Here is a 56,617-nt window from a genome sequence, read left to right on the forward strand (position 1 = left end):
GCGCGTTGGCGATCACGTGAAGGCAGAGCGTCGTCTTGCCGGACGACTCCGGGCCGTAGATCTCGGTCACGCGGCCGCGCGGAATGCCGCCCACGCCGATGCAGGCGTCAAGGTTGATGGCGCCCGTGGGGATGGCGGCCACCTGCACCTTGGGCCCGTTGACGCCCATCCGCATGATGGAGCCCTTGCCGTACGCCTTTTCGATCTGGCCGATGGCGACGTTCAGGGCCTTCTTCTTGTCATCCGCGACTTCGACAAATGCCATGGGAATTCCTCAGAGATAGCGTGTTCAGAAGCCGCGAACGGCTGTGCGGACAATACACCGGGCCGGGAGGTGCGTTCCCGAAGATAAGGCGAAAGTTTACACGAAAGCGAAGCGGCGCACAAGGGTTTTGTTCGCGCCGTGGACACGCTTTCCGGGTCAGCCCCGCGCGGCCTCCACAACCTCGCGCAAGGCTTGGGCGGCGCGGCGGATTCCGTCGTCGCCCACGTCCATGTGCAGCACGGAGCGCAGCCGACGCGGCCCGAACTGCGTCATCAGAATGCCGCGCTCCGCCAGCGCGGCCAGGAGGGCGGCCGGCTGCAGCGCCGCGTCTTCCAGGTCCAGCATGACGATGTTGGTGTCCGGCACGGCGGCCTGAATCCCGTCCACCGCGCCCGCGGCCTGTGCCAGTTCCCGCGCGCGGCGGTGATCCTGGGCGAGCAGCGGAAAGTTGTGCTCCAGCGCGTACAGCCCGGCCGCCGCCAGGATGCCGGCCTGCCGCATTCCCCCGCCCAGCCGCCGGCGCAGGCGCCAGGCGCGCTGCATGGTTTCCGCGTCGCCGCCCAGGATGGAACCCACGGGCGCGCCCAGCCCCTTGGAAAGCGCGAACATCACCGTGTCTGCCTCCGCCGCCCAGGCGGACATGGGCGTGCCGGTCGCCACGGAGGCGTTCGGCAGGCGCGCGCCGTCCAGGTGCACGCGCACGCCCCGCTCACGCGCCACGTCGCGCACCGCGCGCATCCGCTCCAGCGGCAGAATGCGCCCGCCCGCGCTGTTGTGGGTGTTTTCCACGCACACCAGCGAGGTCTGCGGCAGGTACGGCGTGTCCGGGCGGATGGCCTCAGCCACCAGGTCCGGGTCCAGCAGGCCGTCCGGCGTCTGCACCGCGCGCAGCTGCACGCCGCCCCACGCCGCCGCCGCGCCCTCTTCGTAGTTCAGGATGTGGCCACCCGCGTCGATCACGGCCTCTGTTCCCGGCTGGGCCCACACCAGCACGCCCGCCGTGTTGGCCATGATGCCGCTGGGAAAGAACAGGGCGGCCTCCTTGCCCAGCAGCTGCGCCGCAGCCCGCTCCAGCGCCGCCACCGTGGGGTCGTCGCCCAGCACCGCGTCGCCCACCTCGGCTTCGGCGATGGCGCGGCGCATTTCGGGCGAGGGGCGCGTCACCGTGTCGGAACGCAGATCTACCATGTCGCGAGCGGATTCGGGCATCGTTCATCCTTCAGGGAATCGTGGGAGGCGGAAAGATCCCCATCCGCCGACGCTCCGGCAAGGGACGCGCGCGTGCCCTCCATCCTCTTCCATCCCGGCGGGGCACCCCTCCAGCCAAGTCACGTCCATCCCCCCACCGAATACTCATGGAAGCTTCTCTCCTCCATTCCTGGGTTGATCTGCCCGTCCTGACATGGCGCCGTCATTCCGCGCTGATTACCGCGGGTTGCCGCAGATTACCGCATGCGCTCCCGGTTTTCCTGCGGAAATCAGCATTCCCGGAAGAGTTGCGCGGCGGAATTGCTCCCCAATCTCCGCATCACATCTCAATTTTTTCGCTTGCCCCAATTATCGCGGATTACCGCAGAACCCTTTATGAGCGACTCGCGGAAGGAGCGCGCGGCGTGTTCACTTTCAATACATACAGACCCGAAAGGCTCCGAACAAGGGCATTCGGGTGTCTGGCGAAAGATCGTGTCGCAGGTGGAAAATCAGGCGCGATCACAACGGGCCAGCCACGTGGCAACAAGATTTTTCGACCGGATGGCGGGACGCGCGTTCGTGTCCGGTTTGGGATGGACGAAACACGGAAAGCGCGCCTCCCGACGGGAGGCGCGCTGGAGATCCGCAGTATCCGGACGATCAGTTGGTGTCGGCGACTTCGGCCTTGAGGCCCAGATCGGTGAGCATGGAGACGAGATCGTACGCGGCGAACTCGTCATCCAGATCGATCTCCACCCGCTCGCCGGCGCGCACCTGCTCGAACATGCGCATGGCCTCGGGATGCGTGAGGCCGGTGTAGTTCTGCAGCACGTTCACGACCGCGTGGCCGCTGGCCCGCCCGCGTGAGCCGGTGAGCACCTCGCGCGACATCATCGCGCGGCCCGCAGCGCCTCGCCCACGTCCACCGCGCCCTCGTAGATGGCGCGGCCCATGATGGCGCCGGAAATTCCGCGTCCCTCGCGCGCCGCCGCCGCGCAGGCGCGTACGTCGTCGATCCCGCGCATGCCGCCGGAAACGATCACTTCCGCACCGGCGTGCGCGGCCAGCTCGGCGGACAGGTCCAGGTTGGGCCCCATCATCATCCCGTCCCGCTCGATGTCGGTGTGGATGATCGTCCGCACGCCATATTCGACGAGCGTGCGGGCCAGGTCGAACAGGTCCGTCCCGCTTTCCTCCACCCAGCCGCGCGCCGCGGGACGCCTGCCGCGCGCGTCCAGGCCGACGGCGATGCGGTCCGCGCCCCAGCGGGCGACGGCCGTGCGCACCAGCTCCGGGTTCTCGATCGCGGCCGTGCCGATGACGGCGCGCGCGGCGCCGGCCTCCAGCACTTCCTCCAGGTCCGCTTCCGTCCGCAGTCCCCCGCCGGTCTGCACGCGAACACCGGCGGTGGCGGCAAGCGAACGGATCAGCGCGCGGTTGCTCCCGTCCCCGAAGGCGGCGTCCAGGTCCACGACGTGAATCCACTCCGCGCCCGCCGCGGCGAACCCCGCGGCGACGGCGGCGGGATCGTCGCCGTAGACCGTTTCCCGCTCCGCCATCCCCTTTTCCAGCCGCACGCAGCGGCCCCGGCGCAGGTCGATGGCCGGGTACAGCGCAAATTCCGCCATCAGCCGCGGTCGCCCGTGCGGGCGCTGTCGCGCTTGGCGAGGCGCGGGCCGGAGACGCGCTCCAGGGCGGCCGTGCGCAGGTCGCGCGCGGCGCGGAAGCGGCCCCTGGCGCCGCCCGGGATGGGCGCGCCGGTCAGGTAGCGGATGGACGACGGATCGACGGGGCGGCCGTCCATGTGGAACTCGTAGTGCAGGTGCGGCCCGGTGCTGAGCCCCGTGGTGCCCACGAAGCCGATCAGCTGGCCCTGGCGCACGCGGACGCCGGGACGGATGCCGGGCGCGAAGCCGCGCATGTGGCCGTAGCGGCTGCCGTATCCCCGCTGGTGGCGGATTTCCACAAGGTTGCCGTATCCGCCCGCCCACCCGGCGCGCGCGATCACCCCGTCGCCCACGGCGCGGACCGGCGTGCCCATGGAGGCCGCGTAGTCGATGCCCTGGTGCGCGCGCACGCGGCGCAGGATGGGGTGAAAGCGGCCGCTGGTAAAGACGCTGCTGATGCGGCGGAACTCCAGCGGCGCCCGCAGGAACGCGCGCTTGAGCGACTCGCCGTCGCCGTCGTAGAACTCGTCCAGCCCGTCCACGGTGAAGCGGTAGGCGTCGTGCGCGCGGCCGTCGATGTCGAACTGCACGGCCAGGATGCGCGACGAGCGCGCGCTGCCGTCCGGGCGCACCATCCGCTCGTACAGGATGCGAAAGGTGTCGCCCACCTTGAGGTCGCGCGAAAAGTCGATCTGCCAGGGAAACACGCTGTCCGCCAGCAGGTCCGCCACGCGCTGCCGCTCGCCGCGGGGCACGTCGCCCTCGCCGTCCATCAGCGCCTGATACAGCGACCGGCGCACGCTTCCCGCCAGCACCGTGGTATCCGTGTGGACCGCGACCTCTTCCACCCGCGCGTTCCATCCCGCGCCCGCGGGGCGCAGCGAAAGGCGGCGGTCCGCGTCCAGCCGCGTGCTGACGGCGCGCACGGCGCCGGTGCGCGTGGAACGGCGGTACTCCACCACCAGCCCGGGGCGCACGGTACGCGGGTCCTGCACCTGGGACAGCTGCTCCAGCAGCGCGCGGGTGGCCGTCAGGTCCAGCTTGGTGCGGTCCAGAAGCTCCGAAAGCGTTTCGCCGCGGCGCAGCGTGTCGGCAAAGGCAAGCTCCGCGGGGCGGGCCTGCGCCGCCGGAAGCCACGCCGGCGGTGCCTCCATCTGCTGTTCGGCGGCGCGGAGAGTGGCCAGGCGCTGAACGCCGAGCGCCGCGCCCAGCGCGCAGAGCGCGCCGGCGGCGATGATGCGGGCGGGACGAGACATCCGTCTTCCTGCTTGGGGGTTGCAATCCTGTCCGGCCGGGGGAACGCGGCCGGGCACCAGAGACTCGCCTCCCCGCGGCGTGGGCCGCGAGGAGGCGAGGGGGCCGGCTTCAGTCCATCTGCCGGCGGATAAAGGTAGGAATCTCGAGGTCGCTGGGGACCTTGGGCTCCGGCCGCGGCGGCATCTTGTGCAGCGGCGTCACCCCCGGCTGTGCCTCGGCGCGCGGCTCGGGGCGGTGCTCCAGCCGCTCCGCGCGCGGCTCCATCCGCGGCTCGGGGCGGCTGTCCATCCCCGAAGAACGAGAGTCCAGCGACGAGCGCGCGTCGCCGGAAGCCGGACGCGGCGGGTAGGCCGTGCGCGTCCCCGCGATATCGGCGCCCGCGGGGGAGCGGCCGTGCGAGCGGAAGTCGGCGCGGATCACGCCGTCCAGCCGGTCGGGGATGATGGCGTCCTTTTCAAAGCCGGTGGCGATCACCGTGACGCGCACCTCTTCCTTCATGCTGGGGTCGTGCACGGCGCCAAAGATGATCTCGGCGTCGTCGCCCGCGGCTTCCTGGATGATGGAGGAGATCGTCGTGACCTCGTCGATCGCCAGGTCCATTCCGCCGGTGATGTTGATGAGCACGCCCGCCGCGCCGCTGATGGAGATGTTGTCCAGCAGCGGCGAGCTGATGGCCTCCTGCGCGGCCTCCATCGACCGGTTTTCGCCCCGTCCGAAGCCGGTGCCCATGAGCGCCGCGCCGCGGTTGCTCATCACCGTGCGCACGTCGGCGAAGTCCACGTTCACCTCGCCGGTCACGCGGATCAGGTCGGAGATGCCCTGCGTGGCGTGCAGCAGCACCTCGTCCGCCTTCTTGAGCGCGTCCTTGAAGCTGGTGCCCTTGCCCACGACGGCCAGGAGCCGCTCGTTGGGCACCACGATCATGGTGTCCGCCGCGCGCTTCAGCTCGGCAAGGCCCTGCTCGGCCTGCTTCATCCGCTTCTTGCCCTCGAACAGAAAGGGCTTGGTGACGATGGCGATGGTGAGCGCCCCCATCTCCCGCGCCATTTCCGCGATCAGCGGGGCGGCGCCGGTGCCGGTGCCGCCGCCCATGCCGGCGGTGATGAAGACCAGGTCGGCGCCGTCCAGCGCGCGCCGCATCTCATCCCGGTTCTCCTCCAGCGCCTGCGCGCCGATTTCCGGGCGCGCGCCGGCGCCCAGGCCGCGGGTGAGCTTGTGCCCGATCTGAATGCGGACGTCGGCCTTGCTGAGCTTCAGGACCTGCGCGTCGGTGTTCACCGAAATGAAGTCGACGCCCTCCAGGTCCTCCTCGATCATGCGGTTGACGGCGTTGCCGCCGCCGCCACCCACGCCCACCACCTTCATGCGGGCGTTCTGGGTCATCGTTTCGTCGTACTCGAAGACCATGTGCGCTGGCTCCCCAGGGGAGAAAATTCTGAACAGAAAGAACTAAAAAGCAGGCGACCGCGCGGGCTTCTAGAAGAAGTCCGCGAACCAGTCGCTGATGCGCTTTACGATGCCGTTGACCGAAGCGCCGGCGAGGGCGCTGCTTTCGGGAGTGTCCGTGATGAGGCGTCGCGACCCGTAGACCGCGAGTCCGGCGGCGGTCGCAAACTTGGGGCGGCGGACGGAATCCGCAAGCCCGCCGAGTCCCTCGCCGGGCACGCCGATGCGCACGGACGAGGCAAAGGTGCGCTCCGCCAGCTCCACCACGCCCTGCAGCGCGGCGCCGCCGCCGGTGAGCACCACGCCGCCGCCCAGCTCGCCCCCGCCGAACCCCGCGCGCTCCAGCTCGGCCGCGACGAGCCCAAAGATCTCGTCCATCCGCTGCTCGATGATGTGCGCCAGCAGCTCGCGCGCGACGTGGCGCGTCTGCCCCGCCGCCGCGCCCGGGATCTCGAACGTTTCATCCGGCCGCACGAAGTCCGCGCGGGCCACGCCGAAGCGCTCCTTGGCGCGCCCCGCCTCGGCGTACGGAAGCGAGAGGCCCTTGGCGATGTCGTTCGTGACCGTCGCGCCGCCCCAGGGGAGCGAGGTCAGGTGCTTGATCTTGCGCTCGTGAAAGACGCACAGGTCCGTCGTCCCCCCGCCCAGTTCCACGAGGGCGACGCCGATCTCCATCTCGTCTTCCGTCAGCACGGCGAGCGACGAGGCCAGCGGCTCCAGCACGAGCTCCGCGACGGTGTAGCCGGCGCGGGTGACGGCCTTGCGCACGTTCTGGCTGGCGCTGGCGCTGCCGGTGACGATGAAGACCTCGGCCTCCAGCCGGGTCCCCGCCATGCCGACGGGGTCGCGGATGCCGTCCTGCGCGTCGACGATGTACTCCTGCGGGATCGCGTGGATCAGCTCGCGGTCGCCGGGGATGACCACGGCGCGGGCGACTTCCTGCACGCGGTCCACGTCGCCCGTGCGGATCTCACCGTCCCCCGCCGGGCGCCCGCCGACGGCGACGACGCCGGTGCTGGGCCAGGCGTGGATGTGCTCGCCCGCGATGCCGGTGTACAGCCGCTGCACGGTCACGCCGGCCATCAATTCCGCTTCCTTGACCGCCTTGCGCACGGACTCGGTGGTGGCCTCGATGTCGGTGACGATCTCGCGGCGGATGCCGCCGGTGCGCGCCTGCCCCACCCCCAGCACCTTGACCTGGGCGCGGTGGGGGGCATCGCCCGACACCTCCGCGATGACCACGGCGGTCTTGCTCGAGCCGATGTCCAGGCCTGCGACGATGGAAGAACGCATCAGTTCCGGAAGCGTGGGCTGCGGGTCAGGTACGCGGCGGCGCGGGGGCCGTCGCGGGGGTGCTGCCAGGCGCGATCAGGCGGACCACCACCTGGTCCGCGTAGCGCGCGTCGACGACGGCGCGTCCGCCCGCGCCCAGGCGGCGGTCCACGTCCGCCAGGGCGGCGCGAAGCTGCGTAAGCCGGGGCTCGCCGGCGCCGGAGGCCAGCAGCACCTCTGCCCGCGGCGCGGACATGAAGAGCCGCGTCCCGGCCCGGGTGGAGCGGACTTCGCTCACCCGCGCCATCAGCATGGGATCGGCGTCGGCCAGGCGCGCGGCCTCGGCCAGCACGGCCAGGGTGGCGCGGTCGCGGACGCGGGTGGCCGTGTCTGGCGCCGTCCCCGCGATCGGCAGGTCCACCGGGACGCGGGCGGGATCCACCGGAAGAATCTCCCCCGTCGCCGTCGCGGGTCGCAGCGTGCCGGCGGACACGAAGGCGGCCGGGCGCTTTTCGACGATGCGGATGCGCAGCGTGGCGGGAAAGCGCCGCTCCACGCGCGCGTCGGCGATCACCGGATGGCGGCGCAGCGCGGCTTCCCACGCGGCCGGGTCCGTGTACACGTTGTCGCCGATGCGCACGCCGGAGGCGGCGACGACCTCGTGCGGGGCCAGCAGGCGCGATCCGGCCACCTCCACGCGGTCCGCGGCGAACCACTGCACGTGGCGCAGCACCGACGGGCCCCAGAACGGAGACGATCCGCCCGCCGCCAGCAGCGTGGCGAGAATGCCCAGGCGCGCGGCGCGCTTCATCCCCGTGCTCCCGAAAAGCGCTGGTGCAGTTCGCGCGCGGCCATGTCCAGGTTCCCCGCCCCCAGCGTCAGGCACAGGTCGCCGCCGCGCAGTTCCGCGGCGACGGCGTCCACCACCTCGGCGCGGACGGGAACGTAGCGCACCGCCACGCCCGCCGCGGTGGCGGTGTCGACGATCATCTGCCCCGTGACTCCGTCGATGGGCTTTTCCCGCGCGGCGTACACATCGGTCAGAAAAACGACGTCCGCGGCGGCGAGCGCCTGGCCGAACTCGGCGGCGAAGTCGCGCGTCCGCGAGTACAGGTGCGGCTGAAAGACGGCGACGATGCGCCGGTCCGCGTATCCCGCCCGGGCGGCGCCCAGCGTGGCCCGCACCTCGGTGGGATGATGGGCGTAATCGTCCACGAACAGGATTCCGGCGGCTTCGCCGATCTGCTCGAAGCGGCGGTCCACCCCGGCGTACGACGCGAGTCCCTTTGCGATGGCGTCCCACTCCGCGCCGAAGCGGCGGCCCACGGCGATGGCGGCCAGCGCGTTGCGCACATTGTGCTCGCCCGGCGCGTTCAGCCGCGCGGTGCCCAGGACCACGCCGCGCTCGCGGACGGTGAACTCGGCGCCGGACGGGCTCAGCCGCAGATCTTCGGCGCGCAGCATGGAGCCGGCGTTCAGCCCGTACGTCATCACCCGCTCGGGGCCGCCGGGGAGCCGCGCCGCCAGCCGCGCCGCGCCGTGGTCGTCCGCGCAGCAGGCGATGAGCCCGTCGTCCGGCACCGAGGCAGCGAAGATGTCGAACGCCTCCTCGATGGCCTGCAGCGAGCCGTAGATGTCCAGGTGATCGGCTTCCAGGGTGGTGACGACGGCCACGTTGGGGCGAAGCTGGTGGAAGGAGCGGTCGTATTCATCCGCCTCCACCACGTACACCCGGTCGCCGCCGGGATGCAGGTTGCCGTTCCACGCGGGAACGCGCGCGCCCACGAAGCCGGTGGGGTTCACCCCGGCCGCGGCGAGCACGGCGGTGGTGAGGGTGGTGGTGGTCGTCTTTCCGTGCGTCCCCGCGATGCCCACGACGGTGCCGTGGTTGACGATGGCGCCCAGCGCCTCGGCCCGCTTGAGGACCGGGATGCCGCGGGCGCGCGCGGCGGCGAGTTCCGGATGGTCGTCGGGGACGGCGGCGGTCATCACCAGCGCCGCGCAGTCGGCGGCGTGGGACGCATCGTGGCCCTGGTAGACGACCGCGCCGCGCTCTTCCAGCCGCTGCGTCGCCGGGCCGGGGGACGAGTCGCACCCGGTGACCCGCGCACCCGCCAGCAGAGCCATCTCGGCCAGCGGCGACATCCCCGCCCCGCCGATCCCCATGAAGTGGATCGGCCCCTGCTTGGCGAGCTCAACCAGGTCGAATTCGGTGCTCAATGTAACGTCAGCCCAACGCGGGGAAAAGCTTCGCGCGGCGCGGGTTTGCGCCGGGAACTGCCACGATCTGCAACGAAACTGAAGTGCGTGAGTGCGGGGTGCTGAGTGCGTGAGTGCGTTCGCATCTCCCCAGCGGTCGTTCCCCCGCCCTGTCTCTCGCCGTACCGGATCTCTCCCGGCGCAACCGGCCCGCGAAACGGACTCCGCGCGGCGCCACCCCACTTGCCGCCGCAGTCCGCGCAGGCGGACTTCGTGCCTTTCCAGCGGCGAATTCATTCGCTCCTGGACGGCGGTCGCGCCCTGATCCGCCGAACCTCACCCAACCCGCCCCCACAGTCCGCGCAGGCGGACTTCGCGCCGTTTTTGCCGCGACTTCAGTCGCCCGTCCTCAGAGCACGCCTTTGCAGCGCCGTCTCAGCGGACCAGCGTCGCGAGCTGGGCGACGATCAGATCCGCGGCGTCGGGCTGGCCGCGCTCGCGCGCCTTGGCCGCCACGGCGGCGCGATGCGCGGGATCATCCATCGCCATCACTTCGCGCCACAGGCGTCCGCCGCCCAGCTCCTGCTCCTGCACCATGACCCCCGCCCCGGCCTCCGCCAGCGCCACGGCGTTGTGGTACTGGTGATTGGCGGCCGCGTGCGGCAGCGGGACGAGGATGCTGGGGATGCCCCACGCGCACAGCTCCGCGATGGACATGGCGCCCGCGCGGGTGATGGCGAAGTCCGCCGCCGCCAGCGCGCCCGGCATGTCGGTGATGTACGGCAGCGCGTGCACCCACGACGGATTGCCCAGGTCCTCCAGCCCCTTCTGCACCCGGTCGAAGTTGCCCGTTCCCGCGGCCCACAGGATCTGGAAGCCTTCCGGCGGCGCGGGAAGCCGTCCCTCGCGAATGCCGCGCAGGTCCGCCAGCAGCGCCTCGTTCACCGGGCGCGCGCCCTGGCTGCCGCCGACGACGAGGCACACCGTCCCCGCGGTCAGGCCGAAGCGCGCGCGGGCCGCGGCACGGTCCACGTTGAAGTCCGGCGGCGTGATGGGATTGCCGAAGCGGAACACCTGCGTCTTGTCGCCCGGCTTCAGGTACTTGAGCGCTTCGGGGAACGCCAGGTGAAGCTGCCGCACGCGCTTGTCCACCAGCCGCGTCACGAAGCCGGGATACGAGTTCTGCTCCTGCACCGCCGCGGGAATGCCGCGCATGATGGCATACGCCACCGCCGGCCCGCTCGCGTATCCGCCCGTGCCCACGACCAGGTTCGGCTGAAAGCGGCGGAACACGCCGTTCAGCGCGGTAAACGAGCCGAACATGGCCGGCACCAGGCGCCAGTTCTGCCACGGCTTGGCGCGGCGGATGGGCTCCAGCGGCAGCAGCGCGTGCGGCTCGCCGCGGTCCGGAAGCACGCGCGCCTCCACGCCGCGCTTGGCCCCGATGTACATCACCTCCGAGGCCGGATCCAGCCGCTTGAAGGCGGCGCCCAGGGCCAGGGCGGGATACAGGTGGCCGCCGGTTCCGCCGCCGGCAAACAGTACGCGTGGGGTGGTCATCGGGCTCTTTCGGGGTCCTTCGCCGCGCGGGCGATACTCAACAGGATGCCCACCGCCGCGAACGAAGTCAGCAGCGCCGACAGGCCGGAAGACATGAACGGCAGCGCCACGCCGGTCGTCGGCAGCAGCGCCATCGCCACGCCCATGTGCAGAAACGCGGAAACCGCGATCAGGTTGGTCATTCCCAGCGCCACCAGGTAGCCGAAGCGGTCCGGCGCGCGCGCCGCGATGCGGTAGCCCACGACGAGGAATCCCGCGAAGACGGCCACGACGAACAGGACGCCCAGCAGACCCCACTCCTCCGCGATCATGCTGAACAGAAAGTCGTTGTGCGATTCCGGAAGAAAGCCGTACTTCTGCCGGCTTTCCCCGAATCCCACCCCGCCCAGCCCGCCGCTGCCGATGGCGATCAGCGACTGGTGGATCTGGTAGCTCACGTTCCCCGTGTCGTGCGCAGGGTCCAGAAACGCCGCCAGACGCCGGGCGCGGTATCCCTCGCCCGTAATCAGCTTCCACAGCACGGGAACGGCGAGAAGGCCGAGGAGGATGAAGTGCCCGATGCGCGCCCCGCCCGCGAACAGCACCAGCGCCGCCAGCAGGACCAGCAGGAGCGCCGCGCTCATGTTCGGCTGCTTCATCACCAGGACGAGGATCGGCAGCCAGACCAGCAGAAAGGGCATCAATCCCTTGCTGAGCGAGTGCAGCCGGTCCGCCTTCTTTACCGCCATCATCGCCGTCCATACGATCAGCGCGATTTTGGCGAACTCCGACGGCTGAAACTGGATGCCCAGCTTGAGCCACCGGCGCGCACCGTTCACACGCGGGGCGAGCGCTTCCGTCCCCGGCATCACAACCAGCGCCAGGAGGACGATGACCATCGCCAGCATGGGCCAGGCAAAGCGGCGCAGCTGCCGGTAATCCACCCGCGACAGCACCGCGGCCAGTACCACGCCGATCCCCGCGCCCATCACCTGCTTGAGGGCGAAGTAGTGGCCCGGCAGGTCGTGCGAAGCCGCCTCGAACGAGCTGGCGCTGTACATCTCCGTCAGCCCGAAGGCGAACGCCATGGCCGTCAGCGCCACCAGCGCGCGGGCCTCCCACGTCTGCTCGCGCGGCAAGGCGGCCACGGCGGGCGCGGTGGTGTACGCCCGCTCCCGCGGCGTCACCGGCGGCTGCACGGGGTCCTTGGCGGCGCGGGGCCGGCGCAGGAGCGCGATGCTGGTCATTCCCCTTCTCCCCGGGCCAGCTCGGCGAACCGGCGGCCCCGTTCCTCGTAGTTCCTGAACATGTCGAAGCTGCTGCACGCGGGCGAAAGCAGCACCGCGTCCCCAGGCCGCGCGACGGACGCGGCGCGGGCCATCACCTCGTCGAATCCGCCCTCGACGTGCTGCACGTCGACGGCGCCGGACAGGTCCGCCGCGATCTGCGCCCCCGCCTCGCCGAACGCGATCACCGTGCGCACGCGGCCGGCCAGGTCCCCCGCCATCTCCGTGTACGGCTCGCCCTTGTGGCGCCCGCCCAGCAGAAGCACGGTCGGCCGGCTCATTCCGCGGATGGCGACACGGGTGGAGGCCACGTTGGTCGCCTTGCTGTCGTTCACCCAGAGCACGCCGCCGCGCTCGGACACGGGCTGCAGGCGGTGCGGCGGCGCCTCGAACCGCGGCAATGCCTCCGCGATCGACTCCGCCGAAGCCCCGGCCAGACGCGCGGCCAGCGAGGCGGCCAGCGCGTTGGCGATGTTGTGCGGGCCCAGGATGCGCAGCCGGTCCGCGGAGCCGAGCGATTCCGTGCGCCCCGCTTCCGTGCGGATCCGCAGTTCCCGCCCGTCCATCCACCCGCCCAGCTCGTCGTCCGACTTCGGCATCGACGCGGCGCGGAACCAGTAGCGCGTCCCCGGCGCGTCGCCGATCAACGTGGCCGCGCGCTCATCTTCCGCGTTCAGAATCCACCGGCTCGCGTCCGTCGCGTTGCGGAAGAGACGCGCCTTGTCGGCGTAGTAGTCTTCCAGGTCCGCGTACCAGTCCAGGTGGTCCGGCGCGAGATTCGTCAGCATCCCGATCGCCGGCGTGAACCGGTCGATGCCGCCCAGCTGGAAGGAACTGCACTCGACGACATTCCACGCGGGCTGCGGCTCGCGCAACGCAAGCTCGCTCAGCGCCGTGCCGATGTTGCCGCCCGCGACGGCGTCGATTCCCGCGGCGCGCAGCAGGTGCTCCGTCAGCGAGGTGACGGTCGTCTTTCCATTCGTCCCCGTGATGCCGATCACCGGGCCGTCCAGCTGCTCGTACGCCAGCTCGATCTCCGGAACGACCGGCACGCCCTGGATGGCCGGCTCGCGCAGGATCGCGGCGGTCGGCGGAATGCCGGGGGAGAGGACGATCCGCGAGCACGCGGCCAGCTTGGCCAGATCGTGCCCGCCCGTCTGCGCATCCCCGCCCAGCGCCCGCACCTGATCCGCCGCCGCGCGTGCAGCCTCGCCATCGCCCGCGTCGCTGGCGTACACGTGCGCGCCGCGGCCCAGGGCCAGGCGCGCCGCGGCCAGTCCGCTGCGCGCCAGCCCCAGCACGCCGATCGTCTGTCCGGCGAACGAACGGCTCATCAGCGGATCTTGAGCGTGGCGAAGGCGGCCAGCGCGCACATGATCCCCATCAGCCAGAAGCGGATGATGACCTTGCTCTCATGCCACCCGATCTGCTCGAAGTGGTGATGCAGCGGCGCCATGCGGAAGATGCGCTTGCCCGTTCCCGTGCGGCGCTTGGTGTACTTGAAGTAGATGGTCTGCGACGCCACGGATAGCGCCTCGGCCACGAACACCGCGCCCACGATGGCCAGCAGGAACTCCGCCTTCAGCAGCACCGCCACCGCGCCCAGCACGCCGCCGATGGCCAGCGACCCGGTGTCGCCCATGAACACTTCCGCCGGGTGCGCGTTGTACCACAGAAAGCCCATGCATCCGCCGGCCAGCGCCACGCAGAAGATGCCCAGCTCGCCCGCGCCCGGGAGATAAAAGACGTTCAGGTAGTCCGACGCGTCCACGCGGCCCAGCAGGTACGCGAACACGCCGAACGTGGCCGCCGCGATCCCCGACAATCCCGCCGCCAGGCCGTCCAGCCCGTCAGACAGGTTCACCGCGTTGCTGCAGCCCACGATGATGAAGGTGACGAACAGCACGTACGTCACCGGGTGAAACCAGACGTGCCAGCTCTTGAAGAACGGGATCTGGGTCCACGTGGCGGGAATGGGATCGCTGACGTGGAACACGATCAGCACGATTCCCAGCAGCACGCCGATTCCCGCCTGCCCCAGGATCTTGTAGCGCCCCTTGAGTCCGCCGGTGTTCTTGCGGACGATCTTCAGATAGTCGTCCAGAAAGCCCACGACGCCCAGCCAGAGCAGCACGACCAGGGCGATGACCGTGTACCAGTTGTCCAGCCGCGCCCACAGAAAGGTGGGGATGACGGTGGACAGGATGATGAGCACGCCGCCCATCGTGGGCGTGCCGCTCTTGCCCAGGTGCGTCTGCGGGCCTTCCGTGCGCACCACCTGCCCTACCTTGAGCATGCGGAGGCGCGAGATGATGGCCGGCCCGAACCAGAATGCGACCAGGAATGCCGTGACCACCGCCCCCGCCGCCCGGAAGGTGCCGAAGCGGAAGAGGTTGAAGCCGATGTAGTACTGCGCGAACGGGACGAACAGGTGGTAAAGCACCGGATTACTCCTGCGAGGAGGCGGTCTGCGCGAAGTCGCGCTCCATCAGCGGAATCCAGCGTTCCAGCGCCACCCCGCGCGAACCCTTGAGCAGGATGGTTTCACTTCCCGTCAGCGACGGGCGCAGCGCCTCGTACGCGTCGATCGGGTCCTCCGCGGCGACCAAGCGGCCGCTGAGGTCCGTTCCCTCCGCCAGAAAGGCGGTCACGAAGTCGCCCGTCGCCACGATGCGGTCGATGCCGTGCCCCACGAGCGCGGCGGCGTGCCCGGCCAGCTCGCGGTGCAGCCGCTCGCCGTGGTCGCCCAGTTCCCGCATCGTCCCCATGACGGCGATCTTTTCCCCATCGACCGGAACTGAAGCGAGCAGGTCCAGCGCGGCGCGCATGCTGGGCGGATTGGCGTTGTAGCAGTCCGCCAGCACGCCCAGCGAGCCGATGCGGCGCCACTCGTTGCGCATCTTGGGCGCCTTCATCGCCGCGAATCCCGCGGCGGCGGCTTCCATCGGCACGCCCCACTCCGCGGCCACGGCCAATGCCAGCAGCGCGTTGCGGACGTTGTGCATCCCCGGGAGGGGGAGATGAAAATCCACGCCCCCGAAGCGGAACTCGGTGCTGCCGTCCGACCGCACGCGGATTCCTTCGCGCCCGCCCTCCGGCCGCACGTCCGCGCCTTCGCCCAGGCCGGCGACGCGCACCCGCGACGGCGCCACGGCCTCGCGCGCGCCCGCGGCCAGCTCTTCCGGCTCTTCCGCCACGATGGCGACGCCGATGTCGCGCAGCGCGTCAAAGATCGACAGCTCCTCGCGCAGCACGCCCTCGACCGAGCCCAATCCCTCCAGGTGCTCTTCGCCGATGGAGGTGATGAGCGCCGCGTCCGGCTCCACGATGCGCGACAGCAGAACGACCTCGCCCGGCTCGTTGGTCCCCGTCTCCACGATGACGGCTTCCGCGTCGTCCGGGCAGGCCAGCAGCGTCAGCGGAACGCCCACCTGGTTGTTCAGGTTGGCGTCCGTGGCGTGGACGCGGAAGGTGCCGCCGAGCGCGGCGCGCAGCAGTTCCTTGGTGGTCGTCTTGCCGTTCGATCCCGCGACGGCGACCACGCGGCCGCGGAGCGCGCGGCGGCGCTGGCGGCCCAGGGCACCCAGCGCGTGCAGCGTATCAGCGACGACATAGTAGGCGATGTCGGGCGCGCCCTCGGGCACGTGCGTCACCACGGCTCCGGCCGCGCCCTTTTCGGCGGCCTGCGCCAAGTAGGCGTGGCCGTCGAAGTTGGCGCCCCGCAGCGCCACGAACAGCGATCCGGCGGGAATGGCGCGCGTGTCGGTGGACACGGCGGAAAATTCAGCGGGCGCACCCGCGGGGGAATCCGTCCCCAGCGCGTGCGCGACCTCGTCGGCGGTCCAGCGAAAGGGGCTCAAACCCCACCTCCCTCAGCGTCAGTCAGTTCCGCGAGGATCTCGCGCACGATGATGCGCTCGTCGAAGGGACGCTTCTCCGTTCCGATGATCTGATACGTCTCGTGGCCCTTGCCGGCCAGGAGAATCAGATCGTTGGAACTGCCTTCGGTGAGCGCGGTGCGGATGGCCTCGCGGCGGTCGGAAATTCGCTGGCGGGGTGCACGTCCCATGCCGCGTTCGATGTCATCCAGAATGGCTTCCGGGTCTTCCGTACGCGGGTTGTCGGAGGTCACGATGACCAGGTCCGCGCCCGCCGCGGCGGCGGCGCCCATCAGCGGCCGCTTCTCCGCGTCGCGGTCTCCGCCCGCGCCGAACACGACGATCACGCGCCCTTTTACGAGCGGCCGCACGGCGGCCAGGGCGCGCTCCAGCGCGTCGGGGGTGTGGGCGTAATCCAGCAGCACCGTGGCGCTGCGCGGCGGGCCGGCCACCCGCTCCAGCCGCCCCGGCACCTGCGGCAGCGTGCCCAGCCGCTCCGCGATGCGCGCCGGGCTCCATCCCAGGCTCCACAGCACGGCGCCGGCCGCGGCCGCGTTGCTCACGTTGAATCCGCCGAACAGGGGCAGCGCCACTTCCGCGTCCCCGTCCGGCGTCCGCAGGGTGAACTCCATCCCGCCCGCGCCCACGCGCACGCCCTCGGCCCGCACGTCCGCCGCGCGCTCCACGCCGAACGTGATCGTCCGCCCGACGGGCGAGCGCACGTCCGCCCACGCGGGATCATCCGCGTTCAGGATCGCCGCGCCGCCGGGCTTGAGCAGTTCCGTCAGCCGCAGCTTGGCCGCGCGGTACTCCTCCATGGTGACGTGGTAGTCCAGGTGGTCCTGGGTCAGGTTGGTGAAGACGGCCGCATCGAAGCGCACCGCCCCCAGCCGCTCCTGGTGCAGCGCGTGGGAGGAGACCTCCATCGCCACACGCATCACGCCATCGTCCGCGAACCGGCGCATCCACCGCGCGGCGTCCACCGGGCCGGGCGTCGTCAGTCCCTCCGTCCCCGGAATCACCTCGCCGTCCGCGCCGATCGCGCCCAGCGTGCCGACGTAGCCGCTGGGCCCGTCCGCCGCGAGCAGGTGGCGCAGCATGGCGGCGCTGGTCGTCTTGCCGTTGGTCCCCGTCACCCCGACGAGCGTCATCTCCCGCCACGGATCGCCAAAGAACTCCGCCGCAGCGAACGCCGTCGCCCGCCGCCCGTCGTTCACGACGATCTGGGGCATTCCGGCCGCTGGATCGATGCGCTCCACCGTCGCTCCCGCCGCGCCGGAATCCGCCACGGACGGCAGAAAGCGATGGCTGTCGCTCGCCGTGCCGACGACCGCGCAGAAGAGCGTGCCCCGCCCCGCCTCGCGCGAATCGGAGGTCACGTCCTCCACCACGCGCGCCGCGTCCTCCGCGGACAGACGACCCGCGAGCAGTCCCTCGCGTTCCAGCCGTGCTTCGATGGCGCCCAGCGTGGACTGGCGGCTCATCGGCCTCCTCCGTTGATGACGACGGTGTCGCCGCGGGTGGCGGTCTGCCCGGCGGCCGGCTGCGTGCCCGCGACGGAGCCGGTGCCCCGCACGCGGACGTGCATGCCCAGCGCGTGCAGGCGCCGCGCCGCGTCGCGAAGGGGAAGGCCGGCCAGTTCCGGCATGGGCACCGCGCCGCCCGGCGGCGGTTCCCGGCGCGCCACCCCGTCCGTCTGCACAAAGACGTACACGCCCTCGGAACCCGCGGGAGGCGCATCCTCGCGCACGGGCCCGGCCGCGGCCAGCGGCGTCTGCGACGGAAGCCGGGTGGCCAGCAGGCTGCGGCGGTCCAGCCCCGGCGAGCGCGCGGCAAGGATCGCCTGCAGCGTTTCGCGCGTGACGGGCGCGGCGGTCAGGCCGCCGTAGTAGTCGCCGCTGGGCCGGTCCAGCCGGACGAGGATGGTGAGCTGCGGGTCACGCGCGGGAAAGAATCCCACGAACGTGGCGTTGTATTCGCCCGCGATGTAGCGGCCGCTGGCGCCCGTCCGCCGCGCGGTCCCCGTCTTTCCCGCCACCTCGAACGTGGAAAGCGACGCGCGGGTCGCCGTTCCGTCTTCCACCACGGAAACCAGGACGTCGCGGATCTGGTGCGCGACGCTGGCGGGAATCACGCGGCGCACCTCGCGCGGATCGTGGCGCTCCAGCGTCTGCCCATTGCGCCCGCGCACCTCGCGGACGAGGCGCGGCTCCATCAGCGTGCCGCCGTTGGCCAGCGCGCTGTAGGCCAGCGCCAGCTGCAAAGGAGTGACGGACAGTTCATATCCCGTCGCCAGCGAGGCGGGCGTCATCTTTGACCAGCGGTCCGGGCGGGGCAGCCGCCCCGACGACTCGGTGGGATACTCGATCCCCGTCGGCGTGCCGAACCCGAAGTCGCGCAGCACGCCGAACTGCTGCGCGGGGGTCAGCCGCGGCGCGAACTTCACCAGGCCGATGTTGCTGGACACGCGCAGCGCGTCGCGAAGCGTAAGCCAGCCATAGGGATGCACGTCGGTGTGCACGCGCCCCATGGGGTCCGTCCACGAGCCGTTTTCGCCGTTCACCTGCTCGCCCAGATTGGCGCGCCCCGTCGCCAGCAGCGTGCTGACGAAGAACGGCTTGAGCGTCGATCCCGCCTCGTACGGCTCGATGAAGGCCGACACGCCCAGCGCCCCGCCCTGCCGTTTGCTGACGGCGGCCAGGATTTCTCCCGTGCGCGGATCCAGCAGCAGCAGGTCGCCGCCCTTGGCGCCGGTGCTGTCGATGGCCTCGCTGAGCGCCGCGTCCGCGATCTCCTGCAGGTCGAAGTCGATGGTCAGGTAGACGTCGCCGCCATCCATCGCCGGAGCCACGGGGAGCGCGACGGACGCTTCCTTCCGCCCGCGTCCATCCCGCCGGAGGATCGAGAATCCATCGCGCCCGCTGAGCATCGAATCCAGCGCCTGCTCCATTCCGCCCAGCGCGCGTCCGTCGCCGCTGATCCCCCCGAGAACCTCCTTGCCCACGGTGCCCTGCGGGTAGAAGCGCTGCAGCTTGCGCTCCCAGTGAAAGCCGCGCGGATCGCCCAGCGTGCGCCGCTGGTCCGCCGTAAAGCTGCCGGGCAGCACCACCCACCGCCGCCGCGGATCCGTCGCGCGGCGCGCGTTGGCGCGCGGGAGCTTGAGGACGCGGATCAGCGAGCGGACCGCTTCATCGCGCTCCACCAGTTCATTCGGCGCCAGCGACAGGCGAAACGTCTCGCGCGTGAGCGCGAGCGGAACGCCGTCGCGGTCCAGAATGGCGCCGCGGCGGGCCGGCAGCGCCACCCGGGCCTGCTGCTGCTCCGCCGCTTCCGCCCGCCACTTGTCCCCCTCGAACCCCTGCAACTGCACCGCGCGGCCAATGACCAGCAGCGCCGCAATCCCGATCGATCCGATCAGAAGCCGCCGCCGGCCGCGCAGCCGCTCTTCCGTATCCCACGGCATGGTGCGGCTCATGGCGCCTGCTCCATGGCGGAAGCGGCCACGGGAAGCAGGATCACCTCTTCATCCCGGGCCACGTGCAGCCCCATCCGGCTGGCGGCACCGGTGATGCGGGCGCGCGTCTGCAGCGCCTGGATGCGGTTAGCCCACTCCACCCGCTCGGCCTCGGCGATGGACGTTTCGTTCTGCACGCGCGAAAGCTCCCGCTGCCGGGCCACGCCTTCCGTCTGCCGCCACACCACGGACGCCAGCGACCCCGCGACGGCCAGGACGAGCAGAAGACGGCCCAGCGCGGCGCGGCGGCGGGAGCGGCGCGCGGGGTCCACGGCGCGCGGCGCCTCCCAGGGCGCGGCTCCGCCGGAGCGGCCGCGCGCCGGACGGCGCGGAGACGGGAGTGCGTCCGCGGTCACGCCGCGCTCCATCCGCGAAGGTGGGCGCTGCGGGCGCGGGGGTTGGCGGCGATTTCCTCGGGCGTGGCGTTCATCGGCTTGCGGGTCATCAGTCTTCCCAGCGCGCGCCCCCGGCACCGGCACACCGGCAGCCCGGGCGGGCACACGCACTCCTGGCTCCAGTCGCGAAAGGCGTTCTTCACCAGGCGGTCTTCCAGCGAATGGTACGCGAGGACGGCAAAGACGCCGCCCGGGGCCAGCGCCTCGCGAAACGACTCCAGCGCCCGCTCCAGCGCCTGGATCTCGCCGTTGACCGCGATGCGCAGCGCCTGAAAGATGCGCGCCTTGTCCGCCGCCTCCGCCCGCGGCCCCAGCGTGCGGCTGATGGCGGAAAGCAGCTGGTCGCTGATGGCGAACGGCTCCACCGCGCGCATCTCCAGGACAATTCGGGCCAGCTTTCGCGACCGCTTCTCCTCGCCGTAGCGGTAGAAGAGGTTGGCCAGTTCCTGCTCGTCCAGTTCGTTCAGCAGGTCGGCCGCGCTGGATTCGCCTGCGCTGGCCTGCCCCATCCGCATGTCCAGCGGCGCGCCGGGGCGAAAGGTGAAGCCGCGCGCGTCCTCGTCGATCTGGTGCGACGAAATGCCCAGGTCCAGCAGCACGCCGTCCAGCGTGCCCGGCGCGATCCCGGCGGCTTCTACCGCGTCGGCGAAGTTGGCGCGGACGGGGGTAAACCGCGGGCCGAACCGGGCAAGGCGCTCCCCCGCCTCGGCCAGCGCGTCCGGATCGCGGTCCACCCCGTACAGCCGCGCCTCGGGACCCCGCTCCAGCAGCGCCTCGGCGTGCCCGCCGCCGCCGAGGGTTCCGTCCAGAAAGGTGCCGCCCCGCTCCGGCCGGAGCAGGTCCATAACCTCGCGCACCATGACCGGCGCGTGGTAGCCGGTCGCATGGGGAAGAGTCACGCGGCCGCGCGGGGCGCGGCGTTGGCGCGGGTGACCACGGCGCGGCAGCAGCGGCAGGTATACCAGTCGGTACCCAGCCAGTTGCGCAGCGGGTCAAGGGCCTCGAACGGGCCGAAATGGCGGTCCAGGCCGCAGGGGATCAGGCCGCCGGAACGTGCGGGCGGCGGGGCCGGGGCAAAGGTCCGGGGCTGAACGATCATGGCGTGACGGGAGGGGTTGGAGGTCAGCCGAAGATCTGGTGCGTAAAGCTTTCCGCCTCGGCGACGGGTTCCGCGGTGGCCGCGGCGAACCGGTCCGGGTTCCACAGTTCAATGCGGTCGATGGCGCCCACCACCAGCGTGGGCCCGGCGATCCCCACCGCGTCCTGCAGCCGCGCGGGAACCATGATGCGCCCCTGCCGGTCGGGCGCAACTTCCACCGCGTTTGCCGTCACGCGCAGCACGTAGGCGCGGGCCTGCGGGTTCCTGCGCAGCATCTCGCGCAGGCGGGCCTCCACCTCGGCCCAGGTGTGCTGGGGGTACAGCGTGAGCGCGTCGGGAAAGGCATGCACGAGCACCATCGGCTCTTCGCCGCCCTCGCGCCGGAACGGGGCGGGGAGGCTGAGCCGGCCTTTTTCGTCGATCTGGTGCTGGTAACTGCCGAGAAAACCGTTCACCGGATCCCTGGTTGGGCGCGCCCGCCACACTCCTCCACAACTCCCCACATCGTCCCACTGTGCCCCACAAGGTAATCCCGAAACCCTCAAGGTCAAGGCGAAGATACGCCGAACTGCGGGCGCCCCGGGTTGGCGAAGATCTTGCCCTGCCGGGTAGTGCAACCCGCAGCAGGCCCTCACAATCCGGCAGGCGCTCCCGTGCAGATTTCCGTGATCATCAACCCCCGCAACGCCGAGGCGGTCGACGCCATCCGCGGCGGGGTCGAAGAGCTGCGCGAGGCCGGCCACACCGTGCATCCCCGCGCCACCTTCGAGTCCGGCGACGCCCACCGCTTTGCGTGGAAGTCGGCGGAGAACGGCGCCGATCTGGTGGTGGCCGCCGGCGGCGACGGCACCATCAACGAGGTGGTGAACGGGCTGTACGACTGGATCGAGGAACAGCCGGGCGAGCACACGCCGCCCCTGCCGCGGCTGGGCATCGTGCCGCTGGGGACGGGAAACGATCTGGCGGGGGGGATGGGAATCGCCACCGGCGACCCCAGGGCGGCGGTGCTGGCCGCGGCGGCGGGCGTGCCGTACACGGTGGATGTGGCGCGGGTGAACGGCCGCCTGTTTCTGAACGTGTCCACCGGCGGAATGGGCGCCGAGGCCACGGAAGAGGCGAGCGGCGAGTTGAAGCGCGTGCTGGGCCCGGTGGCCTACCTGATCACCGGCGTCAAGAAGTTCGTGCAATTGAAGGAGACCGTGGCGCGGTTCACCACATCCGACGGCGAGGTGCTGTACGACGGCGGGTTTCTGCTCTTTGCGGTGGGGAACGCGTGGCGCACGGGTGGCGGAAACTGGATTACGCCCGCCTCCGACCCCACGGACCGGCTGCTGGACGTGTGCATCGTCCAGTCGATGAGCCACGTGGATGTGATGCGCATTGCCCCGCTGATCCGCGCAGGCAAGCACGTGCACCATCCGCAGGTCACCTACCGCAAGGTGCGGGAACTGATCGTGGAGTCGGATGACGAGATGACGGTGAACGCCGATGGCGAGCCGCTGCAGGCGCGCCGCTTCGAGTACGGCCTGGGCGCGCACCAGTTGACGCTCGTCGTGCCCGAGGTCCCCGAGGCGCCCACCGATCCCAACGAGGTCGAGGGTTCCGAGGACGCGGAGAATACCTGACGAGGTCCGCTGGACGTTGAGGGTGGAGGCGTTGAGCGAATCTCGTTGAGCGAACGAATCCGCCGCTCAAACAGCGGCAAGCCCCGACACCGGCCGCTGGGGCGTCCGGTTCGGGGCTTCAACTGCCCGCGGCGGCGGGATTGTGTTGAACGCGAGCCGCGCTCGTGGGAAGGTAGATTATTGGCGGCGCCTTCGGGATCACGCCTCTGGCGCGGAGAACGAGTCGCGATGAGTCCACGCAGTTGAAGCCCCGATCGTGGACGCGACAGCGGCCGCGTCTCGGGGCTTACCGCGTTTTGAGCGGCGGATTCATCCGCTCAGGAGAGCCTGTGCCACGACGATCTCAGCAGATCCGCGCTGAACTCTCCGCCCCGCCCCAACCCTCCCCCAGTCTTTTTTGGGGGAGGGTGGGCGAGTAGTACGAGCCCGGGTGGGGGCCGCCGTGAAGCCCGCCCCTCAACCATCCACCGCACGTCCCGCAGAATCCTCTTCCGAGAACAACAAACCCGCGCGCCGATGAGGGCGCGCGGGTCTGTCGTTGATCCACGATCGGGTGCGGGGCGGATCAGCCTCCGCCGGGCCCGCCGAATCCCTGCCGCGAGGCCGAGTTGCGGATCGCGGCCGGTACGCGGCGCCACTGCTCCGGCGTCAGCACTTTCTGCGCGTCGCTCAGCGCCGTCTGCACGTTGGCGCGCCCGCGGTTCACCGCCGGCCCCAGCCGGTCGAAGAGCGTCCGCGGATCGGCGTTGCCGCCGGCGCCCGCCACGGCCGTGCGCACTTCCTCGCGGATGGGATCGTTCTTGGCCGCGAGCGAGTCCTCGATTACGCGCAGGCGCGCCGTCTGATCTTCCGTCAGCCCCAGCGTGTCGCTCAGCGCCAGGATCGCGCCGATCGGCTCCGGCAGCACCCGCTCCAGAATGCGCTCCACATCCGGCCCGCCCTGTCCGCCCGCGCCGCCCGGCCCGCCGCCGCCCGGCCCGCCGCCACCCGGGCCGCCGCCGCCGAACCGTCCGCCTCCGCCCCCACCTCCGCCGCCTCCACCTCCACCGCCGCCGAACGCGATCCCTGCCAGTCCCCCGCCCCGCCCGCGCTGCGCGCCGACGGCGATGGAGCCGGTAATCTGCACCCCGAACGGAGAGCGCGTTCCGAACCGGTCCGTGCGCGACGTGCCGAAGCGCTCATTCACCTGGTAGCGAAAGGCCTGCGTCTGGGCGTCGAACGAGGACGGATAGAGCAGCACCTCGTCCACCCGCGCGCGCTGGCCCCAGCCGCGCAGGTCGTTGGCACCGTTCAGCAGCAGGTCCGCGCCGGCTTCCAGGTTGAACGCCTCGATGCCGATGGACAGGCGCTGCCCCACGTTGGGGAGCGTGGGCGTGATGGTGGCCCGCAGGTTCACCGAGTGCGACCACGGCCCGCGGCAGGAGTTGCGCTCCGCCACCTGCCCCAGCTGTTCGCGAAGGCAGGCACGCACGCCGCCCGGCACCTCCGAGAGCACGCGGGCGATCCCCGCCGCCACATCCGGATCCGCCGCGTCCGATCCAAAGATGAACGCCGGGTCGTTGCGCGCGCCATCACCGTTCACGTCCCCGCCCACCAGCGGCGTAAAGGGCGAGCCCGACGACGCGCGTCCCACCAGCGACAGCTCCAGCCAGCGCCCCACCGGCATTCCGATGATGGTGTTCACCTGGTGCCGGCGGTCCGAGTCGCTGGCCCCCCACACCAGTTCGTTGGGATTGCCCGTGGTGGGCGTGGCGCCGAATCCCTGCAGCGCGCGGCCGCCGAAGCCCCACGAGCTCTGGTCGCGCGTGTACGCCAGCGTGTACGAGCCCTGCAGAAAGATGCGGTGCGGCAGCACGCCGCTCAGCCCCAGCGTGAGCTGCGTGGCGTCCGTCTCCAGGTCGCTGTTCAGCTCCAGCACCCGCCCGAACGCCGTCTGCTGGCGCGAGGCCAGCAGCGGCACCTCGCCCGTTTCCGCCACGATGGCGTCCGCCGCGGCGAACACCGGCCGGCCGCCCTCTTCCGCCAGTAGGAACGCCGGCTCGGCGCGCAGGTTCAGGTCGCGTACGCCGTACTGGCTCACGCCGCGGGCGTAGGTGGCGTCGATGGAGGCGTTGATCCCCAGGAACTGCGCCTGGTAGCCCAGCGAGCCGCGCCACGAACGGGGCGCCCCGAAGTTGTCGCCGAACGCGGCCACGGTGGGCGGCACCGACAGGTCCACCCCGCCGGCCGTGCCGTCGTCGCAGGCGGTGGGAATGGAGGACGGATCGTTGTCGTACGCGGCGAAGTCGGGGCTGGGCGCCACGCCGAATCCCACGCACGATAGCAGCACCTGTCCGCCCAGCCCGCCGTTGCTGTCCAGCACGTCGGCGAACAGCGCGTACGGCGGCAGCCCGCGGAACTCGCCAAAGCCGCCGCGCACCAGTCGCAGCGGCGCGCCCTGCTCCGACAGGCGCCACGAGAAGCCGGCGCGCGGGCTCACCCGCACCTCGCCGGGAAGGCGGTCCGTCTTGATCCCGAAAGCCGAGTCCACACGGGCGTTGTACGCGGCCTCGCCGTCAAAGCGCGAGCCTTCCAGCCGCAGGCCGTACGTCACCTGGATGGTGGGGCGCGGACGCCAGTTGTCGCCCAGGTACAGCGCGCCGTTCCATCCGCTTCCCGCCGTGGTGCGGCCCTGCAGCGTCCGCGTGAACGAGGCCGGGTTGCCGTTCTGCAGATCCGCCAGCGAGTTGAAGCTGAAGCTGCCCAGCGAGTTGGGCGCCGACTCCTGGCGCGAGCGCGTGTTGTTCAGCAGCAGCCCGCCCTTGACGCGGTGGTTGTCGCCGATCAGCAGCGAAAGCTCGTTCGCCAGCTCAAAGGTGCTTTCGCGGCTTCCCGAGGGAAGCTGGCGGTCGCCGCCAAAGGCAAAGGTGGAAATTCCCGTTCCGCCGTCCTCCAGTTCCGAGGTCACGCGGACGCGCACTTCCGGCAGGTCCACCGAAGCATCCGAATCGCGCGCCCCGCGGGTGGCGGACACGCGCAGTTCGTTGATCCACCCGTCGCGGAACCGCGAAGTGAGCGTGGCCACGCCGCCCAGATCGGTGTTGCGCGACTCGCCGCCGCTCTGCAGCAGTTCCAGCGAGCCCAGGCGGGTGTTGTCCTGGTCGTAAAAGGAGCCGAAGCCGCGCAGCGCGATGGTGTGCCGCTCGCTGGCCGTGAAGTCAATCCGGGTGAGCAGGCTGGCCGCGTCGCCCACGCGCTCGTAGGCGCCGATCTGCCCGGCCGGGTTCACGCCGTAGCGGGACTGCACGATGTCCAGAAAGCGCGATACGGAATCCCCCTCCACCCCCAGCAGGCCGTAGCCGGCGGGAGTGCGCGGGAGCAGCGTGTACAGATCGTCCGCGCGGCGCTGCACCGCGCCGCTGACGAAGTAGAAGAGGCGGTCCTGGATGATGGGCCCGCCTACGCCGCCGCTCAACTGGTACTGGCCGTAGCCGTCGGACCACGGGGTGCGCCCGGTGCCGCCCTGCAGCGCGTCGTCGCGCACGCGCGACGAGAACGAGCCGGTGAAGCGGTTGGTGCCGGAGCGCGTGGTCTGCGACACCTGCCCGCCGCTGAACTGGCCGCGCGCCACGTCATAGGTGTTGGTGATGACCTGCGTGCCGCGGATGCCTTCCTGCGGCACACCCAGCGGCGACCCGCCGGAAAAGGCGCTGGCGAACGAGGCGCCGTCCAGCGTGACCGAGTTGGACGAGGCGCGCTGGCCGGCGACCGAGAAGCCGGCCGCGCCGCCGATGGAGTCCGAAAGGGTCACCACGCCGGGCACCAGGCTGGCGAGGGAGGTGGGGTCTGTGCCCTCCAGCGGCAGGCGGTTGGCCAAGTCGCCGCTGACGCCGCGGCTGGTGGAGCCCGCGTCGCCCTGGCCGGGGCGCGGGCCGGTGGTGGCCTGAACGGAGATGGCGTCCAGCGTAATGGTGGAACTCGCCAGCCGCACGTTGGCCACGAGCACATCCTCATCCGCCTGGCGCGCGACGGCAATGGTGGTGGGGGCGGCGCCAAGGAAGGTGACGCGAAGCTGGTAGCGGCCTCCACCGTCGGGAAAGACGATGGTGTAGCGGCCATCCGCCGTGGTGAGCGTGCTCCGCCGCACGCCGGTTTCCGCCGACACGGCTTCCACCCGCGCGCCCACCGCGGGGGTGCCGCCTTCGCCGGTTACCTGTCCCCGCAGCACGTCCGTTGTCGAACCCACCTGTGCCGCCGCCCCCAGGGGGAGCAGCAGCACCAGGGCCATCGCCATCAGCCAGCGCATGATCATCCCGTTTCCGTTCGCCATCGCCGCGCGCACGAGCGCGCCCGGACGCCAGCCGGCGCCCGTCATCCCCAACACAGTTTCGAGGGTGTTTTCGTTGGGTTCAATCCTCCGTCAAGCGGATTGTACAATCCTTGGATCAGCGGCGCCGCCGGCACGCGATGCGGCCCGCGGTGCGCGCCCAGGGACGCGGCGCCCACACGCCTCCGTGATACACGGCGCACTCGCCCGTGGCGGAACTGGCGACGGCGGAAAACCCGGCCGTTCCCTCGGCCTGCAGGCGCACGCGGATCGTGGTCGGCGGCCGCAGGCGCAGATCGTCGAGCGACGCCGTGTACCTGCCGTGCGAGGCGCGGTACGAGGCCTGGGCCTGCGTCACGGCGCGCAGCACGGCCGTCAGTTCCGCATCCGTCTGGCTCGCCGCCCCCGCTGGAGCGGGCCGGACCAGAGTCGTTATCAACAGGCAGAGCAGGGCGAACGCATCCATGACGAAACGCGGGTTCGGGGGATCGCGGAACGCACAAAGAGTACACTCAAACTCCGATGTCCGCAACGTTCACTTTTGCAGACACAGACGTGTTTTTCCGCTGATTGCTAAGCGTCAATTCGGGAGCTTCTATCGTGTTGCAGTCGGCGGAGATCCGTCTCGATGGCGCAGCGGTGGCGGGATGCGAATCGCCCGCGAACAGCGCACGGCGACCTTGTACGGGCAGTGGTCGGCACGATCGGGGGGCGTCAGAGCAGGCCGGCGACATGGGCCGTGCACGTGGAGCGGGCAGCGGCATGCGCGGTGGCCGGGGAAGGTAGTGGCGGCCAACTCTCATTGAGCGAATAAATCCGCCACTCAAACAGCGGTAACCCCCGACACCGGCCGCTGGCGCGTCCGGTTCGGGGCTTCAACAGCCTCGGGACTACGATGGTCACGGCAGCGGCACGCTCCGGCGCCACCGGCGAGCACGGCGGAGCGACGCGGGCACGCCTCGGCGGATCGCGAGAGGATTTCCTGCAGCGCGAAATTCCAGCCGGCGGCGTGTTCAGGATGTTGCCCGAACGGTGCTGGTGGGCGGCCGAATTTCGACATCGGAGGGCCGGACGCAGTTGAAGCCTCGATCGTGGACGCGACAGCGGCCACGAGTCGGGGCTTACCGCTGTTTGAGCGGCGGATTCATTCGCTCAGGAGACTCGCGGCGCCGCGTCGATCCTCATCAATGAACCCATGCTCTCTTCCGTGACATCCGCGCACCTCGCATCAACCCGCACGGCATCAATCCCCTGCCCGTTTCGCCGAACGTGTGATGGTCATTCACCCAAAACAAAAAGCCCGGCGCGAACGCCGGGCTTTTCATCATCCCACCAGATCCGGTCAGCTGCCGAGCGTGCGGTTCAGCAGGTCGGCGGCGCGGTAGCCGGCGAGGACCACGCGCTGCTCGGCGAGGTTCCACGCGTACGGCAGGTAGCGGTCGGGCGCGCGCTCGTTGCGCACCAGCCACGCGGGATACGCGCTCTGCGCCACGCGGAACCCCTCGTGCGACCACGTCTCGAACTGCCCGGGAAGCATGCGGGCGGCAAAGCGCGACCGCGGCCACTCCGCCTGCAGGCGGCGGGAAATGCTCCCCACGTAATCCGACTCGCTGCGGTCGTCCATGGCCCACGGAACCGCGTGCCCCACCAGCGAATCCCAGTAGCCGTGCAGGTTGTTGTACGGATAGATCCCGCCCAGGCGGAAGTCGTTTCCGCCGCGGTCGCCCGCCGTGTCCTGCGCGGTGATGCGGGCGTTGTTGTGCAGCGGCTGGTGGCCGTCGCCCACCAGGTGCAGCGCCCAGGCAAGGTCGATGGACTTGGCGCTGTCGGGAACCGATGCGTTGCCCAGCTCGCCCGCGATGCGCTGCGCCTGGTCGATCAGCTGCCCGGCGCGGGGGATGTCGGTGCGGTCCACGGGGCGGCCGTCCGGGCCCACCTGCCAGAAGAAGTTGACGTAGTGCCAGTCCGAGTGCGCGTACACGGAGTTGGGCATTCCGCGGCTGCGAATCAGATCCGGCCACACGGCGGACATTACGAACCAGTCGCGCACCCGCTCCTCCTGCGTGCCTTCCGCCGGCATCAGCGCGCCCAGGCCCGTAAGCGGCGGCGCGGCCTGCAGAATCTGCACGGCGCGGGCGCGGGCGGCGGGCGTCATGTTGTCCCACGCAATTCGCGCCACCACGCGGTGGCCCAGCTCGTCCCAGGCGTGCGCCGGCGTGGTCCACAGCGCGCAGAACGCGAGGGCGAGGGCAAGAATTCGTGCTTTCATCAGATGCATCCAGATCGGTTTGATGACAACGGGCTCGCGGCCCGCCCCAAAGATCCACGCGAGCCCCGCCCGCGTCAAATCGGCATCCATCCCGCATCGATTCACGACACGGAGCGCGCAGCATCTCCCCCCAGATCCGCAATCCTCGGACAGGACGCTCCGATCCCTCCGTTCCGCTCCCCGCGTACCTCTCCGTTCAACCTCCGCGCCCCCCGCGTGAAACATCATGCTTTCCGGCACAACGAAAACGTAAGGCGCACACGGTCACTCCGCCTGCTCGTCGTCGCGCGCGGAGCGGCGACGGCGTACGTGGTCCAGCGTGCGGCGGGTGGCGTCAAGCGTCTGCCGGGTGGCGTCAAGCGTCTGCCGGGTGCGCTCCACGATGCCGGGGGCGGAGGCCGGAGCCATCTCCCGCAGCCCCGCCTGCCCGATCTCCTCCGCGCGCTGCAGCAGCCGGCCGAGCACGCCCAGGGACTGCACCGTCAGCGCGTCGTCTGCCACGCCGCGCTGCACGGCGGCGTTCACCTCTTCCCCCAGGATCTGGTACTCGCGCCGCAGCGCCTGCGCAGTCCATCCCAGACGCGCGCGCTGCTCGCCGTGCCGCTCCGACATCATCCGCTGAAACTCGGAGCCGTCGCGCAGCAGCACGCTTTCCAGCGGCGTTTCATCCGCCTCCTCCATCACCACCAGCGTCTGCGCCATGTCGGCCAGCAGCGCGGCCATGTGGTCCTCCAGTTCCACGCGCGCCAGCCCGTCCGCGTGGGGGAGCGCGGGATCGTCGCGCATGCGGCCCACGTAGCTGCGCATCACGCGGTCCAGGTCCGCCTGCAGCGCCTCGCCCGCGCGGGCCAGTCCGCGCGCGGGGACGGCGCCCGCGGCCGGATCGCGCGCGGGGAGCCAGAGGGTGAACGCGGCGCCCTGCCCCGGCGCGCTGCGCAGCGTAAGGTCGCCGCCCATCAGCCGGGCGAACTCGCGGCTGATGGTAAGCCCCAGCCCGGTGCCGCCGTGGGTGCGCGTGCGCCCCGTCTCTGCCTGCACGAAGGGGAGAAAGACGGATTCCAGCTGTTCCGGCGCGATTCCCACCCCGTTGTCGCGGACGCGGAAAAAGGTCCACGGTCCAGATCCCGCCAGCCGCGCGCCCGCGTCGGGCGCCTCCGCCGTCCCCGCATCCACCACAACCTCCCCGCCCGGCTCGGTGAACTTGACGGCGTTGCTCAGCAGATTGACGAGCACCTGCCGCACCCGGTCCTCGTCGCCCACGTACGAGAACGTGCACCCGTCGCAGCGGTCGTGCACCGCCACGCGCCGGGCGTCGGCCTGCGGCTGCACCAGCGTGAGCGCGGCGCGGATGACCCCGGCCGCGTCGGCCGGCTCGCGCTCCACCGCCATGCGTCCCGCGGACAGCTTGGACAGGTCCAGCACGTCCTCCACCAGCCCCAGCAGGTGGCGGTTGCTCACCCGGATGCGCTCCAGGTAGCCACGCTGCCCCTCCGTAAGCGGCCCGGCGAGCTCCATTTCCAGCAGATCCGCGTAGCCCAGCGAGGCGTTGAGCGGAGTGCGCAACTCGTGGCTCATGTTCGCCAGAAACTCGCTCTTGGCGCGGTTGGCGGCCTCCGCTTCGGCGCGGGCCTCGCGCTCGCGCTCCGCGGCGGCTTCGGCGGCGGCGCGCTCCCCCCGCTCCGCGTCGTACGACCGCGCCCGCTCCAGAGCCTGCGCCGCCATTCCGCCCAGCGTGGCCACGAACGTCTCGATCCCCGGATCAAACTCCTGCGCCCGCGCAAAGCTGAACGAGAGCGCGGCCAGCACACGGCTTCCGGATACGAGGGGGATGCTGATGAACCCCGCCGTCCCCGCCCGGGCGAACTCCGCCGCGGAGCCGGGATACGCGTCCTCCATCCGTGCCGGGCTGCCGAGCAGGACCGGCGTGCGCTGGATGACGGATTCCGACAGGGGCTTGCCGGGGGAGAGCGGCCAGCGCGCCCACTGCGCGGAGGAGCCTTCCGGGTATCCCCGCATGTGCAGAAGCTGAAACGCCTGCCCGTCATCCACCAGCATCCCCAGCGCGCCTGCGTCCGCGCCCAGCGCCTCCATCCCGTGCACCACGCACACCTCCGCCGCCTGCTCGGTGCTGCTCGCCTCGTTGAGCGCCGTGGCGAACGCCTGCAGCCGGCGCGCCCGGTCCGCCGCGCGCTCGGCGTCGCGCAGCAGGCGCGCGTTCTCGATGGCGTTCCCCGCGCGGCGGCCCAGGTCTTCCGCCAGCTCCAGGTCCGCGGCGGTGTAGGCCCGGCCGGACTCGGCGGAGATCAGCGTGATGACGCCCGCCGTCTCCCCGCCGGCGGGAATGGGGACGATGATGAGGGCGGTGAGACCCAGCGCGCGCAGTTCGTCCACGTGCTCCGGCGTGCGGGCGATGCGCGCCAGCAGCTCCTCCCCCACGTGCGGATGGAACTCCGCGCGCCCGGTGCGGAACACGCGCGCGGTGGCGCTCGACGCGTCCGGCGGAAACAGGCGCGTCACCTCCTCCGCCCAGCGCATGCGCTCCGGATCGCGGTGCGCCACCGTGCGCGTGCGCTCGCCCACCGTGCCGATGGAAACGATGCACCACGTGGCCAAGCGCTCCGTCGCCAGCCGCGCCACCGCCCGCAGCGTGGCGTCATAGTCCAGCGACGAGGCCAGCACTTCGCTGGCGTGGGAAAGAAAGGCCAGGCGCGCACGGTCCAGCTCCGCCGCCTCCGCCGCGCGCCGACGTCCGGTCACATCCACCACGGCGGTGGCGGTGGTGAACGGCGCCGTCCCCCGCCGGGAGACGCTCATCTGAACCCACAGGATGCCGCCGTCCGCACGTAGCCAGCGGACCTCCGTTCGATAGTCGTCGCGCACGCCGGCGACCAGGTCCGCGTGCAGCGCACTCTCCGCCGCGCGGTCATCCGGATGGATCCACGCGTCCACCGGTCCGGGCGGAGCCCCGTCGCCCATCCCCAGCAGTTCCGCGGCGGCGCGGTTCAGGTGCAGCGGGCGGCGGTCCGCGCCGGCCACCACGACCCCCACGCCCGCGCCGTCCAGCGCGGCCGCGAGCCCCGCGTCACGGGGAAGCGCGGGGAGGAAATCGTCGTGTACCGGATCGGCGCCAGAGCTGGACATTCGCGGGTGTAACGGGACGATGCACGGGCCGGGGACAGTCTCCGCCGGCCGTTGAAGACGCTCCGCTCAGCAAATCGCACTCCCGCGTGCGCCGGAACGCGGAGCGGGGCCGGAACCCCTGATGGCGTTCCGGCCCCGCTCTGTCCGCTTCCGTGCGTGCTACCAGCCGCGATGCGACATCCGCCGCAGGATGTCGGCCCGGTACTGCGGGGTGTTGCGGGGGGTGCGCTGGCGCGGATTGGGGAGCAGCGCCGCCATCCCCGCCGCCTGCGTCCGCGTAAGCCGCCGGGCGCCCCGGTCGTAGTGCTCGCGCGCGCCCGCATCGATCCCGAACACGCCACCCCTGCCCCACTCCACCTGGTTCAGGTACAGCTCCAGAATGCGGTCCTTGCCCAGGATCAGTTCGGCCGCCGGGGTCAGCGTCAGGTCGTACACCTTGCGGATGGGATTGCGGCAGGCGCAGCCGAACAGGTTCTTCACCAACTGCTGCGTCAGGGTGGATGCGCCGCGGAACCGCGTTCCGCTGCGCGCCTCGCCGGTCGCGCGGGTCATCTCCTCCCAGTCGTAGCCGTGATGCTCCCGGAAGCGGCCATCCTCAGCCGCGATCACCGCGCGCGGCACGTGGCGCGGCAAATCCTTCAGCGCCACGAACGAGCGCCGCTTCTGATACTCGTCCGACGAGAACCACGACTCCACCCGGCGCTGCATCTGCACCCCCGTGGTCGGCGGGTTCACGAAGCGGTAGGCCACCAGCAGCACCACGCAGAACAGGTAGTAGCCCGCGAACGCGATCAGGGCGTACCTGGCGATGCGGAAGCCGATCCCACGCTTCTTCCGCGGCGGCTTCGCGGCGACGGGAGGGGGCGCGGGCTGCACGCGCGGCCCCGGATCCCACAGCAGCGTGCGGTCGTCGTCGCCGTCGTCGCGCGATACGGCGCGGAACGGATCGCGGTCGGTCATGGCTTCACTTTCGGACAGCGCGCGCTCAGGCGGCGTGCTTCTTCATGATTGGGATACAGCGCGTGCGCGGCGCGGGCGTGCTCGCACCGCTCCGCACGCCTGCCGCCAGCCCGGGCCAGCCGCAGCTGCACGCGGAAGTTGCCGGGGTCGATGGAGGCGGCTCGGCGCATGGAGGCCGTGCCTCCGCTGGCGAACAGTCCCATTCCCGCCAGCTGCGCCCCGCTCCGCGCCGCGCCCGCGCCCGCCGCCAGCGCGGCCACCAGGAGCGCGATCCGCCGCACGGGGAGGGAGACGGCCTGCCGCCCCTCCGGATCCGGCGCCCAGAGCGCGCCGAGCGTGGCCCACACCAGCAGGCTGGGGAGGGCGAGCAGAAGGACGGCATCGAACGCGCCCGCGACGTTTGCCGCCACCAGCGTGGCCAGCAGCGCCGCGGCGGAGAGCGCCTCGTCCGCGTCGCGTGCCCGGATCAGCCGGTGCACCCCGCCGATCGCCCATCCCGCCATCGCCAGCAGCAGCACGCCGAACGCCACGAAGCCGCGCTCCGCCGCCACCGCCACCCAGTCGCTGCTGGGCCACGGGTTGGAGGTCGCGCCCTCCGTGTTGGGATCCAGGGACGGGTCGCGCCGCGCCGCGTACTCCGGATAGCGCACCGCCCAGTTGCCGGGGCCCACGCCGAGCACGGGGTGATGGAGCCCCATCCGCAGCGAGCGCCCGTACTGGATCAGCCGCCCGCGCCCGCTTCCCTCCTGGTAGTTGGCCACACCCTTCACCGACTCCAGGTACGGATTGTCGCTGTTCCACCGCAGCGTGTTGGGGAGCGTGATGGCCGCCGCCACGCCGCCGCCCGCGATGAGAAGAATTCCCGCGCCGCGCAGCCAGGTGCGCCCGTTTCGCCGCAGCGGCCGCGACACCAGCATCGAAAACCCGAAGACGATCACCACGGCACCGAACGCCAGCCACGCCGCGCGCGACCGCGTCAACACCAGCGACGCCGTCACCAGCGCCACACCAATGCCGCCAATGGCGTACCCCGCCCCGCGCCACGCCCGCAGCGCGGACAGCAGGACCAGCGGCAGGCCGAACGCCGCCAGGTGCGCGATGAAGTTGCGGTTGCCCAGCGTGCCGCCGGGCGCGCGGTTCATGGAAAACAGGTCCGTGCGCACGCCGTACGTCTGCGCCAGCGACGTCGCCGCCCCCAGCACCACGGCGGCGGCCAGCGCGGTCAGCAGCGGCCGGGCGAGCCCCGCCTCGCGCACCCCGCGCGCGGCCCAGAAGACGGCCAGCCCGGAGGCAGTCACCGCCACGGCGCGCATGGCAAGCCACACGTTCGCCGCCAGCAGCGCGGAAACGGCGCTCAGCAGCAGAAAGGCCAGCAGCAGCACGTCCACGCGCGTGCCGCGAATGCGACGGATGGCGCCAAGGGTGAGCACGCCGGCCGCCAGCCCGGTCAGGTGAAGGACCAGCTCCTTGGGAACAAAGAAGCGGTCCAGCTCGAACATCTTGTACGTGGACACCGTCAGCACCACCAGCACCGCGCCCAGTTGCAGGACACGGAGCGCGAGACGCTCCGCCGGGCGGGGGCCGGTGGGCGTGGGATAGATGCCGTCGGGAGTGAGGCCGGGATGAACTTCGGACAAGCTGGTGCTCCTGAATGCGGACGCCGGGCGCGAAGCCGTTTGTCCACGTGTGATAAACCGCGGTGTGATGCGCGCTTACGATGCGGGGCGGCGGCGGACGGGCGCCGCACGGGCGAGCAGCGCGCGAAGGTCTTCCTCCGAGCACTCCTGCCACCCCGGCGGAACCGGGGCCAGGCGCCGCTTCCGGTCCCCGCTCTCAAACGCCAGCCACCCCTCCTTGAGGGTGCGGCTCCCTTCGCCGCGGCGGTCCGGGCCGGCGTACTCCTCCCCGCCCGCGGGCGAGATCCCCCGCCGCTCCAGCAGCGACGCGTTGACCGGGATCACCTCCCAGGCCACCCATTCGGCGCCATCGGCGTCACGGAACTGGCGCATGGATCAGCGGCCGGCGGCTGCGGGGATTGAGAGAATGGTCAGATCTCCACGCGCTCGATGGCGTCCGCCGGCTCGTCCCCGGCGTGCATCACGCGCATGAACGCCGGATAGTAGCGGTCACAGACGGCCAGGCTGGCGCCCAGCATGTTCCTCACCATCAGCGGCACCAGCCGGCCGCCTTCCACGTCCACGCTGGTCTTGAAGCGCACTTCGCCGTCGCTGTAGTCCATCTCGAAGTTACCCAGCGGCAGCCCGTAGTTGGCGCGCGTCAGCGCCTCGGCCATGGGGGCGCGCTGCTCTTCGGGAACCAGAAACGGGCAGCGCACGTAGCTGCGGAGCACGCGCGAATCCTCGTTGGCAAAGAAGAAGATGGTGTACACCGCGTGCTTGCCGTGAATGGACAGGCTCAGCCCCGCGCCTTCCGGGTTCGGCGTGTAGGTGTAGCCGTCCTCGTCCAGCGACTCGCTCACCACCTCGATCAGCACTTCGCGCTCGCCGTTTTCCTCGCGGTCGCGCTGCAGTTCGCGCAGAAAGGCATCCACCTCGCTCTCCGCGTCGTCATCCATCGGGTCCGGCTCGGTAAACTCGTCGTCGTTCATCTCAACAGCCTGGTTCGGCGGATTCAGCGAAGGCGGTACGGCTCGCCCGGGCGCGTACCATGCGGCCCCGCCGGTGCTCCACGCAAGTCGGAGCCCCATGGCGTGATGGGATCTGCCTCGGTGGATGAAAAGCGGCCGGGCCCGACACTGCTGCGTGTCGGGCCCGGCCGGAGTGCGCGCTGAGGGATTCGAACCCCCGACCCCCGGTGTGTAAAACCGGTGCTCTAACCAGCTGAGCTAAGCGCGCGGCGTGTGCCTCAGAGAATGATTCCGAGCGGCACCAGGATGGCGAAGCCGAGCACCAGCAGCAGCGGCGCGCCCACCGTGCTAGCCCCCGCCAGCATCACGAATCCGGCGATGATGGACAGCAGGCCGGCCAGCATGAGCGCCGCGTTCAGCGGGCCGAAGCGAAGCGTGCTCTCGTTGTCGGCGGCGGCAATGGCGGGCGCCGCGGTGGCGCGCTGTCGGGTGCGGGTCGGCTCGGGTCTCGGCATGGCGAAATAGTAATGTCTCGGGAGAGAAAAACCAACCCCGGCTCAGCACGAGGTGAGGGTCCGGCGGCGAATCGCGCCTTCCGGCGGCCATCCGCGCCTCCTCTGACGTCAGCCGGCGTACAAAGGATGCCGCGTTCGATGAAGATCGTCATCAAGGTTGGCCGTATCGTCTCCCCGCTGTCGATCGGCGGCGACAAGCGGCCGGGAACGCAGCCCTGTGTGCGGCCGCGACCGGATTGTTCCCGTCCGCGGCTCAGTCGCGCTCGTCGGAGAAGGCCAGCGGGTACTCCACGTTCAGCCCGTCTTCGCGGGGCGGAGGCAGCATCCGGTACTCCTTTTCCATTTCCGCCACGCGCGCGCGGTTGCGCATGCGCCGCGGAATCCACGCGACCATCGCCAGCACTACGGCCAGCGCCCAGACGAATCCCAGGCTGGCGCCCAGCGAAAGCCATCCGTAGCGGGAGCGCACGTCCCTGCCCCACTCGTCCTCCAGCTGCGCCGACGTCATGCCGAACGTGGTGCGGATGGAGCTTTCCAGCGATCCGCTGGCCTGCCAATTCCGCATCAACAGCGCAAAGCCGCGCTCCCCGGTGCGGCGCCGCAGGTGATCCACCGCGGTGGCGCTCAGCAGATAGGCCAGCCGCGCGTCCGCCTCGTCCGACGGCCACTCGATGGACAGCGAATCCAGCGGCGGCGCCCGCCCCGTGAGAAAGGCGACGCGCAGCGCCCACCCCTCCGATGAATCCCAGCTTCCCGACGCGACCTCCGCGTATCCCTCGTCAAACCAGCGCGGAATCGCGCCCGGCAGCCGCTCATGCAGCGCCAGGTGAACCAGTTCGTGGCGCAGAATGGCGTCCGCCTGCCTGCGGTCCACCCCGGGCAGCGGGTACGCGGGAATGACGATGCGCCGCAAGCTGGGGATGGCCACGCCGCCCGCCCACTCCGGCGCCCGCCCGCCCGTGGCCTCCGCGAACGCGGCCGGCGTCGGCGCCAGGATGATGACGGTGCTGTCCGCCGCGGCCACGGGCCCGAACCCGGGGAGCGGCACGGGCGTGCGGGCCTGCGCCGCGGCTTCGCGCGCGAGCAGCGCGTGCCGGGGGGCGTACAGTACGCTCACCCCGCCGGAGCGCAGCGTCTCGTACGCCGGCGCCTGCGCATGCGCGCGGGACGGCAGAAGCGAGAACAGCGCGGCGGTCAGGATCGCGAGCCACCGCCTAGCCTGCGGTCGGAGCGGCGGCTTCCGCGTCCCGGGTCGGGTACCCCGTCCGGTGTCGAAACCGGACAAGCTGCTGGATGGCGTGGTAGTCGCGGAAGTTGTCGTGAATGACCTCCGCACCAATCTGGTTCGCGGTGCAGGCGATCAGGACGTCGTTCGTGAATGCGGCCGTGATCGTGTACCCCCGCGCGCGAAGGCCGTTCAGCACCGTCCCCGCCTTGCGCCATTCCCAGTGGGTCGGCACCACGGTCCGCCCCAGATCTTCGAATGGCTCGATGTACGTCCGCATCAGTTCGCGCTTTTCCTCCGGGCGCGAACCGGCAAGCAACTCCTGCGCGACCACCGAACACAGGTACACGGAGGGCGAAAAGGCTGATGTGAATGCCCGCAGCTTCTCGTACTCCGCCCTGTTCCGGATCGCTCGGACGTACAGCTGCGTGTCAATCACGTAGTTCGACATTCGCCGTCTGGTTGGCGGGAAACACGTCGTCAATCTCCATTCCCCGGATTGCATCAAAGGCCGCGAGCAGCGTCTCCCGGAACACCTCTTCCGGCGGCTCCGGCTGGGGGCGGCGGTACTTGCGAGCGACGTGACCGCTGAAGAGCGGCGTGTCGGCCTCGTGGCGTCGGTATCTGACCAGCTTGTGCAGATTCATGCGTCATCTCCGTTTCGTTTGCACGGATCAACGATGATCAAACTGGACTCTGCGCGCAAGGGGGAAATGGCGCTCCGGACAAGCTGGCACCACGGCTGGCCCGATGGGAGCGCGGCGCGGAGACGCGAGGAACGACGCGGGAGAAAACCCGGCGAGCGCCGGGTGGCGGCAAACGAAAATGCGGCGCCGGGGAGGCGCCGCGTTGGGGAAGTCAGTTCTGAAAGGAGACGGGCTGCCCCGCGTTCAACTGGGCCAGCGCCTTGCCGCACCGCTCGCCCCACAGGTTGAAGCGGTTGGTCTGGTGCCCGCGGCTCCAGGCCTGGGCGGCGGCTTCGTTGTTCCCCTCCAGGTAGTACGTGCGGCCGATCTCCCACCACGACTCCAGCATGTTGGGGCCCAGCTCCAGCGCCTGGTGAAAGAAGCCGCGCGCGTCCTCGAACATCTCGCGGTCCAGGTATACCAGCCCCATGTAGAAGTGGGCATACAGCTGCGCCTTGCGGTCCGTCTGCTGGCGGATGGCGCGCGACAGGTGCTCGATCGCCTCGCCAAAGATCCCCTTCTTGAGGCAGATGTACCCCAGGTTCACCCGGGCCAGCGGGTTGTCGGGATCGCGCATCATGACCTTGTAGTAGGTCATCAGCGCGTCGTCGTACTGCTCGCGCAGCATCTGCGCCCACCCCAGCAGGCTTTCGGCGTGCGGATCGTTGGGCGCCAGCTCCAGCGCGCGCTCCAGCTCCTTGACCGCGCGCTTGGCGTCGCCGCTGGCGATGGCGCTCCATCCGCGCTCGATGTAGGTGCTGCTGCCGATGTGGTCGCTCACCAGCGCCTGAGCCGGGGCCGCCGGCGCCGGCGCGGGAAGCTGCTTGTAGCGCTCCACCAGCCCGCGGATGCGCTCCTTGAAGGCGGTCAGCTCCTCGATGGCCGTTTCCGTTTCGCGGAACAGCCCCACGATCTCGCCCCGCAGGCGCTCGCGGTCGCCCGCGGCCACCTGCCCCAGCTCGCCCTCGATGCGCCCGAAGCGGGCTTCCAGCGCGTCCATCCACTCCCGGGTGGTCATGCGCCCGCGTCCGCCTCGCCCGCCGGCGCCAGCGCATCACCCAGGGCGATGCGCTCCTCGCTGGTCAGGATGCGGTCCAGGTCCATGAGGATGATGAGCCGGCCCTCGTGGCGAACGATCCCGCGCATGAACTCCGCGGCCAGCCCACGGATGTACGCGGGCGGGGCGGATACCGAGGTCTCCGGCGCGCGCAGCACCTCTGTCACGCTGTCCACCACCAGCCCCAGCCGCTCGCCGGAAAAATCGACGAGCACGATGCGCGTTTCGTCCGTGTACGCCACGTCCGGCACCTCGAAGCGGCGGCGCAGGTCCACCACGGGCACCACGGAGCCGCGCACGTCCAGCACCCCCTCCACAAACGCGGGCGCGCGCGGCACCGGCGTAACCGCCTGCCAGCGAAGGATTTCGTGGACGGCGAACACGTCCAGCCCGAACTCCTCGCCCCCTACCTGAAAGGTGACCAGCTGCACCTGCGGCACCGCCGCCTGACGCACGTTCCTCACGGTTGCTCCCCGGTTTCCAGCGTGGTCCGTTCGCGAAGGATCTCCGCGAGGTCGATCAGGGTCACCAGTCCCGCCGGCATGCGGGCCACCGCCACCACGTACGCGTCGCGGTCGCCGCCGGTGTACGGCGCGGGACGCAGCGACTCCGCGGGAATGTCCAGCACCTCGAACACCGCGTCCACCGCCACGCCGATGCGCGCCTCGCCCAGCCCCGCCACCAGCACGGGGGGCTGCTCCGCCGTCAGCGGCAGCGCCAGCGCGGCGGACACGTCCACCACCGGCACCATTTCGCCGCGCAGCAGCATCATCCCCAACAGGTGCGCGGGGACGTCGGGAAGGGGGTGGATGCGCTGCTTCGTCACCACCTCCTCCACCAGGCGGATGTCGCAGCCGTGCAGTTCGCCGCCCAAGCGAAAGACGACCACCTGCGCACCTTCGCCCCGCGCCAGCCAGCCGCGGAAGTCCAGCACCGTCTCCGCCGCGCTCACCGCGCCTCCTCGCCCGCCGGGGCCGTCACCGCGGCGCGCGCGTCGACACCTCGTTCGATCCCGGCGGAAATCTGGTCCAGCGGCAGCACCTGGTCCGCGGTGCGGGCGGCGGCGGCGGGCATTCCAAAGATCACCGACGTGGCCCGGTCCTGCGCGATCCCCAGCCCGCCGGCGCGTACGACGGCGCCCAATCCCTCCGCGCCGTCCTTGCCCATCCCCGTGAGCACCACACCCACCGTCCGCCCGCCGAACACCTCCGCGGCGCTGCGGAACAGCGGGTCCGCCGCGGGGCGCACGCCCCAGACCGTCGGCTCCTGGTCCAGCGCGATCCGCACGCCGCGGGCGTCGCGGACGACGCGCATGTGGTAGTCCCCCGGGGCCAGGTAGACGTGGTCCGCGCGCACCGTCTCCCCATCCACCGCCTCGGAGACGGGAAGGCCGCCCATTCCGTCCAGCCGCTCCGCCAGCGTGCGGGTAAAGCGCGGCGGCATGTGCTGCACCACGAGCACGGCGGCGCCCAGCGGGGCCCGCAGGCGGGGGATGATTTCCGTCAGCGCGCGCGGGCCGCCCGTGGACGCGGCGATCACCACTACCCGTTCCGCCGACACCCCGGTGCGCGGCACGGGCGCGGGCGCCGCCGGCTCGCGCTCCGTCCCCGGGGCCAGCGGGGGGGCCACAGGCATGGACGCGCTCCCGCCGGGCATTCCCGGAAGCGGCGCGGGCGCGGGGAGGGCGGCGGCGCGGCGCCCCATCCGCATCGGCAGGACGGACAGGTTGGCCGAGGCCGCGGCGCGCAGGGCGTCCAGCAGGCGGTCGCTGACCGTGTCCAGGTTCAGCGAGATGGTGCCGGAAGGCTTGGCGACGAAATCCACCGCGCCGTAGTCCAGCGCGCGCATGGTGGCCTCGCCCCGCTCGGTGGTGTAGGCGGAAAGCATGACCACGGGGCGCGGCGTCTCGCTCATGATGTACCCCAGCGCGGCCAGCCCGTCCAGCCCGGGCATCTCCACGTCCATGGTCACCAGGTCGGGGTCCAGCTGGTGGATCTTGCGCAGCGCGTCGTGCCCGTCGCGCGCCGTGCCCACCACGCGGAACTCGTCCGTGCGCGAAAGGATGTCGGTGATGACGCGGCGCATGAAGGCGCTGTCGTCCACCACCAGCACCGTGTGCGTCCGCCGCTCAGAGGGCGACATCGGACCTTCCCACGGAGCTCACGATGGTGGTGCCCGGTCCGATGGCGAAGCGCACCGAGCGGCCGTAGTCTCCCCCCACCTCTTCGCCTAGAATGGGGATGCCCGCCTTGTGCAGCGCCTCGCGCGACGCGCGGATGTTGCGCTCGCCCATGTTGAGCGAGCCGGGGACCATGAGCGTCTGGAACATGGCCGCGCCCCCGACGAGGCGCGCCTTGAGGCGTCCCGGGCGCGCGCCGCGGCGGGCCATCTCCTGCACCAGCAGGGGAACGGCGGTGCTGGCGAACTTGCTTTCGTTGCTGCGGTCGCGCGAAAGCGCGGGCTCGGGCAGCAGCACGTGCGCCATGCCGCCCACCCGCGCGTCGGCGTCGTGCAGCATGATGGCCACGCAGGAGCCCAGCCCCAGCGTCACCAGCAGGTCGTCAGCTCCGCCCACCGCGTGCTGCGCCACCTTTACGTACGTCGCGTTGCTGCGGTTCATGCGGGCGGCCTGCGAAAGATGCGCTCGCGGTTGTTGATGGGCTTGAACAGGAGCCGCGCCTCGCCGATCAGCGTCTCCACCTTGCCCATCACCAGAAAGCCGCCAGGCGCCAGCGCGTCGTAGAAGCGCTTGAAGAGCAGTTCCTGGATGTCGCGGTCAAAGTAGATCACCACGTTGCGGCAGAAGATGAGCTGCTGCCCGCTCAGCGGCTCGCCGCTGATGAGGTCGCGCCGCTCGAACGTCACGTTCTGCCGGGGCTCGGGGCGCAGCGTCCACGGCGGCCCGCCGGTGAACCACCGGCTCAGCATCTCCGGCGGTGTTTCTCCCATGGACAGGTCCGGGTACTCGCCCAAGCGGGCGGCGTCCAGGCTGCGCCGGTCGATGTCCGTTCCCGTGATCTGCAGGCGCGATGCCTCCGCCGCCCGCCCCTGCCCCGCCAGCCAGGCGCGGGTAAGCATGGAGCAGGTGTACGCCTCCTCGCCGCTGGCGGAACCGGCGCTCCACACCCTGACCGGGCCGCGCCCCTCAAAGAGCGTGGGCAGCACCTGCTCCTGGATGGCCGCCCACGTTTCGGCGTTGCGAAAGAACTTGGTGACGTTGATGGTCAGCGTGTCCAGGAGATGGTCGTACTCCCCCGCGTCGCGGTCCAGCAGCGCCGAGTACTCCGCGAACGTCTGCTGCCCGCGCGCGCGCATGCGCACGGCGATGCGCCTGCGCAGGCACTTTTCCTTGTAGAACTGGCAGTTGAAGCCGCGGTCGCGCTCGATCTTGCGCTTCAGCTTCTCCAGTTCCTCGTCATCGCCCTCCATGGGAAGGCTGAAGCCCGGTTGCGGCGTACTCATCTCAGAACGCTCTCCACCAGCTCCAGGTTGGTGCGCACCACGGAGTTCTGCGGGTTCAGCTCCAGTGCGCGGCGCCACAGCTCCACCGCCTGCGTGCGCTCCATCCGCTTGTAGTGGATGTTGCCCATGCGAAAGTACACGTCGTCGCCCAGGCGCGGGTTCAGCCGCACGGCGCGGCCGTACGACTCGGCCGCTTCGTCGTAGGCACCGCGGCGGTACAGCGCGTCGCCCAGCGCCTTCTGTGCCGGGGCGGAGTCGCGGTCCTCCTCCGTGGCGCGGCGGTACAGCGCCTCCGCGCGCTCCCAGTCGCCCTTGCGCTCCTGCACGGCGCCCAGGTGCAGGTGCACGGGCGCGGAGTGCGGATGCAGCGCGATCCCTTCCTCGCCCAGCTTCAGAGCCTGGTCCACCCCGCCGGTGCTGGCGTGGCAGAGGATGGCAAAGGCGTAGTACGAGGCCGGCGCGCGCCGCTCGCCCAGCACCTCGCGGTACCTGGTGAACGCCTCGCCCGCCTTTTCCACGTCGCCCGACTTGAGCATCAGGATGGCGCGCGACAGCAGCACCTGCGGACGCGTGGGGGCAAGACGAACGGCTTCGTCGCTGGCGAAGCGGGCATCCGGAAGCCGCCCCAGCCGCTCCAGCGACAGCGACATCGCCTGAAACACGCCCGCGCGCGATCCGCCGAGTTCGACGACTTCCTTGAGGTAGCGGAGCGCGAAGCGGTCGTCGCCCTTGCGCAGCCCGATGAGGGCCAGGTGAAAGCGGGCGTCCAGGTTGCGGGGCTGCAGCTCGGCGACGCGGCGGAATTCGCGCGTGGCCTCATCGTACATCCCCGTCTTGTAGAAGGCGATCCCCAGGTTGCGGTGCTCGTCGATGCGCGCCTGCGGCACCTCCTTCACCTGCGCCTGCCTCCGACCGACGGGGTGCGCGAATCCGGCCTGGATCAGCCCGAACAGCGCCTTGCCCACGTCGAACTCCACCATCCCCGACTCGTCGATCAGCTCCTGCACGCTGCGCTTGCCGTCCACCAGCGGCAGGATCTTGCGCTGCTCCTCGCTGAGCTCGACGCCCGCGACCGGCTTGGCCCGGTCCACCTCGAAGACGAGGTCGAGGGAGGGGATCTTCTTTTCGATCAGGCTCCACTCGTCGATGCGGCGGGCGCCTTCGAGAAGGAGGTTTTCGGGGTTGATGGAGACCAGCATGGCGCCTTCTTCCGGGCGCTGCTCCGCCTCGAAGTTGAAGGTGCCCTGCGTCCAAGTGAAGAGGTAGTAGACCGCTTCTTCGATCTGGATGCGGATGTACTGCTCCAGCTGCTCGCGGGTGAGCGCGCCCTGGCGGATGAGGATTTCGCCCAGGCGGCTGCGCGGGTCGCGCCCCTGCTCGTCGATGGCCGACGCGAGCGCCTGCGGGGCCACCAGGCCGTTCTTGACCAGCAGGTCGCCCAGCCGGTCACGCCGGTTGACGATGGATGCGTAGGTGATGCGGCCGCGGTCGAAGTAGACGTAGCCGAAGTTGCTGCGGTCCGTCAGCGAAAGGCAGCCGGTCTTCTGCCCCATGGCCAGCAGCTGCAGCACGTCCGGAAGGCTCGCTTCCCTGAGGTTTCCCTTGATCGCCATCTCAGGCCAGCTCCTCCAGCACGCGGTCTTCCAGCGCCAGCCAGTTCAGCGCCGTCTTTTCGGCGTTGAAGTACCAGCGGTCCACCTGCGGGCGCGCGCGCTCCACCTCTTCCGCCTTGCGCTCCGCGGATGCGCGGGCGCTCACCAGCAGCGCCTCGGCCTCGCCCACGCGGTCGGGATCGCGCAGGACGGGCGACTTGGCGGAATCCGCGGCCAGCGCTTCCAGGTCGGCGGCGATCAGCCGCAGCCGCGCCACGTCGTCATCGAACGACTGCAGCAGCGCGTCCAGGTCCGGCGCGGTGTCGGCCTCCAGCGCCACCTCCAGGCGGCGGGTGCGCACGCCCTCGCCCTCCCAGCGCAGAATGCTTTCCGCCAGGCGCCGCCGCCACGGCGCCGTCTCCACGATCTCCTCCACGGTGGCGGAGATGTCGGAGAGGAAGGCGCTGAACTCGTCCATCGTGTGCGCGGAGCCGGAGTGCGGCTTCGCCACGCCGGCCAGTTCGTCGCCCGCCAGCGTGCCGCCGCGCTCCGTCTGCGCCGCGCCCACGCGTTCCACCGCGGCGATGAGCCCCGCCGCGCCGTCCCCGGTGAGCCGGGCGATCTGCTCCGCCGCGTCGCCCTGCAGGGTGATGCCGCGCTGCTCCGCCGCCCGCCGCGCGATCTCCGGCCGTGCGTCCGCCTCGGCCGCGGGGAGGTCAACGGCGAGCCCGTGGATGAAGCGGGCGCGCAGGGCGTCGTCCACGCCGGGCAGGTCGGGAGTGAGGCCCTCGGCGGCGATGACGATCTGCGCCTGCGTTTCCAGCTCGTTCCACACGGCCAGCAGCTCTTCCTGCGTGCGCGCGCGGCCGGCCAGCTGGTGCGCCTCGTCGATGAGGACGAGGTCGGCGTCCAGCAGCTGTTCGCGCAGCGCGTCCACCGTGCCCGCGCCCACGGCGGCGGACACGCGGTCCACCAGGCCGTCGGCGGTCAGGTACAGCACGCGCAGCTCCGGCCGCAGCGCCAGGGCCAGCGCGCCCACGGACTGCAGCAGGTGCGTCTTGCCGGTGCCGGGGCCGCCGTGGATGAACAGCGGGTTGTACGCGGTGCGCGGCTGCTCGGCCGCACGGCGCGCGGCGGCCGCGGCCATCCGGTTGCCGGGGCCGACGACAAAGGTGTCGAAGGTGAAGCGCGGGTCCTGCGAAAAATTCATGGCTGCGATGGCGGGGGCTTTGGCCATGCAAGGTAACGGACGGGCGCGCCGAGGGAAACCGGCCGCGACCCGCCACAGGTGGGCACGCGGCTCCCTTGGGGCGTCGAAGCCCCGGCCGTCGCGCGGGCGCGTCGTGCCGGGGCTTTGCGCGTTGCGCGGCGGAGCGGGCGCAGAAAAGGACGTGAGGTTCGACGGAGCTTGGCGCATGCCGAGGCACCCCTCTCCCCCCAACCCCCTCTCCCGCAAGCGGGCGAGGGGGAGCCGTTCGGCGCGGGGTCGGGGTTCGGCTCGCGCCTGACACCTCGCGGGCCCCTCCCCGACCCTCCCCGTGCAAACAGACGCACGGAGAGGGAGAACGGCGTATCGCAGCGCTTCGGATGGTGCCGTCCGCGCGGAGAGGCCCCCTCTCCCCGGCCCTCTCCCCCGCTCCGCGGGAGAAAGGGAGACCTGATCGCGGAGGCCAGTCACAGCACGGTGGGCGATCTGCCGAGCCGTTGAAGCCCCGATCGTGGACGCGTCAGCGGCCGCGAGTCGGGGGTTTCCGCTGTTTGAGCGGCGGATTCATTCGCTCAACGGACCCCGCGGCTGCTTCGGTTTCCGCGCCGCGCACCGGACCCGCCGCCTCGATCAACCCTCCCCCAGTCTTTTTTGGGGAGGGTGGGCGAGTAGTACGAGCCCGGGTGGGGGCCGCCGTTCCGTCCGCGACCGCCGTCGGCTACACCGCGTCGCTCACGCCGCGGCCAAAGCGCTGCGACAGGCGGCGGAGGACGACTTCGCTGATCCCCTTGAGCGTATCGAACACCCCGCCCCCGCTCAGCGCCCGCGCCTCGAAGCGCGGCAGGTCGCGGTAGTTCAGCAGGTCATCCATCTCATCCAGCGACATCACGTCCGGCAGGTCGCGCTTGTTGTACTGGATGACGATGGGGATCGTACGCGGATCCACCCCCTGCTCCAGCAGGTTCACCTGCAGGTTGCGGAAGCTTTCCACGTTCTCCTCCCGCTGCGCCCGCTGGCTGTCGGCCACGAAGACGACGCCGTCCGCGCCCTGCAGCACCAGCTTGCGGGTGGCGTCGTAGTACACCTGCCCCGGCACCGTGTACAGCTGAAACCGCGTCTGGAACCCGGAAATCGTCCCCAGTTCCAGCGGCAGAAAGTCAAAGAACAGGGTGCGGTCCGTTTCCGTGGCCAGCGAAACCATGCGGCCACGTCGCTCCTCCGGCACCTGGCCGTGGATGTACTGCAGATTGGTCGTTTTTCCGCTGCGCCCGGGACCGTAGTACACGATCTTGGACGTGATTTCGCGGGTGCTGTAGTTGACCAGCGACATGGGGCCTCAGATGGCGGTCAGGCGGACGCGCCGCCGAACAGATTTTCAAGCCCGGCGTTCAGGTCGCGCTCAAAGGCGCGGGCGTCGGACGTGGGACGGACGGCGCTCCATCCCGGCAGGCGCGACACCTCGCCGGTGAATTCCCCGAAGAAGACCTGCACCAGCCCCAGGGACGAATCTTCGCCGAACACCGCGATCACGATCAGGTTTTCGGCCGGGGTGCGGAACGGGCCGATGAACACCTGCGACGCCGCGCCCCCCTGGTGCAGGTGCGAAAAGCCCCGCTCCCCCAGCATCACCGCCAGCGCCTGCGACGACGCCTGGATGCCGGCGCCCAGCGAGGCCACGCCCATGACGTCCAGCGCCCGCGCAAAGCCGCGCTGCGCAAGCACCTGGCCGCTTTCGTTGATGAGCAGCACCAGCCGCAGCCCCGCCTCGCGGGCAAAGCGCTCCACCGGCGCCTCCAGCGCCCCGACGAACTCGGGCAGATCGGTGCGCCTCATCCCAGCGCCTCGACCACCTTCTGCGCTTCCAGCCGCACCAGCCCCACGTTCACCCGGCTGTCGGCGATCACCACGAGCAGCAGGTCGCCCAGCTGCGGCGGGGCGGCGGCGAACAGCAGCCCGTCATCCCCCTCCACCTGCATGTACGCGGCGCTCCCGAACTCCGCCGTGGAGACGGACCGCCGCGCGCGGCGGAAGAGCGAGGCGACGAGGGCCGCCGCCGCCGGGCCGGGCACGCCCACCATCAGGTCCTCTTCCACGATCAGCCCGTCTTCCGCGGCCACGATCATGGAGCCGCGCACGCCGGGGATGCGGTTGATGCGGTGCAGCATGTCGCGATACGCGCTCACGCCCCGCCTCCCTCGTCCAGAAAGCGAAGCGCGGCGTCGCGCGCGCGGCCGGCCACGCGCAGCACCCATCCCGTGGGCACCTGCCGCGTCCCCGCGACCGCGACCAGCCCATCCCCCGCGGGGGCGAGACGGACAATCGCTTCCGGCGTCTCCACCAGGATGCCCTTCCACGCGCCCAGCCCCAGGTGGCGCAGCGCCCGCTCCGCTTCCGGCGATGCGCCGGAGAGCACGGCCGCCACGTCCGGCCCGCGGTCGATTCCGTCCACGCTGATCTCGCCCGCCAGCACGAAGCCCTGGTCGTCCAGCAGCAGCGCCCCCGCGATCCCCCGCTCCGCCGCAAAGCCGCGGAACTCCTGGATGATCGTGTCGAACCCGCTCGGCGGCGCCTCCGCCACCGGCGCGGCGGGGATCGGCGGAGCGGGCGCGCTCACCGCGGCGGCGATCACGGCCGGGGCGGGCGCGGGCGCCTCCACGGCGCGGGGCGCGGGCGGCCGGCCGGACTGGCGCTGCCACGCATCTTCCAGCGCGTCGCGCACCTGCTGGTCGAACGCGTCCGCCTCCAGCGCACGCTCCAGGTGGCGCACGGCGGTGCCCCAGTCGCCGCGGGCGTGGCTCAGCAGCCCGATCTCGCGGCGCGACCCGAAGTGGTCCGGCGACAGGGCGAGCGCGATGTCCCACTCGTCGAACGCCTTGACCGTGTCCCCCGCCTCCTGGTACAGCAGGCCGAGCAGGTGATGGGCGTCCACGTGGTCCGGGTGCCGCTCCAGCCCGCGGATGCACAGCTTCATGGCGGCGTCGCGGCGGCCCTGCTCGCGGTACGCCTGGGCGAGCAAAAGGAACGAGTGCGAGCCGGGGTTGGCAGCCACTTCCTCGCTCCACTGCCGAACCTGCATGGGCGACGCGCTCACCGGCCCTCCTCGTCCATCACCGCCAGCAGCGCGTCCACGGCGTCGCGGGCCCGCAGCGCGCGGGCGGCGCGCGGCGCGCCCCCGGGGTCGTCCAGCCGCAGGTAGGTGTCCCACGCGTCGCGCGCGCGGTTCAGGTCGCCGGTGCGCGCGGCGGCGAACCCCATCTGGTAATGCACGCCGGCGGCCAGCGGGTCCAGCGACGACGCGCGCCCCAGCGCCAGAATCACCTCGCCCCAGCGCCCCAGCCGGCGGTGCGCTTCGGCCAGGAGCGTGTACACCTCGGGACGGTCGGGATGCGCGCGGGCCAGGTCGTCCAGCAGCCGCCGCGCGCGGTCCGCGGCGCCGTCCGCCAGCGCCAGCTCCGCCTCGCCCAGCGCGTCGCGCAGCGGGCGCTCCATCGTGCCCGGCAGCGGCGCGTGGGCGGGCTCCGCCGTCTCGTCCAAGATGTCGGCGACGCCGGTGGACACCAGGCCGAAGACGATCTTGGCCACGTCGAAGTCGCCCCGCCCCAGCGACGCGGCAATCATCTTGAGCGTGCGCGTGCCGTCGATCTCCGCCAGCACCTCCCACTCGGTGGGGTGCAGGTCCAGCGTGGGCCCGTCCGGCGAATCCGCCACAAAGACGGGAATCACCCCCATGTGCGGGATCTTCTTTTCCAGCGTGGACCACTCGTCCACCCGCCGCGCCGCCTCCATCAGCAGCGACTCGGTGCTCACGCGCACGGGAACGCTTCCCGGCTCCGGCGCGGGCCCTTCCTCAAAGCGGAAGTAGCCGTCCTTCCACTGGATCAGCTCGAATACGATTTCCTGGATCTGAAAGCGCAGCTGCCGCCGCACCTCGTCCGCCGTCACCGCGCCCTGGTCCACGAGGATGCTGCCCAGCGGCGTTCCCGGCGCGTACTGCTGCGCCCGGCGCGCCTGCTCCACCTGCGTTTCCGTCACCTTGCCGGCGCGGAGCAGAAGGTGGCCCAGCCGCTCGTGCGCCTGCCCCAGTTCCGCCGCCGTCACCGCGCCGCGCTCAAAGCGGACGAGCGCGGGGCGCGAACGCCGGTCCTCGGGCGTAATGCTCAGCGTCCCCGTCTTGCGCGACAGGTCCAGCAGCTGAAAGACGTCCGTGAGCGCCAGTTCGCGCAGCGGTCCTTCAATGGCCATCCGCTACACTCCCGCCGGCGCGGAGCGGAACAGCCGCGCCACGTCCAGCGCCGTCGCGATGTTCTCGCGCGCGGCCTCCGCCATGGGCCCGTCCGGCGCGGCGTTGACGGCGTCGCTCCAGTGCTGGATGGCCTCGCGGAACCGGCGCTCCCCCGCGGCCAGCCCGCCCAGGTGAAAGTGCGCGTCCGCCCGGTCGCGGTCCAGCCGCAGCACGCGGGTGAAGGCGCGCCGCGCATCCTCGCGCCGGCCGCCGTCCGCCAGCGCCAGGCCCAGCAGCACCAGCGCCTCCAGGTGATACGGATCGCCCGCGAGCAGATCGACAAGCGTCCCCACCGCCTCGTCCGGGCGCGCCGCCTTGCGCAGCGCGTTGGCGAGGAGGACGGCCGCCTCGGAGTAGGTCGGCAGCACCTCCAGCGCGGCGTGGCACTCGGCGATCGCCTCCTCCACGCGGTCCGCGGCAAGGAGGAGGCGGGCCAGTTCCACCCGCGCGGCCACGAAGTCCGGGTCCAGCTGCACGGCGCGGCGCAGCGCCCGCTCCGCGTCCCCGGCCCGTCCGGCGGCCAGCGCGGCGCGGCCCAGGTGGCGCAGCAGAGAGGGATCCGCCGGGGCGATCTCGCACGCCCGGCCAAAGACGCGAACGGCCTCGGTCGCGTCGCCCTGCAGCAGGAGCGTTTCGCCCAGCACCTGCAGCGTTTCCGGATGGTCCGGCTCGTGGGCGCGCACCGTTTCCGCCGCCTCGCGCGCCTCCGTCAGCCGGTTCATGCGCAGCAGCGCGCGAGCACGCCCGCTGTACGCGGCCGCGTGGTCCGCCGTCCACGCCGCCTCGCCCAGGCGCGCGGTGGCGGCGTCGAACCGCTCCAGCGCCTCGCCGTCCAGCCCCTGGCGCAGAAAGATGCGCGCGGTCATCAGCGCGGCATGGACGGGGTCCGCGCCGCCGACAGCCGCGCGGCGGATCTCCGCCAGCGCGCGGTCCAGCAGCCCCTTGCTGAGATAATCGTCCGCCAGCGCAAAGGCATCCGCCGCGGCGGCCGGCGCGGGCGCGGCGGACGGAGCGGGCGTCAGCTCGGCGAAGATGCTGTCGAGGGCGCCTTCCTCGAAGGTAAAGCTCTCGATGCCGCGCTCTTCGCCGCTGATGCGCTCGGCCGCGTCCAGTTCCGGAGCCAGCACCTCGGCGTACTCGAACTGCAGGTCGATCGCCAGCTTGTAGCGCGGCGTGGTGTAGTACGGATTCAGCTCGAGCGCGCGCTTGGTCTCCCGCAGCGCGCCCTCGAAGTCGCCCAGGTTGCTGAGGACGAAGCTGAGGTTGTAGCGCGCTTCGGCGTGGTCCGGGTCGCTCTCCACCGCGCGGACAAAGGCGTTGCGCGCCTCCTCGTAGCGGCGCGTTTCCATCAGCACCGCGCCCACGCCGTTCCATGCGCCCGCGGCCTCGGGATTGGCGCGCAGCGCGGCGCGGAATGCGTCCAGCGCCGCGGCGTGGCGGCTGCGGCGCAGGTACATCAACCCCCGGTTGCACCACGCGTCCACGAAACCCGCGCGCAGCCGCACCGCCTCGGTGAACGACGCTTCGGCGCCGTCCGGGTCTCCGCGGTGGAGCCGAACGACGCCCAGGTTGTTCCACGCCAGCGAGTACGCCGGATCGGCCTCCAGCGCGCGGCGGTAGCTCGTCTCGGCCGTGGCCACATCGCCGGACTGGTGCAGGCACACGCCGCGCTCGTTCCACAGCTTGGGGCTGCGCTCGTCTTCCGCCAGCAGCCGGTCGTACAGATCCAGCGCCTGCGACGCGCGCCCTTGGAGGAGAAACACCTCCGCCATCGCTTGGCGGGTCAGCGACGGCTCTTCCCCCGCCTCCAGCGCGCGGCTGAACTCCCGCAGCGCCTCCTCGTACAGCGCCTTCTGACGAAAGGCGATCCCCAGATTGTAGTGCGCCAGCACCTCGCCCGCGGCCACCTGCGGGCGCTGCACGCGGTCGCCCACCAGCTCCAGGTAGCGGGCGGACGAGTAGCGGTCCAGCGACAGGTTGGTCTGGGCCTTGGCGTAGTTGGGGTTGAGCTGGGTGGCGCGGCGGGAGCTGGCACCGGCCCGCTCCATGTCGCCCATGTCGCCATGGACAAAGGCGAGCACGTAGTGGGCGTCGGCCAGGTCGGGGTTGAGTTCGATGGCGTGCGTCAGCTCGCGCAGCGCCTCTTCGTTCAAACCCCGGTTGTAATAGAGTTCGCCCAGGGCGAAGTGGAGGAAGGCGCTTTCCGGGTCCAGGCGGCGGGCCTGCTCAAACCACTCCATGGCGGCCTCGTAGTGGCCGCCCGCCTTTTCCGCCTGCCCCAGCGCGCTCAGGGTGCTGAGGTCGCCCGGGTGCTGCGCCAGCACGCGCTTGAGCTCGGCCACCGCGCCGGAGACGTCGCCGGTGTGCACGTACGCCTGCGCAAGACGGCGGCGCGCGTCGGCATCCGTGGGATCCTCGCGCAGCCGCTCGCGGAGTTCGCTGATCAGCCGGTCGTAGTAGCCGGTGTTGAAGTAGGCGATCTCCAGGTTGCGCTGGGCCACCTGCATCTTGGCGTCGATGGCCAGCGCGCGCTGGAACTGGCCGATGGCCTCCTCGTACATCCCCTTGTTGAAGTACAGGACGCCGAGGTTGTTGTGCGCGCCGGCGTCCGCGGCGTCGATGCGCTGCGCAAAGCCGCGCAGAATGCGGAGGTCCCGCTCCGAGTGGGGCGGGCGGACCGCCGCGCCGGGGGCGGAGGTGTCCGTCACGTCAGGCCAGACGGATGCTCTCGAGAATCTTCTGCAGCGACTCCACGTCCGGCAGCAGAAGAAACTGCCCCGCCACGCTCGACGTTTCGTCCATGCTGAACTCGGTCTGAATGCAGAACACCAGGTCGCGCTCGTGGCCGAAGTTGGTGTACGCCGTCGTCATCACCGCGCCGCACAGGTCGATCACCAGGGACGGCACGCTGGGCAGCAGCATGAGCCCCATGAAGTCGCTGATGGCGTTCATGTAGGCGGCGCTGAGAATGTTGCCCGCCTCCTTGATGGCGCTCTGCTCCAATTCGCCGAACACGTGCGCGCTGTTGACGGGGCGATGCAGCAGCATCTCCGCCAGCCGCATGGCCGCGTTGCGCGGAAAGATGAGCAGCGTGCGGCCGGTAAGGTCGCCCAGCATGTGCATCAGCACGGCGGCCACCACCTCGTCGGGGCTGCCGATGGCGTCCGGCACCTCCTCCAGCGGAACCACCTGGAGGCGGGGGACGTTGATCATGATGCGGGTGTTGGTCATCTGCGAGAGCGCCGTGGCCGCGTGGCCGGCACCCATGTTCGACACCTCGCGGAGCCCGTCCAGCTGCACCGCCCCCAGTTCCCGCAGATCGAGCGTCATCGGACTCCGTCCGTTCAGGTCGTTCGGATTGATGGTCAGGCCGCGTGCGCGGCCGCGCCGAGCAGGGAGCCGGCGTCCAGAATCAGCGCCGGCCGGCCGTCGGAAAGAATGGTGGCGCCGCTGAACAGGCGCAGCGTGTCCGCCGTGGCGTCAAACGCCTTGACGACGATCTCCTGCTGCCCCACCAACTGGTCTACCTCGAGCCCCACCCGCTGCTCGCCCACTTCCAGGATCACCGCCGGCCGCTTTCCCTCCGGCCGTTCGCCGCCCGTGCGGAGGAGCGTGCGCAGCGAGTGCAGCGGAATCACCTCGTCGCGCAGAAAGGCGACGGTGCGCCCCTTCACGGCGCCCACTTCTTCCGCCAGCAGGTGCACCGTTTCGCCCACGTGCGTCAGCGGCAGCGCGTACGTTTCGCCGGACTGGCGCACCAGGAGGGCGCGGACGATGGCCAGCGTGGCGGGAAGCTGCAGCGTCATGGACGTGCCCTGCCCCGGCGCGCTTTCAATCTCCAGCATGCCGCCCAGGGCGCGGACGCGCGTGGCCACCACGTCCAGCCCCACGCCGCGCCCGCTCACGTCCGTCACCGTCTCCGCCGTGCTGAAGCCGGGGCGGATGATGAGGCGGTCCACGTCCTCGCTGCTCATCCCCCGCGCCTCCTCCGCGGTGACGAGGCCGCGCGACACCGCCTTGGCCAGCACGCGCTCGCGCTGAATTCCGCGCCCGTCGTCTTCGACGCGGATGACGATGCGGCTGCGTTCGCGCGCGGCGGACAGGCGCAGCGTTCCCGTTTCCGGCTTGCCCACGGCGCGGCGGTCCGCGGGGGACTCGATGCCGTGGTCCAGCGAGTTGCGCAGCAGGTGGACGACGGGGTCGCCGATCTCGTCCAGCATGGAGCGGTCGAGCTCGATCTCCTTGCCTTCGATCACGAAGTCCACCCGCTTGCCCAGCGACCGTGCGGCGTCGCGCACCAGCCGGGGAAAGCGGTCAAACACCTGCATCACCGGCGCCATGCGCGCCTGCATGATCTCGTCCTGCAGCTCGCCGATGAGCCGCGCGGCCTGGTCGATGGCCTCCGCCAGCTCCGGCGTGGCGCCCCCGGCCAGCCGCCGCATGCGGTCGCGCACGATCACCAGCTCGCCCACGCCGTTGACCAGCGCGTCCAGCCGGCGCAGATCCACGCGGATGTTCCGCGCGCGCCCGGCGGCCCCGGCGCGGTCGTCCGCGCCCCCGGCCGCCTCGGCGTGCAGCACGTCGTCGAGCGCCGCATGGTCCGCCTCGTCCAGCGGATGGACGGCGGCGGCGGGCTCCGGCGCGGCCCGGCGCAGCTCCACGTCGCGGATTTCGCCCGCGGAGCGGATGGCGGCCTCCACCTCGGCGTCCGCCGCCTCTCCGCGGAGCAGAAAGCGCACGGTGCCGTTGAAGTCCGCCTCCTGCATGGCGGCCTCGGAAGGGTCCAGCTCCGTGACCTCGCCCAGCCCGCGCGCGGCGCGCACGGCCATGAAGGCGCGCACGGCGGGGAGCGCGGAGGCGGGGTCGACGGTGAAGCGGACCCGCAGCGTGCCCGCGGGCGCGGCGGAAAGCCCGGCGTCCGGGGTGGCGGAAGGCGCGGCCTCCGCCGGGGCGGCGGATTCGCCCGCCAGTTCGCGCAGGCGGGCCACCACGGGAAGGACGGCGCCGTCGTCCTCGCCGTCTTCCACCGCGTGCTCGATGCTGCGCTCCAGCGCGTCGGTGGCCGCAAAGAGCACGTCCACCATGGCCGAATCGGGAACGGCCCGGCCCAGGCGCACGCGGTCCAGCAGGTTTTCCATCTCATGGGCGATATCCGCGACGGCGCGGTAGCCCATGGTGGCCGACATCCCCTTGATGGTGTGCACCCCCCGGAACAGCCCTTCCACCGGCTCGCGGGCGCGCGGATCGGCCTCCAGCGCGAGCAGCAGGTGGTTGATCGCGCTGACGTGCTCGCGCGATTCGCTCAGAAAGAGCTCGGCGTACTGGGAGAGTTCCATGGGGGAGGAAGTGCGTGAGTGCTGTGTGCGTGAGTGCGGAAGGGTGAATCAGATACGGCCGACGGCGCCGGGAAGCTTCCCGGGCGCCGTTCACTCACGCACTACCGCACCCCGCACTCACGCACTCGCCGTTCAGCCCAGAACGCGCTGAACGGCTTCGAGCACGCGCGAGGGCTGAAACGGCTTGACGACGAAGTCCTTGGCGCCGGCCTGAATCGCCTCGATGACCAGTGCCTGCTGCCCCATGGCGCTGCACATGAGGATCTTGGCGGACGGGTCGTCCTTCATGATCTCGCGCACGGCGTCGATGCCGCCCATGTCGGGCATCACGATGTCCATCGTCACGAGGTCGGGCTGCAGCGCACGGTACTTGTCGACCGCCTGGACGCCGGTCTCGGCCTCTCCCACGATCTGGAAACCCGCCTGGGAGAGGATGTCGCCGATCATCGTGCGCATGAAGATGGCGTCGTCGCAGATCAGCACGGTCTGGCTCATGTGGCGTCCGTTTGGGTGTCCGGGTGGGGACGGTATGGGTTAGGTCAGGCCGCAAGAATGGGAGAAATGACCTCGTCGGGGTCGATGGCCACGAACACCTGGCCGCCGGTTTCTCCCACCCCGCGCAGGTACGCCCGGTCGATGCGTACGGCCCGCAGCGCATCCGCCGCGTCGGCCAGCGCCGCCGGGTCTACATCGACGATCCGGGACACGTCGTCCACCGCCAGTCCGGCGAGCCTGCCCCGGTGGTCCACGATGACGATGCTGTGGTCCGGGTTGGCCGCGGCGGGCGGCAGGTGCAGGCGCGCGCCCAGGTCCACGACCGTGACGATGCGCCCGCGCAGATTGATGAGCCCGCACACGTGCGCGCCGCTTCCGGGAAGCGGCGTATAGGCACGGGCGGGGATGATCTCGCGGATGCGTTCGATGGCCACCGCAAAGCGGTGCTCGCCGACGCTCAGCAGCGCCATCCGTTCCAGCGCCACGACTTCCGTGTCTCCGGCCGCGGTTTCGTGCGTATGGGCTGGAAGCATGGATCCGGGAAGTCGCGCCTGGATGGGTGAGCGGACAGTATAGCGAGGGGGCCGGGTGGGGTCAACAGAAGTGCGTGAGTGCGGGGTGCGTGAGTGCGTGAGTGCGACGGAAGCCCGTCCGCCCCTCCATTCCTCGCCGGAATCCGGTCCCCGTGGCTCGCTCCGTCATCCCCTCCCCGCTGTTCCCCCGCGCCCCTCCGCCACCCCCGCGTCCTCCGCGTGAAACGGTCTGGGCTCTATTTCCGCGCCCACTCCGCCGCCAGAGCCAGATCCGGCGGCAGCGGCGAGTGGAACGTCATGGGCTCGCCCGTGCGCGGATGCGTGAAGCGAA

52 protein-coding genes and 1 tRNA gene (2 of these 53 only partly in view) are annotated in these 56,617 nt (G+C 71.1%); 1 reads left to right on the top strand and 52 read right to left on the bottom strand.

Going from position 1 to position 56,617, the window contains the following annotated elements; translation table 11 throughout:
- From recA to HNQ61_RS21840, 20 genes are all read right to left on the bottom strand, one after another.
- Nucleotides 1-265, bottom strand: the 5' portion of a protein-coding gene (gene recA, locus HNQ61_RS21745; protein ID WP_170035483.1) for a recombinase RecA. It extends 776 nt beyond the left edge of the window; only the first 265 of its 1,041 coding nucleotides appear in the window; its start codon is at nucleotides 263-265; its stop codon lies off the left edge, out of view.
- Between the two features lie 156 nt (nucleotides 266-421).
- Nucleotides 422-1,474, bottom strand: a complete 1,053-nt coding sequence (locus HNQ61_RS21750) for a threonine aldolase family protein (RefSeq protein ID WP_205761635.1) — start codon at nucleotides 1,472-1,474, stop codon at nucleotides 422-424.
- A 642-nt stretch (nucleotides 1,475-2,116) separates the two neighbouring features.
- A complete protein-coding gene (locus HNQ61_RS21755) occupies nucleotides 2,117-2,350 on the bottom strand; it encodes a hypothetical protein (RefSeq protein ID WP_170035481.1) in 234 nt (77 codons plus the stop codon).
- Complete coding sequence (hisA, locus tag HNQ61_RS21760; RefSeq protein WP_170035479.1) at nucleotides 2,347-3,084, bottom strand: 1-(5-phosphoribosyl)-5-[(5-phosphoribosylamino)methylideneamino]imidazole-4-carboxamide isomerase; 738 nt, start codon at nucleotides 3,082-3,084, stop codon at nucleotides 2,347-2,349. The genes HNQ61_RS21755 and hisA overlap by 4 nt, the downstream gene beginning before the upstream one ends.
- Nucleotides 3,084-4,379, bottom strand: coding sequence for a M23 family metallopeptidase (locus HNQ61_RS21765; RefSeq protein WP_170035477.1), 1,296 nt, complete (start codon nucleotides 4,377-4,379; stop codon nucleotides 3,084-3,086). Before HNQ61_RS21765 ends, hisA begins: the two co-directional genes overlap by 1 nt.
- Before the next feature lie 109 nt (nucleotides 4,380-4,488).
- On the bottom strand, nucleotides 4,489-5,787 hold the full coding sequence (gene ftsZ / locus HNQ61_RS21770) for a cell division protein FtsZ (RefSeq protein ID WP_170035476.1): 1,299 nt from the start codon (nucleotides 5,785-5,787) through the stop codon (nucleotides 4,489-4,491).
- Between the two features lie 69 nt (nucleotides 5,788-5,856).
- Nucleotides 5,857-7,119 carry a cell division protein FtsA gene (gene ftsA, locus HNQ61_RS21775; RefSeq protein WP_170035475.1) on the bottom strand — a complete coding sequence of 421 codons (1,263 nt, stop codon included), beginning with the start codon at nucleotides 7,117-7,119 and terminating at the stop codon, nucleotides 5,857-5,859.
- A gap of 25 nt (nucleotides 7,120-7,144) precedes the next feature.
- On the bottom strand, nucleotides 7,145-7,909 hold the full coding sequence (locus HNQ61_RS21780; protein ID WP_170035474.1) for a cell division protein FtsQ/DivIB: 765 nt from the start codon (nucleotides 7,907-7,909) through the stop codon (nucleotides 7,145-7,147).
- Nucleotides 7,906-9,318, bottom strand: coding sequence for a UDP-N-acetylmuramate--L-alanine ligase (gene murC, locus HNQ61_RS21785; RefSeq protein WP_170035473.1), 1,413 nt, complete (start codon nucleotides 9,316-9,318; stop codon nucleotides 7,906-7,908). Before murC ends, HNQ61_RS21780 begins: the two co-directional genes overlap by 4 nt.
- Before the next feature lie 414 nt (nucleotides 9,319-9,732).
- Complete coding sequence (locus HNQ61_RS21790; protein ID WP_170035472.1) at nucleotides 9,733-10,857, bottom strand: UDP-N-acetylglucosamine--N-acetylmuramyl-(pentapeptide) pyrophosphoryl-undecaprenol N-acetylglucosamine transferase; 1,125 nt, start codon at nucleotides 10,855-10,857, stop codon at nucleotides 9,733-9,735.
- Nucleotides 10,854-12,083, bottom strand: coding sequence for an FtsW/RodA/SpoVE family cell cycle protein (locus tag HNQ61_RS21795; protein WP_170035471.1), 1,230 nt, complete (start codon nucleotides 12,081-12,083; stop codon nucleotides 10,854-10,856). The genes HNQ61_RS21790 and HNQ61_RS21795 overlap by 4 nt, the downstream gene beginning before the upstream one ends.
- Nucleotides 12,080-13,456, bottom strand: coding sequence for a UDP-N-acetylmuramoyl-L-alanine--D-glutamate ligase (gene murD, locus HNQ61_RS21800; RefSeq protein ID WP_170035470.1), 1,377 nt, complete (start codon nucleotides 13,454-13,456; stop codon nucleotides 12,080-12,082). The genes HNQ61_RS21795 and murD overlap by 4 nt, the downstream gene beginning before the upstream one ends.
- Entirely contained in the window at nucleotides 13,456-14,565 is a 1,110-nt protein-coding gene (mraY, locus tag HNQ61_RS21805; RefSeq protein ID WP_170035469.1) for a phospho-N-acetylmuramoyl-pentapeptide-transferase, read from the bottom strand. Before mraY ends, murD begins: the two co-directional genes overlap by 1 nt.
- 4 nt (nucleotides 14,566-14,569) lie before the next feature.
- The gene (locus HNQ61_RS21810; protein WP_170035468.1) at nucleotides 14,570-15,982 is read right to left on the bottom strand and encodes a UDP-N-acetylmuramoyl-tripeptide--D-alanyl-D-alanine ligase; all 1,413 of its coding nucleotides are present in this window, start codon (nucleotides 15,980-15,982) and stop codon (nucleotides 14,570-14,572) included.
- Nucleotides 15,979-17,484, bottom strand: a complete 1,506-nt coding sequence (locus tag HNQ61_RS21815) for a UDP-N-acetylmuramoyl-L-alanyl-D-glutamate--2,6-diaminopimelate ligase (RefSeq protein ID WP_170035467.1) — start codon at nucleotides 17,482-17,484, stop codon at nucleotides 15,979-15,981. Before HNQ61_RS21815 ends, HNQ61_RS21810 begins: the two co-directional genes overlap by 4 nt.
- The gene (locus HNQ61_RS21820) at nucleotides 17,481-19,475 is read right to left on the bottom strand and encodes a penicillin-binding transpeptidase domain-containing protein (RefSeq protein ID WP_170035466.1); all 1,995 of its coding nucleotides are present in this window, start codon (nucleotides 19,473-19,475) and stop codon (nucleotides 17,481-17,483) included. Before HNQ61_RS21820 ends, HNQ61_RS21815 begins: the two co-directional genes overlap by 4 nt.
- On the bottom strand, nucleotides 19,472-19,870 hold the full coding sequence (locus HNQ61_RS21825) for a hypothetical protein (RefSeq protein WP_170035465.1): 399 nt from the start codon (nucleotides 19,868-19,870) through the stop codon (nucleotides 19,472-19,474). Before HNQ61_RS21825 ends, HNQ61_RS21820 begins: the two co-directional genes overlap by 4 nt.
- A complete protein-coding gene (gene rsmH, locus HNQ61_RS21830; protein WP_205761624.1) occupies nucleotides 19,867-20,808 on the bottom strand; it encodes a 16S rRNA (cytosine(1402)-N(4))-methyltransferase RsmH in 942 nt (313 codons plus the stop codon). Before rsmH ends, HNQ61_RS21825 begins: the two co-directional genes overlap by 4 nt.
- On the bottom strand, nucleotides 20,805-21,008 hold the full coding sequence (locus tag HNQ61_RS21835) for a hypothetical protein (RefSeq protein ID WP_170035464.1): 204 nt from the start codon (nucleotides 21,006-21,008) through the stop codon (nucleotides 20,805-20,807). The genes rsmH and HNQ61_RS21835 overlap by 4 nt, the downstream gene beginning before the upstream one ends.
- Before the next feature lie 23 nt (nucleotides 21,009-21,031).
- On the bottom strand, nucleotides 21,032-21,463 hold the full coding sequence (locus HNQ61_RS21840; protein ID WP_170035463.1) for a division/cell wall cluster transcriptional repressor MraZ: 432 nt from the start codon (nucleotides 21,461-21,463) through the stop codon (nucleotides 21,032-21,034).
- 198 nt (nucleotides 21,464-21,661) lie between these two features.
- Here HNQ61_RS21840 and HNQ61_RS21845 point away from each other — a divergent pair, with 198 nt between their 5' ends.
- Nucleotides 21,662-22,633, top strand: a complete 972-nt coding sequence (locus HNQ61_RS21845; protein ID WP_170035462.1) for a YegS/Rv2252/BmrU family lipid kinase — start codon at nucleotides 21,662-21,664, stop codon at nucleotides 22,631-22,633.
- Nucleotides 22,634-23,198: 565 nt separating this feature from the next.
- Here the strand turns inward: HNQ61_RS21845 and HNQ61_RS28355 are convergent.
- The 32 genes from HNQ61_RS28355 to HNQ61_RS22005 all read right to left on the bottom strand — a co-directional run.
- Nucleotides 23,199-26,924 (bottom strand): outer membrane beta-barrel protein, encoded by a 3,726-nt coding sequence (locus HNQ61_RS28355; RefSeq protein WP_170035461.1) that lies wholly within the window; start codon nucleotides 26,922-26,924, stop codon nucleotides 23,199-23,201.
- A 133-nt stretch (nucleotides 26,925-27,057) separates the two neighbouring features.
- Complete coding sequence (locus tag HNQ61_RS21855) at nucleotides 27,058-27,405, bottom strand: hypothetical protein (RefSeq protein WP_170035460.1); 348 nt, start codon at nucleotides 27,403-27,405, stop codon at nucleotides 27,058-27,060.
- Nucleotides 27,406-28,281: 876 nt separating this feature from the next.
- Nucleotides 28,282-29,208 carry a S1/P1 nuclease gene (locus HNQ61_RS21860; RefSeq protein WP_170035459.1) on the bottom strand — a complete coding sequence of 309 codons (927 nt, stop codon included), beginning with the start codon at nucleotides 29,206-29,208 and terminating at the stop codon, nucleotides 28,282-28,284.
- A 264-nt stretch (nucleotides 29,209-29,472) separates the two neighbouring features.
- Nucleotides 29,473-32,349, bottom strand: a complete 2,877-nt coding sequence (locus HNQ61_RS21865; protein ID WP_170035458.1) for an ATP-binding protein — start codon at nucleotides 32,347-32,349, stop codon at nucleotides 29,473-29,475.
- 159 nt (nucleotides 32,350-32,508) lie between these two features.
- Entirely contained in the window at nucleotides 32,509-33,309 is an 801-nt protein-coding gene (gene mtgA, locus HNQ61_RS21870) for a monofunctional biosynthetic peptidoglycan transglycosylase (protein WP_170035457.1), read from the bottom strand.
- Complete coding sequence (locus HNQ61_RS21875; RefSeq protein WP_170035456.1) at nucleotides 33,306-34,946, bottom strand: O-antigen ligase family protein; 1,641 nt, start codon at nucleotides 34,944-34,946, stop codon at nucleotides 33,306-33,308. Before HNQ61_RS21875 ends, mtgA begins: the two co-directional genes overlap by 4 nt.
- 75 nt (nucleotides 34,947-35,021) lie before the next feature.
- Entirely contained in the window at nucleotides 35,022-35,318 is a 297-nt protein-coding gene (locus HNQ61_RS21880; RefSeq protein ID WP_170035455.1) for a hypothetical protein, read from the bottom strand.
- Nucleotides 35,319-35,356: 38 nt separating this feature from the next.
- Complete coding sequence (locus HNQ61_RS21885) at nucleotides 35,357-35,917, bottom strand: type III secretion system chaperone family protein (protein WP_170035454.1); 561 nt, start codon at nucleotides 35,915-35,917, stop codon at nucleotides 35,357-35,359.
- A gap of 173 nt (nucleotides 35,918-36,090) precedes the next feature.
- A tRNA-Val gene (locus HNQ61_RS21890) sits at nucleotides 36,091-36,164 on the bottom strand.
- Between the two features lie 10 nt (nucleotides 36,165-36,174).
- Nucleotides 36,175-36,411, bottom strand: coding sequence for a hypothetical protein (locus HNQ61_RS21895; RefSeq protein ID WP_170035453.1), 237 nt, complete (start codon nucleotides 36,409-36,411; stop codon nucleotides 36,175-36,177).
- Between the two features lie 253 nt (nucleotides 36,412-36,664).
- Entirely contained in the window at nucleotides 36,665-37,528 is an 864-nt protein-coding gene (locus HNQ61_RS21900; RefSeq protein WP_170035452.1) for a peptidase MA family metallohydrolase, read from the bottom strand.
- 97 nt (nucleotides 37,529-37,625) lie between these two features.
- Nucleotides 37,626-38,087: a type II toxin-antitoxin system VapC family toxin gene (locus tag HNQ61_RS21905; RefSeq protein ID WP_170035451.1), complete on the bottom strand. Its 462-nt coding sequence runs from the start codon at nucleotides 38,085-38,087 to the stop codon at nucleotides 37,626-37,628.
- Nucleotides 38,068-38,283: a hypothetical protein gene (locus HNQ61_RS21910; protein ID WP_170035450.1), complete on the bottom strand. Its 216-nt coding sequence runs from the start codon at nucleotides 38,281-38,283 to the stop codon at nucleotides 38,068-38,070. Before HNQ61_RS21910 ends, HNQ61_RS21905 begins: the two co-directional genes overlap by 20 nt.
- Before the next feature lie 211 nt (nucleotides 38,284-38,494).
- Nucleotides 38,495-39,340: a tetratricopeptide repeat protein gene (locus tag HNQ61_RS21915; RefSeq protein ID WP_170035449.1), complete on the bottom strand. Its 846-nt coding sequence runs from the start codon at nucleotides 39,338-39,340 to the stop codon at nucleotides 38,495-38,497.
- Nucleotides 39,337-39,843, bottom strand: coding sequence for a chemotaxis protein CheW (locus HNQ61_RS21920; RefSeq protein WP_170035448.1), 507 nt, complete (start codon nucleotides 39,841-39,843; stop codon nucleotides 39,337-39,339). The genes HNQ61_RS21915 and HNQ61_RS21920 overlap by 4 nt, the downstream gene beginning before the upstream one ends.
- Nucleotides 39,840-40,331 (bottom strand): chemotaxis protein CheW, encoded by a 492-nt coding sequence (locus HNQ61_RS21925; protein ID WP_170035447.1) that lies wholly within the window; start codon nucleotides 40,329-40,331, stop codon nucleotides 39,840-39,842. Before HNQ61_RS21925 ends, HNQ61_RS21920 begins: the two co-directional genes overlap by 4 nt.
- Nucleotides 40,328-41,521 carry a protein-glutamate methylesterase/protein-glutamine glutaminase gene (locus HNQ61_RS21930; RefSeq protein WP_170035446.1) on the bottom strand — a complete coding sequence of 398 codons (1,194 nt, stop codon included), beginning with the start codon at nucleotides 41,519-41,521 and terminating at the stop codon, nucleotides 40,328-40,330. Before HNQ61_RS21930 ends, HNQ61_RS21925 begins: the two co-directional genes overlap by 4 nt.
- Nucleotides 41,508-41,999: a chemotaxis protein CheD gene (locus tag HNQ61_RS21935; RefSeq protein ID WP_170035445.1), complete on the bottom strand. Its 492-nt coding sequence runs from the start codon at nucleotides 41,997-41,999 to the stop codon at nucleotides 41,508-41,510. Before HNQ61_RS21935 ends, HNQ61_RS21930 begins: the two co-directional genes overlap by 14 nt.
- On the bottom strand, nucleotides 41,996-42,841 hold the full coding sequence (locus tag HNQ61_RS21940) for a CheR family methyltransferase (RefSeq protein WP_170035444.1): 846 nt from the start codon (nucleotides 42,839-42,841) through the stop codon (nucleotides 41,996-41,998). Before HNQ61_RS21940 ends, HNQ61_RS21935 begins: the two co-directional genes overlap by 4 nt.
- Entirely contained in the window at nucleotides 42,838-44,454 is a 1,617-nt protein-coding gene (locus tag HNQ61_RS21945) for a DUF4388 domain-containing protein (RefSeq protein WP_170035443.1), read from the bottom strand. Before HNQ61_RS21945 ends, HNQ61_RS21940 begins: the two co-directional genes overlap by 4 nt.
- 1 nt (nucleotide 44,455) lies before the next feature.
- Nucleotides 44,456-45,643, bottom strand: coding sequence for a DnaA/Hda family protein (locus HNQ61_RS21950; RefSeq protein WP_170035442.1), 1,188 nt, complete (start codon nucleotides 45,641-45,643; stop codon nucleotides 44,456-44,458).
- 715 nt (nucleotides 45,644-46,358) lie between these two features.
- Nucleotides 46,359-46,970, bottom strand: coding sequence for a GTP-binding protein (locus HNQ61_RS21955; RefSeq protein ID WP_170035441.1), 612 nt, complete (start codon nucleotides 46,968-46,970; stop codon nucleotides 46,359-46,361).
- Nucleotides 46,971-46,987: 17 nt separating this feature from the next.
- Nucleotides 46,988-47,473: a roadblock/LC7 domain-containing protein gene (locus HNQ61_RS21960; protein ID WP_170035440.1), complete on the bottom strand. Its 486-nt coding sequence runs from the start codon at nucleotides 47,471-47,473 to the stop codon at nucleotides 46,988-46,990.
- Nucleotides 47,470-47,823, bottom strand: a complete 354-nt coding sequence (locus HNQ61_RS21965) for a roadblock/LC7 domain-containing protein (RefSeq protein ID WP_170035439.1) — start codon at nucleotides 47,821-47,823, stop codon at nucleotides 47,470-47,472. Before HNQ61_RS21965 ends, HNQ61_RS21960 begins: the two co-directional genes overlap by 4 nt.
- Nucleotides 47,820-48,731, bottom strand: a complete 912-nt coding sequence (locus tag HNQ61_RS21970) for a tetratricopeptide repeat protein (RefSeq protein WP_170035438.1) — start codon at nucleotides 48,729-48,731, stop codon at nucleotides 47,820-47,822. The genes HNQ61_RS21965 and HNQ61_RS21970 overlap by 4 nt, the downstream gene beginning before the upstream one ends.
- Nucleotides 48,728-49,882 (bottom strand): DUF4388 domain-containing protein, encoded by a 1,155-nt coding sequence (locus HNQ61_RS21975; protein WP_170035437.1) that lies wholly within the window; start codon nucleotides 49,880-49,882, stop codon nucleotides 48,728-48,730. The genes HNQ61_RS21970 and HNQ61_RS21975 overlap by 4 nt, the downstream gene beginning before the upstream one ends.
- Nucleotides 49,883-49,885: 3 nt before the next feature.
- Nucleotides 49,886-52,630, bottom strand: a complete 2,745-nt coding sequence (locus HNQ61_RS21980) for a tetratricopeptide repeat protein (protein WP_170035436.1) — start codon at nucleotides 52,628-52,630, stop codon at nucleotides 49,886-49,888.
- A gap of 1 nt (nucleotide 52,631) precedes the next feature.
- On the bottom strand, nucleotides 52,632-53,252 hold the full coding sequence (locus HNQ61_RS21985) for a chemotaxis protein CheC (protein ID WP_170035435.1): 621 nt from the start codon (nucleotides 53,250-53,252) through the stop codon (nucleotides 52,632-52,634).
- 35 nt (nucleotides 53,253-53,287) lie between these two features.
- Entirely contained in the window at nucleotides 53,288-55,258 is a 1,971-nt protein-coding gene (locus HNQ61_RS21990; protein ID WP_170035434.1) for a chemotaxis protein CheA, read from the bottom strand.
- 132 nt (nucleotides 55,259-55,390) lie between these two features.
- Nucleotides 55,391-55,753, bottom strand: coding sequence for a response regulator (locus HNQ61_RS21995; protein ID WP_170035433.1), 363 nt, complete (start codon nucleotides 55,751-55,753; stop codon nucleotides 55,391-55,393).
- A 44-nt stretch (nucleotides 55,754-55,797) separates the two neighbouring features.
- Complete coding sequence (locus tag HNQ61_RS22000) at nucleotides 55,798-56,286, bottom strand: chemotaxis protein CheW (protein ID WP_170035432.1); 489 nt, start codon at nucleotides 56,284-56,286, stop codon at nucleotides 55,798-55,800.
- 236 nt (nucleotides 56,287-56,522) lie between these two features.
- On the bottom strand, nucleotides 56,523-56,617 hold the 3' end of the coding sequence (locus HNQ61_RS22005) for an RluA family pseudouridine synthase (protein ID WP_205761622.1). It continues 868 nt past the right edge of the window; the window shows 95 of its 963 coding nt (coding positions 869-963); its start codon lies off the right edge, out of view — the gene reads right to left on this strand; it ends in the stop codon at nucleotides 56,523-56,525.

The organism is Longimicrobium terrae, assembly GCF_014202995.1.
GTDB classification, from domain to species: domain Bacteria; phylum Gemmatimonadota; class Gemmatimonadetes; order Longimicrobiales; family Longimicrobiaceae; genus Longimicrobium; species Longimicrobium terrae.

Excerpts from the sequence above, each read along its gene's own strand:
- HNQ61_RS21940 (WP_170035444.1), bottom strand. The coding sequence starts at position 42,841 with ATGAGTACGCCGCAACCGGGCTTCAGCCTTCCCATGGAGGGCGATGAC.
- HNQ61_RS21790 (WP_170035472.1), bottom strand. The coding sequence starts at position 10,857 with ATGACCACCCCACGCGTACTGTTTGCCGGCGGCGGAACCGGCGGCCAC.
- HNQ61_RS21880 (WP_170035455.1), bottom strand. The coding sequence starts at position 35,318 with ATGCGCCAGTTCCGTGACGCCGATGGCGCCGAATGGGTGGCCTGGGAG.
- HNQ61_RS21955 (WP_170035441.1), bottom strand. The coding sequence starts at position 46,970 with ATGTCGCTGGTCAACTACAGCACCCGCGAAATCACGTCCAAGATCGTG.
- HNQ61_RS21905 (WP_170035451.1), bottom strand. The coding sequence starts at position 38,087 with ATGTCGAACTACGTGATTGACACGCAGCTGTACGTCCGAGCGATCCGG.
- HNQ61_RS21835 (WP_170035464.1), bottom strand. The coding sequence starts at position 21,008 with ATGATCGTTCAGCCCCGGACCTTTGCCCCGGCCCCGCCGCCCGCACGT.
- HNQ61_RS21935 (WP_170035445.1), bottom strand. The coding sequence starts at position 41,999 with ATGAACCGCAGCAACGCGACGTACGTAAAGGTGGCGCAGCACGCGGTG.
- ftsZ (WP_170035476.1), bottom strand. The coding sequence starts at position 5,787 with ATGGTCTTCGAGTACGACGAAACGATGACCCAGAACGCCCGCATGAAG.
- hisA (WP_170035479.1), bottom strand. The coding sequence starts at position 3,084 with ATGGCGGAATTTGCGCTGTACCCGGCCATCGACCTGCGCCGGGGCCGC.
- HNQ61_RS21865 (WP_170035458.1), bottom strand. The coding sequence starts at position 32,349 with ATGTCCAGCTCTGGCGCCGATCCGGTACACGACGATTTCCTCCCCGCG.
- mtgA (WP_170035457.1), bottom strand. The coding sequence starts at position 33,309 with ATGACCGACCGCGATCCGTTCCGCGCCGTATCGCGCGACGACGGCGAC.
- HNQ61_RS21895 (WP_170035453.1), bottom strand. The coding sequence starts at position 36,411 with ATGCCGAGACCCGAGCCGACCCGCACCCGACAGCGCGCCACCGCGGCG.
- HNQ61_RS21860 (WP_170035459.1), bottom strand. The coding sequence starts at position 29,208 with ATGAAAGCACGAATTCTTGCCCTCGCCCTCGCGTTCTGCGCGCTGTGG.
- murD (WP_170035470.1), bottom strand. The coding sequence starts at position 13,456 with ATGAGCCGTTCGTTCGCCGGACAGACGATCGGCGTGCTGGGGCTGGCG.
- HNQ61_RS21945 (WP_170035443.1), bottom strand. The coding sequence starts at position 44,454 with ATGGCGATCAAGGGAAACCTCAGGGAAGCGAGCCTTCCGGACGTGCTG.
- HNQ61_RS21950 (WP_170035442.1), bottom strand. The coding sequence starts at position 45,643 with ATGAATTTTTCGCAGGACCCGCGCTTCACCTTCGACACCTTTGTCGTC.
- HNQ61_RS21855 (WP_170035460.1), bottom strand. The coding sequence starts at position 27,405 with ATGGATGCGTTCGCCCTGCTCTGCCTGTTGATAACGACTCTGGTCCGG.
- HNQ61_RS21975 (WP_170035437.1), bottom strand. The coding sequence starts at position 49,882 with ATGGCCATTGAAGGACCGCTGCGCGAACTGGCGCTCACGGACGTCTTT.
- HNQ61_RS21995 (WP_170035433.1), bottom strand. The coding sequence starts at position 55,753 with ATGAGCCAGACCGTGCTGATCTGCGACGACGCCATCTTCATGCGCACG.
- ftsA (WP_170035475.1), bottom strand. The coding sequence starts at position 7,119 with ATGCGTTCTTCCATCGTCGCAGGCCTGGACATCGGCTCGAGCAAGACC.
- HNQ61_RS21755 (WP_170035481.1), bottom strand. The coding sequence starts at position 2,350 with ATGATGTCGCGCGAGGTGCTCACCGGCTCACGCGGGCGGGCCAGCGGC.
- HNQ61_RS21885 (WP_170035454.1), bottom strand. The coding sequence starts at position 35,917 with ATGAACGACGACGAGTTTACCGAGCCGGACCCGATGGATGACGACGCG.
- HNQ61_RS21910 (WP_170035450.1), bottom strand. The coding sequence starts at position 38,283 with ATGAATCTGCACAAGCTGGTCAGATACCGACGCCACGAGGCCGACACG.
- HNQ61_RS21990 (WP_170035434.1), bottom strand. The coding sequence starts at position 55,258 with ATGGAACTCTCCCAGTACGCCGAGCTCTTTCTGAGCGAATCGCGCGAG.
- HNQ61_RS21750 (WP_205761635.1), bottom strand. The coding sequence starts at position 1,474 with ATGCCCGAATCCGCTCGCGACATGGTAGATCTGCGTTCCGACACGGTG.
- HNQ61_RS21820 (WP_170035466.1), bottom strand. The coding sequence starts at position 19,475 with ATGAGCCGCACCATGCCGTGGGATACGGAAGAGCGGCTGCGCGGCCGG.
- HNQ61_RS21780 (WP_170035474.1), bottom strand. The coding sequence starts at position 7,909 with ATGAAGCGCGCCGCGCGCCTGGGCATTCTCGCCACGCTGCTGGCGGCG.
- HNQ61_RS22000 (WP_170035432.1), bottom strand. The coding sequence starts at position 56,286 with ATGCTTCCAGCCCATACGCACGAAACCGCGGCCGGAGACACGGAAGTC.
- HNQ61_RS21985 (WP_170035435.1), bottom strand. The coding sequence starts at position 53,252 with ATGACGCTCGATCTGCGGGAACTGGGGGCGGTGCAGCTGGACGGGCTC.
- HNQ61_RS21815 (WP_170035467.1), bottom strand. The coding sequence starts at position 17,484 with ATGAGCCGCCAGTCCACGCTGGGCGCCATCGAAGCACGGCTGGAACGC.
- HNQ61_RS21930 (WP_170035446.1), bottom strand. The coding sequence starts at position 41,521 with ATGTCGCCCTCTGAGCGGCGGACGCACACGGTGCTGGTGGTGGACGAC.
- HNQ61_RS21795 (WP_170035471.1), bottom strand. The coding sequence starts at position 12,083 with ATGACCAGCATCGCGCTCCTGCGCCGGCCCCGCGCCGCCAAGGACCCC.
- HNQ61_RS21765 (WP_170035477.1), bottom strand. The coding sequence starts at position 4,379 with ATGTCTCGTCCCGCCCGCATCATCGCCGCCGGCGCGCTCTGCGCGCTG.
- HNQ61_RS21960 (WP_170035440.1), bottom strand. The coding sequence starts at position 47,473 with ATGAGGCGCACCGATCTGCCCGAGTTCGTCGGGGCGCTGGAGGCGCCG.
- HNQ61_RS21915 (WP_170035449.1), bottom strand. The coding sequence starts at position 39,340 with ATGACCACCCGGGAGTGGATGGACGCGCTGGAAGCCCGCTTCGGGCGC.
- HNQ61_RS28355 (WP_170035461.1), bottom strand. The coding sequence starts at position 26,924 with ATGATCATGCGCTGGCTGATGGCGATGGCCCTGGTGCTGCTGCTCCCC.